The following is a 57,671-nucleotide window of genomic DNA, read 5'->3' on the forward strand; positions in this document are numbered from 1 at the left end:
ATTTAAATTATCTGATATTAACAACCTTCTACTTATAGTGTGTATTGAAAATAAAAGCCTAAGAATATAATAAATTCTTAGGCTTTTTATCTTTTAGTATACTGCTAATTTAGTCGGGGCGACAGGATTCGAACCTGCGACCACCTGGTCCCAAACCAGGCGCGCTACCGGACTGCGCTACACCCCGTAGCCAAATCTTTAAATTTGCGATGCAAAGGTACTACGTTTTTTTTTAAACATGCAAATTTTACAGCATTTATTTAATTATATTTTGCTCAACAAAGATTTTTTTCAGTGCTTGAACACCTTTCTCTACTTGTTCCACAGTATGGGTTGCCATTAATGCAAATCTAACAAGTGTATCTTGTGGTGCGCATGCAGGAGGGATAACAGGGTTTATAAATACGCCTGCATCAAAAGCCAATTTAGTAACGAGGAAGGTCTTATCTACATCTCTAACATAAAGAGGTATAATAGGACTTTCTGTGTCTCCTATTTCAAAACCTTCTTCACGGAAGCGTTTTAATGCATATTTTGTAACTGTCCAAAGGTTTTCAATACGCTCAGGTTCTTTGCGTATGATGTGCAGGGCTTCCATTGCAGCAGCTGTAGCAGCAGGGGTATTGGATGCGCTGAATATATAAGTTCTGCATGTGTGGCGCAAATAGTTTATGGTATCTTTATCACCGGCAATAAAACCTCCTATGCTGGCGAGGCTTTTAGAGAAAGTACCCATGATAAGATCAACGTCATCAATTACGCCAAAATGGTCGCATACGCCTCTTCCTTCTTTTCCAAAAACTCCTAGTCCATGTGCTTCGTCTACCATTAGAGAAGCATTATATTTTTTCTTTAAACGAACAATTTCAGGTAAATTTGCAAGATCACCTTCCATTGAGAAGACGCCATCAACGACAATAAGTTTTATTGACTCGGGTTTGCATTTTTGGAGTTGTTTTTCCAAGTCTTCCATATCGTTGTGCTTATATTTTAAGCAAGTTGCGAATGAAAGACGTCGTCCGTCAACAATACTTGCATGATCGCGGTCATCGCAAATGATATAATCTTCACGTCCACAAACAACGGAGAGTACACCGGCATTTACAGAGAAACCTGTAGAAAAGCATAATGCTTCGTCTTTATGCTCAAATTCAGCAAGTTCCTTTTCGAGTTGTACATGTATGTCAAGTGTTCCATTCAAGAAACGGCTTCCTGCACAACCACTTCCATATTTGTCTAATGCATCTTTTGCAGCGGCCTCAACACGCGGGTCACCAGTTAATCCAGTGTAAGCATTAGAACCGAACATAAGCACTTCATGTCCGGCCATTTGAACCTCAGTGCCTTGTTTGCCTGTTATTTCACGGAAGTAAGGGTAAACACCAGCTTCCATGAACCTTTGTGGTTCACGGTAATTTTTGTATCTTTCTTGTAATAGTCCCATATTATAAATAGGTGTAGATTTTCTACATTGTTTTGATTAGGCTGCAAAGATACAAAAAAATGTGTAAATCATAAGAAAAAAAATAGAAAAGTGTTTTTTTTGCAAAAATATTATAAGTAATAAAAATGGTTTGTACTAAAATATTATTATTTTTGCAAGACGATGGCAGGAAAGAAAAAGATAATATTTGTTGTGAACCCGATATCTGGAACGACAAGAAAATCGGGTATCTGTAAACTTATTGAGAATAATCTCGATAAGGAATATTATGATTTCTCAATAGTTGAAACCCAATACAGCGGGCATGCTTCTGAGATATCCAGAGAAGCCAAAGATAGAGGGGTTGATGTTGTTGTTGCTGTTGGAGGTGATGGGACAATAAATGAAGTGGCGCGTTCAATTGTTAATTCGGATACGGCATTAGGTATTATTCCATGTGGTTCTGGAAATGGATTGGCTAGGCATTTAATGATACCGATGGATATGCATAAGGCTCTTGAGGTAATTAATAAGCATACGGTGCATGACTTGGATTATGGTATTATTAACGGAATACCATTTTTCTGTACATGTGGTATGGGGTTTGATGCTTTTATTAGTATGAAGTTTGCCGAGTCAGGAAAGCGCGGCCCTGTTTCATATCTGGAGAATATTTTGCGGGAAGGATTAAAGTATAAACCGGAAACTTACGAGATAGAGGATGAAAACGGGAAAACCAAATATAGGGCTTTTCTTGTTTCATGTGCCAATGCATCCCAATATGGAAATAATGCATATATAGCACCACAGGCATCCATGAGTGACGGATTGCTTGATGTTATAATAATGGAACCTTTTGATATGATTGATGCACCGCAGATTAGTATAGATATGTTTAATAAAACTTTAGATCGGAATGCAAGGATAAAAACATTCCGTACTAGGCATATCTTGGTTCATCGTCAAAAGGAAGGATATATACACTATGATGGCGATCCTGTTATGGCAGGGGCTGATGTGGATATATCCGTTGTCAATAAGGGTATAAAGGTTATAATTAATCCTTTGGCAGATAAAGCAAAAAGGCAGCCAAACATGGTGCAAAATGCCTTCAGTGATTTTTTTAACGATATAAGTAATATGCGTACAGACATTGGCCGTCAAGGACGCCATATTCATATTTTGAATAAAATATTACTTAAACGCTTAAATAATCTGTGACTTCTTATAAGTTTGGACGCTTGCTATTTTATGTTTAGGCGTATGATCCTTATTCCTGTCATTGTCTTTTGCTTTTGCAGGTAATTGTATAAAGTCATAGGTTCTTCAACAACTTTGTGGTGCAGGCTAGATGCGTTAAGCATGTGCAGCCCGTCTTTATGCCATATGGCAAATCCGATGTGTTGAATATCCAGTCCTTTTAGACTTGTTGTGGTAGCAATGATGTCACCATCTTGAATTGTTCTTCTGACAGTGTTAGTGTTCTTAACCTCCGTCTTGGGAATGTATTTGTATGTTTTCTGATTAATGTTCTGTTCTGTTTTTCTTATTGTGGGGATATACTTAGGATTTTCCTTCAGCATCTTATATTTAGAGGGATTTTCAGACATGTAAAATACATTTATTCTTTGGGTATTGGTGAAAGGCGGTGCAGGGCTTTGTATTTCCTTACAAATTCCTTTCTTTGTATTGTTCTCTATCCAATCCGTGAAATAGTGAAGTCTTTGTGTGTAATGAGGTTGTGACTCGTCCCTGTATCTTATTTTTTTAAGATTGTCACAGAAACTTTTAAATGTGTATTTCTTTTCACTCATGCACATTGAAAGGGCTACGACATTTTCAACATAGGTGGTGCAGTCTAGTTGCCTCAAATTGATAACTAATTTTTCTTTCTTGTTTATCTCTAGTGTGTGTGCTACATAGGGAATACCTTTAAGCTTCCGGGCAAAGTATATTATATAGTTGGTGCTTTCCGGTTGTTTTTTCGCGTCGTTTAATAATTTAATAACGCGAATGCTGTCTGATGGTTTGTAGTCAACCTCATAAGCATAGGTTGTTACGTATGACAAAACAGCAATGAATAATAAAAATAATTTCTTCATATTATTTCCTTCCTATATTTATTCCAAAGTAAAAGTTTAATGAACCGAATACATTATTAGTGGAGAATTGGCTTTTTCTATAATTATATGAGTGAAGAATTGTACTTGCTCCGGCATAAAATTTTGTATTGTTCCATACTATTCCGAATCTTCCAACTCCATCAATATTTACATCTCCAAATTTAAAGTCTCTAAGTGAGAATTCCGATTTATAGTGTAGGTCGCCAGTAGACCTTTTGTATGCTAATGCAACTGACAGTGATGCTGCAAAAAGCCAATTACGTGCAAAAACCCAATTGTATGCGTATCCGCCTGAAATTGAATATGATGTGTAACGTACTTTGTTAAACATTAATCCAGAATCAAGCTTTACATTCTGGTATTTGTCGCTAATGTTGTTTTCCACGACATTTTTAAGTTTCTCATAATCCAAATCAAGCTTGTGGGTGGTATATCCTATGCCAAGCAACGGAGATCCGCAACTGCGTTTCTGACATGTACTTTGGCTGAAAGCCGCCGGATATGAAAATTTTTTGTGGTTGAATATGTAGTATAAGTCAAAACCTTTAATTCCAACGGTAAGTCCGGAAAATGGAATACCTTTTAATGTATGGCTGTTAAGGCCGTTTCCTAGGTATGCTTCGCGTATCTTATAGTCGTTGCCCGTTTGTCTATAATACAGGTCGATTCCAAACATAGAGCTGTAAAGGCTTAGTTCGAACTCTTTCTTATTGTTGTCGTTGCTGATATGGCCTATGTCAAACGTATACCCAAGAAATATCCATCTCCATCCAACATAAGGTCCGATTCTGATTGTTGGTTCAGGAGCAAATGTGATATACTGACCTGATTTGCTTTCAAGTCTATATATCTCATATGTATTGGTGTTTTGCAGCATTATTGTATAATTATAATGTTGCGGTTCTATATAGTTTGTGTCTATCTCATTGAAGTCTTTAAATATCTTTGTGAATACCTTTCCTATTCGTCTGAATATTGTGTTTTTCTTTTCGGTTTTTATCGTGTCGTTGGTTGAATAAGCCAATGACACGGCAGAAACCAAAAATAAACTTAAAATCAGACGTTTCATATTCATAAACTTAGAATTTTCCTAATATGCGGTCCATGACCCAATTGACAGGAGTCGCTGATACACTTGTGCATGAGCACGCTCCGAATCCTTGCAGGTCTTCAACAACTGCTTTAATTATTGGCAGCTGAACGTATGGGGGATTTTCTACTGTTATATATTTTTCGTCATCGTTTGTGACAAGATGGATCGGGTCGTAGTTGTATACAGAAAAGCTAAGCTTTCCCTTACTTCCAACAATATCGATTCTGTCTTCTTTTGCAGATTGGTGGCCAACGAAGCACCATGAGCCACTTCCTGGAACACCGCTTTCAAACCTGAAGCATGCACTTATGCTGTCTTCTGTCTGATAAAGTCCGGCGCGGTTGGCACATATACCTTCAGCTTCTGTTATTACTCCAAACAGATCCTGCATCAAGTCAAGCTGGTGTGGAGCCAAGTCGTAGAAATAGCCACCTCCGGCTATGTCCGGTTGTAATCTCCATGGGAGTTTTTCTTTTGAAGAATAATCTAAATCACGCGGAGGGCAAGAAAAACGTATTTGCACGTTCATTATCTCACCAATAGTTTTGTTTGTTATGATTTCTTTGACGCGTTTGAAATATGGAAGATACCTTCTGTAGTAGGCGACGAAACATGGAATCCCGGTCTGCTCGCTGACCCTGTTGATTCTTACGCAGTCGTCATAATTAGCAGCCAGAGGCTTTTCTACGTATACAGGTTTTCCTGCTCTCATTGCCATTATTGCGTATGTGGCATGGCTTGAGGGGGGGGTGGCAATATAAATGGCGTTAACGTCGGGGTCGTCGATAAGCTCTTGTGCATCTGTATACCATTTGCTTATTTTATGTCGCTCTGCGTATGAGCGCGCCTTCTTCTCATTGCGGCTCATTACGGCAATCACTTTTGAGCCTTCTATTTCGTTAAAGGCCGGGCCTGATTTTTTTTCAGTAACCTCTCCGCAACCAATAAATCCCCATTTTAACAGTTTCATATTCTTGATGTTAACGATTTTTATTGTGGAAGTATTCTTTTCTTAGTAAACGTTTGGAGCCGCATGCTTTTTATTTATCTTAAAAAGATAATACATTAAGGAGCTTGTTTGACAAACTCTATTTGTTATGCAACTTATCTTCTGCAAAGTTAGCAATTTTTATTGATAATACCATTTCATAATATCCGGAATATTATTACCTTTGCATTAATTAATTAAAAAATGAAATGAACAATCTTAAGCAAGAGTTTTTAAATAAGAGCCGTAGTTATACGGCTTGTATCTCTGCATCTCATAGGATGCTGTTTGACAATATACGTGCTATATTCAGACATACATGGTTATACACTTTGCTTTTGGCCATGTCAATAGCTTTGTTATCTATTTTTTATACAAGGGCTTTAACGGATGGTGGCTATACACATCCTTCATACACCCTCTTAATGGTCTCTGTTGTCTTGGTCGCTTGTTTTCATGTGGGATATGTCTCGCGTATATTTATGCTTCTTGGCCATCAGTCTATGAAGTGGAATTTAGTTAGATGTATCAGACTCCTTGGGGTGTACTTGTGTATAATGGCTATAGTTTCTGTGGTGCAATGGGGGCTTGTTTATCTGGTTATAGGAACTGGTCCGTTTGTCCCTCTTGACAAAATGCCTGTAATTGCATGCGTTATCATTGGAGTTTCATTGTTCTTTTCATGTGTCTTGCTTCCGTATGTTTACGTATTTGTTAAATATTTGATGGAGCCTGATAGTAAATTGAGCAAGATCTTATTTAAGGCATACAAGGTGGGATGGCGTTATTGGGGATTTATATTTATCACACTTTTATTGGCTGCTTTATGTGCTGCCGTTTGCATGTTCTTTGTTTCTATCCCAATGCTTATAATTTCTATGGCTAATACATTGTCGGCAATTGGCGTAGGATATATGGGCGATCCTTCTGGCTTGCCTTCTTATTTTAGTGTATTGCAATATGTTGTTGTGGCTCTGTCGTCATTTATATGTCTTTATGTTTATGTTTTTGTGATTTTCGTATGTTATTTTATGTATGGAAGCATAGAAACCCGTGAGAAAGAGCGAAAAGAATTCTTGAAGATAAAATAATGAGCTTACAAATTTAAGTTTTTGCGTCAGTACATTTTGTAACTATTATAGCTTATATAGTGTCTGTTTGTCAGATTCTGCGTTTCGCGGAAATCTGGCAAATAAGCATAACATTCTAGTTGATTTGTTGTACTTATGGTACTTTTTCGTTGTGTGTTGAGTGTCTTATATCGTAAAATATAGATAAAAGCAGTTGTTTGTGTAGCAAAATACATTGATTTGTAATGTAAAACACATTGTTTTTCATTGCAAATCATGATGTTTTATGGCGTAAAATGTGTCTTTTTATTTGGTATTTTATATGTTGAAGATGTTTGATTTTTTAAACATTAATCTGTAACTTGCTGAATTATAACGTATTACGTGTTGTGCGTGATTTCGTAACTTTTTCGATTGTATTTTTATTATTTGTGTTTATCTCTTTATTTTGTGGCATTCTTGAAAAGCAGGATGGTACTTTTTTCTTGGTTTTTGTGATGTTTTGATAACGTAATCCGGAATGCTCCGTATGTGATATAAATAAGGTTTTGTCTTTTATAGTAAATGACATATAGAATGGTAATGTTTAATTTGTATTATTTTATCGACTGACAGATAGATAATGAATGCTTTGTTAATTAAAAGGTGTTGGCTTATATTGTTATTAAGGCTTATTAGAATTAGAACCTATATAAAACAAAAATTGATTGTCTCACGACAACCAATCTTTTATTAACCTTAATAATCTAATACCATGAAAAACACGATGCAAAGGTATTCTAATTATTTCTTTTCTCCAAATATAATCTCTAAAAGAAATGATTTTCTAACATTTTTTAAAATTTTGACCATTCCATTTAAAAGAAATTTTCTTTATTATCGCATTTATTTCGTTATTGTTGTCTTTTTGAATAAATGGAATACTCAAGTTAAATGTTATACAGTTTGATTTTTCGTCCCATTGTGCAGCAAGCATAACAGGTTCTATGCAATTATATAGATTTTTAAATTTGTCTTCCGGCATTGAGTCTGGTTTTTGTGTGAACATACTTAAAATGGTATCTTCATCATTATCGACGGGAAGTCCAAATGTTGAGTTTATTGCTTGCCATTCTGTTGAATAGAATTTTACTGTGCTTTCTTTGAGCGGACTTTTAATTGTCTTGATTACGCATAGTATTTGCGTAGAGTCGTTTCCACGCAGAAGCTTGAGCTGCATTTCTGTAGTCTTATTCATGTTAATTTTTGCATAATCAAAGCTAATGGTGTCAATTGAAGTTGCCCCGTTAAAAGTGTTCTTTACTTTTACAGAATCTTTAGAGCCTGTAAATTTTAATAATTCTTCTTTCTGATCGTTTGTGATATAAGGTAAAATTTCATCAGGAATGTTACCTATAACTTCTTTAATTGATATTTGGCCCATAATGTTGGTTGTGCAACAAAGCAGGGAAATGAGTAATGCAAATATTTTCATTTTATTCTTATTGATTGAAAGGGTGAATATACTATTGTCTTTTGCAAATTGTGGCCGGCATTTTTTACCACTATCTTGTATGTTTTTATTGTTTTATTTAAGCTTGATATCATGCAATAGATGTATAGAGGAAGCCAATGATATCTTTATCGGTTGTCCAAATAGGTGATGTTGTAATTTATTTAATCTGTTTTGTTCTATAGCTTCTTTTTCTATTGTATTCATGTGTCTGTATTAAATGAGATAATTTTGTTTTTAGTCTGCAATATTACACTTTTATTTTGATATTCGCAATAAAAACTCAGAAAAATACTTTTACTGTAATTTTTATAGCGTTTTTCCTTTCAAATACAATGCTTTAGTGGCACTTTGAGTGTTATACTAAAATTATTAGGATATAATGGTTGATAATTCGGAGTTTTTTAATACTTTTGCAAGTCGAAAGGGTGCATCATTAAAACATTGTAATACAAGAGATGATACCTACTGCAATATAATTGCTTCACTGTTGTGCAAAAACAGAATTGGATGCAGGTCCAATAATAAAGCAGAATGTTGTCAGAACAATTTATAAGGACACTTCGTGGAATTTTGTCTTTAAAAGGCGTGATTTGGGAAATGTCTTTGTTAGAGCTGTAAAAGCATATTGAACGGGATGTCCTGACATGTCTTGGAGGCTGTTGTCGATGTTATAAACCATAAGGATGATCGTTTGATACATGAAGATTCTGATATGTTGTGTTATCTGCTTATGTTGTTTGCGTACAAGGGTTTGAGGATAAAGGTGTTGTAGAGAAGCTACAGGATGTAATGGTCCTGAATGGCATAAACATTAAAATATTAAAAATATAGATTATGTATATTGATTATAAAAATGTAAATATATATCAAGATGATGTATGTGTGCTTGGCAATGTGAATTTTCATGTTGATGAAGGTGAGTTTATTTATATCATCGGAAATGTAGGTACAGGAAAAAGCAGCTTGCTTAAAACTTTGTATTGTGAGCTTGATATTGATGAAGGAGATAATGCAACAATCCTTGGACGAGACCTATTTAAAATTAAACGTAAAGAAGTACCGGCTTTGCGAAAGGAACTAGGAATAATATTTCAGGATTTTCAATTGTTGCATGACAGAAATGTTTATAAGAATCTATGCTTTGTATTGAAATCAACGGGCTGGAAAAATAAAAGGAAATAGATGAGCGCATTGATGAAGTGCTGGATGCTGTTGGTATGTCAGAAAAGAAAACAAAAATGCCTTATGAACTTTCTGGAGGAGAGCAACAACGAATAGCTATTGCTCGCGCAATATTAAATAAACCGAAAATAATTATTGCAGATGAACCGACCGGTAATCTTGATCCTGAAACAGCGGATAATATTGTAAATTTGCTGAAGCAGATAAGTCAGACCGGGACGGCTGTAGTAATGTCAACACACAACATCTTGATGCTTGATAAGTATCCTGGTATCGTTTACCAGTGTAAGGAAGGTAAAATTAACGACATAACTAATATATATAACAAAAGTCTTTTTGATGAAGAAGACTAATATAAAATAAAAATATAAAAAGATACGATTATGATAGTAATGAAGTTTGGTGGCACATCAGTTGGCTCGCCTGAGCGCATGAAGCATGTTGCCTCATTGATTACAAATAGTGGAAAACCAGTTTTTGTCGTTTTGTCTGCAATGTCAGGTACGACAAATTCTTTGATTGAAATATCTGATTATTTATATAAGAAGAATCCGGAGGGCGCAAATGATGTTATAAATCGTTTGGAAAAAGCATATATGAAACATGTAGAAGAACTTTATTCTACAGAGAAATGGAAGAATGAAACAAAAATATTCCTCCAAAATGAATTTAATTATTTACGTTCTTTTACAAAAGATCTTTTCACTAGTTTTGAAGAAAAAAGCATTGTTGCTCAAGGTGAGATAATGAGTACCAATATGGTAACCAATTACTTAAAAGAGTGTGGCTACAATGCTGTTTTGCTTTCTGCACTGGATTTCATGCGTACTGATAAAAATTCAGAACCAGATTCTTCATACATTAAAGATAAATTACAGAATTTGTTGGAGCAGAATCCTGGCCAACAGGTTTATATTACACAGGGATTTATCTGTCGCAATGCTTACGGAGAAATAGATAATCTGCTTCGTGGAGGCAGTGATTATACTGCGTCATTGGCAGGAGCTGCTATAAATGCAGATGAGATACAAATATGGACAGATATAGACGGTATGCATAATAACGACCCGCGTGTGGTTGATAAAACTGAAGCTGTTCGCCAGTTACATTTTGAGGAAGCTGCGGAACTTGCATATTTCGGTGCAAAAATATTACATCCGACATGTGTGCAGCCGGCAAAGTATGCAGGTATTCCTGTGCGTTTGTTGAATACAATGGACCCTGCTGCACCGGGAACTATTATAAATAATGAAACTGTAACAGGTAAAATTAAGGCTATTGCTGCTAAAGATAATATTGTGGCAATTAAGATAAAGAGTAGCCGTATGCTACTTGCTACAGGATTCCTTCGTAAGGTCTTTGAGATTTTTGAGAGTTATCAGACGGCAATAGATATGATAACAACAAGTGAGGTCGGTGTTTCTATGAGCATTGATAACGATGCGCATCTTAATGATATTGTTGCAGAATTAAAGAAATATGGAACTGTAACAGTTGACCGCGATATGTGTATAATATGTGTTGTCGGTGATTTGGATTGGAGTAATGTCGGCTTTGAGACATTAGCTACAGATGCGATGAAGAATATTCCTGTAAGAATGATTTCTTATGGAGGAAGTAATTATAATATATCTTTCTTGGTAAAAGAATCTGATAAGAAACGAGCTTTACAAAGTTTGAGTGATACATTGTTTAATAAAAGTGAAAATTGAAAATGAAGGGTGTTTTTCCAATTGAAAAATTTAAAAAGACGGATACGCCATTTTATTACTATGATACAGATTTGTTGCGTGAAACTTTAAATACGATAAATAAAGAGGCCGGCAAATATGAAAATTTTTGTGTGCATTATGCAATAAAAGCAAATGCTAACCCAAAGATTTTAAATATAATATGTCAGGCCGGATTGGGAGCTGACTGTGTTAGTGGAGGTGAAATATTAGCGTCACTTAATGCAGGCTTTCCTTCAAATAAAATTGTATTTGCAGGAGTAGGGAAGAATGACAAAGAAATAAAACTCGGTTTAGAAAAAAATATTTTTTGCTTTAATGTAGAGAGTATACCTGAACTGGAAGTGATTAATTGTCTTGCAGAAAACAGCGGTAAGGTCGCTTCTGTAGCATTGCGTATCAACCCTGATGTTGGAGCACATACACATGCTAACATAACGACAGGACTTGCTGAAAATAAGTTTGGCATTGCGATGTCGGATATGGAGAATGTTATTGCAAGAATCTCACATATGAAGAATGTGAGATTCATGGGATTGCATTTCCATATAGGTTCACAAATCCTTGATATGGGCGATTTTGTGGCATTATGTAATCGTATTAACGAGATTCAAGTTAAATTGGAGGCTCATCATATTAATGTTGAGATGATAAATGTTGGTGGCGGACTTGGTATTGATTACCAACATCCAAACCGTGTTTCAATACCGGATTTTAAATCATATTTTGAAACGTATGCAAAACATCTTAAACTCCGTAAGGGGCAGAGTCTTCATTTTGAACTTGGGCGTTCTGTTGTTGGTCAATGTGGATCTTTAATAACGAAGGTGTTATATGTAAAAGAGGGTACAGCTAAGAAGTTTGTAATTGTTGATGCCGGGATGACAGACCTTATACGACCAGCTTTATATCATGCATATCATAAGATTGAAAACATTAGTAATGATGGATGTATAAATACTTATGATGTTGTAGGCCCAATATGTGAGTCTAGTGATGTTTTTGCTAAATCAATAGATTTGGACGAATGCCATCGTAATGATATAATTGCTATACGTTCCGCTGGTGCTTATGGTGAAATTATGGCATCTCAATATAATTGTCGTTCTTTGCCAATTGGCTATATTAAGGAAGATATATTGTAATTAAAAAATAGAATTGAATAATGCTAATTTTAGACAATATAACAATCGTTATTTGTATAATTTTGGTGATTTCTGCACTCTGTTCTTCTTTATTTGATACGTTTTTTAAAAAAATGGTCGATAAAGAAGAAACAGATTCTGCAGAGAATTTAAAGCCTGTATCAGTTGTCATTATTTCGGATAATAATTCTGTAGAGTTGGATAATAATCTGAAATATTTTCTTTCTCAGGATTATTCTGCCGGATATGAAATAATTGTTGTTGTAAGTCGTGATGAAGATGGAACGGCAGATGTTTTGAAAACGTACAATAAGTATAAAAACTTATATACTACATTTGTACCAGAAACATCTCGGTATATGAGTCGACGAAAACTTGCAATAACATTAGGTGTGAAGGCAGCTAAAAATGATTTGATTTTATTAACTGATGCCGTGTGTAAACCTGTTTCTAATCATTGGATTGAAGGCATGAGTACCAAATGTAGGGATGGAATAAATCTTGTTATTGGATATAGTAATTATTCTGATGACACAGGTCAATTTAAAACGTTCTATCGCCTTCATAAGGAATATACCTATATGTATGAAGCGTTTAAAGGTTTTGCTTACAGTACTTATGGTAATAATCTGTTGTTTAAGAAGGCCGATTTTATGTCAGGTCGCGGATTTCAAGGTAACTTGAAATATGTTAGAGGTGAATATGATTTTTTAGTTAATAAATATTCTAAATTCGGGAGCGCAGCTATTGCAATATCTAAAGATGTAATGTTAGTAGAAGATAAGCCCTCAAAAAAAGCTTGGAATAATAAAAACACGTTTTATTTCGAAACGCGTAAACACCTTCAACGTAGTTTTAGACATAGACAAATATTTAATATGGATGTGCTGGGGCTTTATCTTTGTTTCATATTAGTGATTTTTTCTGTAATATATTCAGTTCTTTCTGCCAGGTTTGTAATATTGCCTTTTTCTTTTATGGCATTGGTGGTTCCTTTTATTTCTAGAATAATATGTGCGAAACGTGTGCTTAATAGATTTAATGCAAATGTAAGTTTATGGAAAGTTATTCCATTTGAATTGGCTCTGCCTTTCAGTAATTTCAGATTTGCAATAAAATACATATTATCAGATAAATATGAATATATAAGTCATAAATCATAATGAATTATGAAAGTCTTGCATTTTATACCAAATTTTGCTGATATAAATGAGTCTGTAGGACTTCAGTATAAAATAGCTCTAATTAAGGCTATGGCAGAAAGTGCAGAAGTACATTTATTGTGTGCTGACTATCCTGGTATCGATATGGGAAGTGTGCATGTCCATAAATTCTCTCTCTTGAAGAATTTGTTTGGTAGATGGCATTCTTCCTTCAAGAAGTTTTTGGCAGATATACGTCCGGATGTGGTACATATTCATGCATGTTGGAATATATATGCATACTATCTTCAGAGATGTTGTGAAAAGTATAGAATTCCTACAATCATAACATTTGACAGACAATTGGAGGCCTGGCATTCGTCGGGCCATTATTGTTTATGTAATTTTTTTAAATCTGTTATTTATCAACGATATATAGTGTCGCATGCAAAAGTCTTGCATGCTGTTTGCGATAATGAGATATGTAGCATATCTGATTATGTTGGATATCCAACGCTTTTATGTAAAATCTTAGGGATAAGATCAGAACATGCAAATACGCTCCATATTGATGAATCAAATGGGGATATTGGTAATGTGGAATATGATGTATATGTTTCAAAACAAAATAAGAATATTAGGAATATTGTATTAATTGATATATTCAATGAAATTTATGAAAAATCAATTAGTCCATTGTCTGATAGGCTAATTGGGATGTATCAAATAGTTGTTGACAGTAATCCATTTTGGCTTATGAGTTCTGAAGATTGTTGTGCAGAAGATATTTTGTTGTATGCAGGTGCAACGGAAAATATTGCTGGCTTACAATTGTCAGATAATCAACGTAGGATTCTTTCAACGCTTGATGATAAAGCATGGCGTAGAATTCTTTTACATTCATATAACCAAGGAATATTAGAATTTGTTTTTTCTGGAATTGAAAAATATAATTTATCCCAACCTTTTTCACAAGAACAAATTGGTGGGATATTTTGTCTCTTGGAAAATAAGTCTCAGCGTATTACTAATATAAGAAATACTTCAAAAATTAAGACTGATTCAAGTCTTTCAGATCTTGAACGTGATATCATGATTAAGATAATGACAATCTTATATGGTATAAAGCATCGTATAGAGATTAAAAGAAAAGATATGTTAGATTTATATCTTAGCTTAAAATATAATAATTTTGATGAAATTCAGTTATATAATAAAGTTCATGAGACCGGTATTTTAAAAGATACAGCGCGCTTGTTTCAAATAATGAAAGAGCGTTATGGGTTAAGTGAAGGCTTTATGTTTATAGAACCGATTAATGATAGTAAAACGGAGAAATTGAGAAAAATGTTTTTTAAATCTAATATACAATGAAGACAAGGAATTATGACATTGAAAAGGACTTAAAGTATTTGCAATTGTTGTCTCATACTTTTCCGACAATTGCTGATGCCAGTACAGAGATTATAAATTTGCAGGCGATATTGAATTTGCCTAAGGGTACTGAACATTTTCTTGCAGATTTACATGGTGAGTATAAATCTTTTCAGCATGTATTAAAGAATGCTTCTGGTAATATTAAACGTAAGGTTAATGAAATCTTTGGCAATGATTTGCGTGAATCGGAAATCAGGGAATTGTGTACTTTGATATACTACCCCAAAGAGAAGCTTGAACTTGTAAAAGCCAGTGAGCCGGATTTGGAGGATTGGTATCATATAACAATACATCAGCTTGTAAAGGTTTGTAGGGATGTTTCTAGTAAATATACACGCTCTAAGGTTAGAAAGTCTTTACCGAAGGATTTCTCTTATATTATTCAGGAACTTCTTCATGAACGTACAGATGATATAGATAAAGCTGCTTATGTTAATGTCATAATCGAAACAATAATATCAACGGGACGCGCGGATGATTTTATTATTGCTATTTCTCATGTGATACAGCGTTTGGCAATTGATCTATTGCATGTGTTAGGTGATGTCTATGACCGTGGACCAGGTGCGCATATTATAATGGATGTACTAACGAATTATCACAATTGGGATATTCAATGGGGAAACCATGACATACTTTGGATGGGGGCTTGTGCCGGTAACGATGCATGTATATGTAATGTAATACGTTTGTCTTTGCGTTATGCAAATCTTGTTACGCTGGAAGAAGGGTATGGTATAAATCTTATTCCATTGGCAACATTTGCGATGGAGCATTATGGCGATGATCCTTGTGAGGAGTTTATGCCTAAAATTAATGGAGGCAGTACAGATATTGACGATAAGACAAAACGGTTGACTGCATTGATGCATAAAGCTATCACTATCATTCAATTTAAGGTGGAAGCTTCCATGATAAAACGTCATCCTGAATGGGATATGCAAGATAGACTTTTATTGGAATGTATTGATTATGATAATGCGACATGCAATATCTCAGGAAAGCCTTATGAAATGAAAAGCTGCTGTTTCCCGACAGTGAATCCTAATGCACCATATGAATTGACACCAGATGAGATTATACTTATGAGTAAACTTCATCACTCGTTTACCGTTAACGAGAAACTTCATAAGCATATAAGGCTATTGTTGAGTCATGGTTCATTATATACTATAATTAATGATAATCTTTTATTTCATGCTTCCGTTCCTTTAAACGATGATGGTAGTCTTAAAGAAGTGGAACTTTGTAAAGGTCATAAGTACAAAGGACGTGAACTGATGAATAGGACGGAACATATTATTAGAAATGCATTCCAAAATGATTCAGATCCGCGTGAGAAGGAATTTTCTGTAGATTATTTCCTTTACTTGTGGTGTGGGCGAAATTCAGTTTTGTTTGATAAGTCTAAGATGGCAACTTTTGAACGTTACTTTCTTAAGGACAAATCTACATATAAAGAGGAAAAAGGAAATTATTTTAAATTAAGAAACAATGAGGAAGAGTGTGATGCCATTCTTGATGCTTTTGGAGTGAGCGGTCAGAATAGGCATATTATTAATGGACATGTCCCTGTTCATGTCGTAAATGGAGAGAATCCGATAAAGGCTAATGGTAAGCTAATGGTTATTGACGGCGGATTTTCGCAGGCATATCATGAAGAAACGGGTATTGCCGGATATACATTGGTTTATCATAGTAGAGGCTTCCAGCTAGTTCAGCATGAACCATTTACGAGTACAGAAGATGCAATACTTAGAGGGTCCGATATTAAAAGTACGACACAGATTGTTGAAATGTCATCACATAGAATGCTTGTGGCAGATACAGATATAGGACGTGATTTGAAAAAGCAAATTGCAGAGTTGGAAAAACTGCTTTATGCTTATAGGCATGGTTTTATTAAAGAATTACGCTAACAATTGAGAATCATTGAGGTAGTCCAAGATTTTGTGGTGAAAGCAAAATCTTGGACTATTTCAATATTAAACAATGTGTGTGTAACAATCTTCAAATATGCAATCAAGATTTTCTATCTCTTTTTCAAATATACCGAATAAAGCACTTCCACTTCCCGTCATTGAAGCGTAAATAGCGCCTAAATCATATAGCCTGTTTTTAATTCTACCTATTTCTGGATGTATAGTGCAGATGCTATTTTCAAAATCGTTTATCAGTTCTTCTTTCCATGTTTCTATCGGCTGTGTTACGATTTCTTTGCAGCATTTTATTGGCTGTTTAACTATGATGTTTGAAAAAGCCTCTTTCGTACTTATCATTACGGGAGGTTTTACAATCGCAATTTTATATTTGCTCAAATTGATGTCTATAGGTGTCAATATTTCTCCGATGCCCGTTGCGTATGATGGCTGTGGATTTATGAAAAAAGGGCAGTCTGCACCTAATTTAGCTGCAAAAGATTGCATGTCTTTTATAGACATTTTCAGGTTAAACATCTCGTTTAACATTTTTATTGTATACGCACAATCAGACGAACCTCCACCCATGCCGGCTTGCGTTGGAATATTTTTGGTAAGGGTTACATTGACATTTGGAATTTGTGGATAGTATTTTTTAAGAATATTATAAGCTTTAACAATTAAGTTTTGTTGTAAATCGCCTTCTATATTAATCCCTTTTATACTTAAAGAACATTGGTATTTTGTGATTTCTTTATCAAGTACAGGTTCAATACATATCTCGTCATTTAGATTTATTGGATAAAACACTGTTTCTAGATTATGATATCCGTCAGGCCTTTTGCTGACAATATTAAGGCCTAAATTTATTTTTGCACATGGTCGTTGAATCATAGTCATTTTTATTTTTGTTTGTAAAGGTAACTATTTAAATTGAATTTAATAGTCTTAAACCGAAGATTTATTTGTAATTTTGCGCAAATTATTATGTAAATATTATGCCTGAAAATAAGAAAACCCGTAAAGTAAATAATAATAGCATCCATATGCAGCCCCAGGCTGTTGATATAGAAAAGATGGTCCTTGGAGCCTTGATGGTTGATAAGGATGCCTTTTCTATTGTTAGTGAGATTTTGCATCCCGAAACTTTTTACGAACCGCGTAGTCAGAAAATATACAAGGCTATTCAAACTCTAAGTTTGAATGAAGATCCTGTGGATATTATGACTGTTGTTGAAGAATTGAAGCGCGAGGGAACTCTAGATGACATTGGTGGAGCTGGCTATATATTGGAGTTAAGTGAACGTGTGGCATCATCTGCACATATTGAATATCATGCTAAGATTTTAGCACAAAAATATTTGGCTCGGCAATTAATTTCCTTTGCGAGTGTAATCGAGACAAAGGCCTTTGATGAAACTGTAGATGTAGATGAACTTATGCAGGAGGCTGAGGGTTCACTATTTGAACTGTCACAAAAAAACATGAGGCAGGATTATACCCAAATAGATCCTGTTGTAAAACAGGCTGTCGAAATCTTGCAAAAAGCTGCAGCAAACAAAGGTGGATTAACGGGTATTCCTACTGGGTATGCCAAATTAGATGATTATACATCCGGATGGCAAAGAAGCGATTTGGTTATTATTGCTGGTCGTCCGGCTATGGGTAAAACCTCATTTGCATTATCTTTGGCAAAAAATATTGCTGTTGATTACGATACGCCTATAGCATTCTTTTCATTGGAAATGAACAATGTTCAGCTGGTTAACCGTCTGATATCTAATGTATGTGAGATTGAAGGTAAGAAAATACTTAACGGACAGCTGGATGATGAAGAATGGAAACGACTTGATAAGAATGTAAGAAAACTTCAGGCTGCGCCAATTTATATTGACGACACGCCGGGTATGTCTATTTTTGAATTAAGAACAAAGGCAAGACGTCTGGTAAGAGAAAAAGGAGTGCAAGTAATAATGATAGACTATTTGCAGCTTATGAATGCCAGCGGAGCACGTTTTGGAAGCAGACAGGAAGAGGTGTCAACCATCAGCCGCTCATTGAAGGGACTTGCAAAGGAGTTGGACATTCCTGTATTGGCTTTGTCTCAGTTGAACCGTACTGTAGAAGGACGTGAAGGTCCAGACGGAAAGCGTCCTCAACTCAGTGACTTGCGTGAGTCTGGTGCGATTGAGCAGGATGCCGATATGGTGCTGTTTGTTCACCGACCGGAATATTACAGAATTTTTACTGATGAAAAAGGAAACGATCTTCACGGAAAGGCTCAGATTATTATTGCTAAACACCGTAAAGGTGGTACAGGTGATGTGTTGTTGAATTTCCGTGGAGAGTTTACGCGTTTTGAGAATCCAACAGATTCTGATAAGTCGCCAATCGGTGGAGGAGAGATTATTGGTTCGAAGATTAATGGAGATGATCTGGGCCCGTCGCCGTATATTGGTGATATTCCAGATAACGGTCCATTACCATTTTAGATGTTATAATGTATGAAATTATAATTAGAATATAATAATGGCGCATCTGTAAGCAGAATGTTTAAAGTGGAAAAATGGGAATATTATAATTTATATGATCGAATAGGTGTTTTTGTGAAGTGATAAAGAATAAACCATTAAATAAATAATCATGAATCTTAAAATAGCAGTTCTTCCTGGTGATGGTATCGGACCGGAAATTATTAAGCAGGGTGTTGATGTCATAGATGCCATTGCTGAAAAATTCGGACATAAAATAGAGTATCAAGAGGCTATATGTGGAGCACATGCAATAGATTTGGTCGGTGACCCATTTCCTGATGATACGTTTAATATATGCAAGTGGGCTGATGCGGTGTTGTTTGCTGCTGTAGGTGACCCTCGTTTTGATAATGATCCTAGGGCTAAAGTTCGTCCTGAGCAGGGCCTGTTAGCTATGCGTAAAAAGTTGGGACTTTTTGCAAATGTTAGGCCCGTACAAACATTTGAGTGTCTGTTGCATAAATCTCCATTGAAAGATGAGATAATAAAAAATGCAGATTTTATATGTATAAGAGAGCTTACCGGTGGCATGTATTTTGGTGAAAAATATCAGGATGATGAAAAGGCGTATGATACAAATTCTTATACACGTCCGGAAGTAGAACGTATTTTAAGGGTAGCATATCAATATGCGATTAAGCGCAAACACCATGTTACTGTTGTTGACAAAGCAAACGTGCTGGCTTCAAGCAGGCTTTGGCGTCAAGTTGCTAAAGAAATTGAAAAAGAATACCCGGATGTTATAACTGATTATATGTTTGTGGACAATGCTTCTATGCGTATGATTGTCGAACCCACTTTCTTTGATGTAATCGTTACGGAAAATACTTTTGGAGATATCCTCACAGATGAAGGTAGCTGTATTTCTGGAAGTATGGGCTTGCTGCCATCAGCTTCTACAGGAGAAGGCACTCCGGTCTTCGAACCTGTACATGGATCATGGCCGCAGGCTGCAGGCAAAAACATCGCTAATCCTCTGGCTCAGATTTTATCAGTGGCTATGCTTTTTGAGTATTTTGGTCTGAAAGATGAGGGATTGCTTATACGTAAGGCCGTTGATGCTTCACTTGACGCCAATGTGCGTACTCCTGAAATCCAGGTAGAAGGAGGTGAATTTTATGGCACGAGAGAAGTAGGAGAGTGGATCGTTGACTATATAAATAAAGCGTAATAATGTTTGTGAAGTAAATAATGTCATGACGAATGATCGTCCGCATTATTTTGCCAATAAATATTCAAAAGTATATATTGGTGCTTTAAATACATATAGTCATGATTGATGTACTTTGAATATGATTCTGAATATCAGTGTGTTATACACTTGCGCCATGCAAGGTTGTTAAGGCTATTGCAAAATACGGCATATCAGGTAGTAAAAGGGCACATATTGCAAAGTAAAAGCGTATGTTTTGCATTGCAATATGTGCCCTTTCGTAATTGGTCTGTTTTTGTTTCAAGGTTCACTTTATGGTAAAGTGATTTACAGCCTTGTTGCGCTTATGGCAATTGAAACCAATATCATTAAAATAAAAACCAGAAATACTCTCGAGCATTTCTGGTTTTAGTTATATTACTTGTTTCTTAATTTTGCAAGTGATTCTTTCAGCATTGCTATCTTTTCTTCAGAGTCATGCTGTTTCTTTCTTTCTAATGCTACAACAGCTTCAGGGGCATGAGCAACAAATTTTTCGTTTGAAAGCTTTTTCATCACACCTGCAAGGAAACCTTCCAGATGCTTTAGTTGTGCTTCCTGCTTTTCAATCTCTGCTTCAACATCAATAAGATCACCTACAGGTACTGCATATTCATCAGTGCCGACCATAAACTGTATTGTGTCGGCAGACTTGCCCTCCGCAATATTTATGGACTTTAAGTTTGCCATCTTTATTGTAATATCGTCATATGCGGCATATTTATTTTCACCGATAGCCTGCAGTTCAAGTTCCTCTTTGGGTGATATGTTCTTTTGATTTCTTATTGTTCTGATGTTGCTGATTATCTGTTTAACATTTTCAATGTCTGCTACCAAATTCTCATCTTCTTTTGTTGAGGCCGGAATTGACAGACAATCACGCATAATGCTTTCACCTTCTTTGCGTTCATATATATGTTGCCATAATTCTTCTGTTATGAACGGCATGAACGGATGTAGCATCTTCAAAAGCTCATTAAAGAACTTCAGTGTCATGTCGTATGTACTGCGGTCGATAGGTGTGCCGTAGTTAGGCTTTATCATCTCGAGATACCAACTTGAGAACTCATCCCAGAAGAGACGGTAAACGGCCATTAATGCCTCAGATATGCGATATTTCTTAAACAGGTCATTTACTTCGTCGTTAGTGATTTTAAGTTTGGCCTCAAACCATTTTACGGCAGTCTTGTTTGATGTGGGCTGTTCAGCGTCTGAAACTTCCCATCCCTTAATTAGACGGAATGCGTTCCATATCTTATTATTGAAGTTTCTTCCCTGTTCACATAGACTCTCATCAAAGAGAATGTCGTTGCCGGCAGGTGCTGACAACATCATTCCCATACGAACGCCATCGGCTCCGAACTTGTCGATAAGTTCTATAGGATCAGGGCTGTTGCCTAAACTCTTGCTCATTTTACGGCCAAGCTTGTCACGTACAATACCTGTGAAGTACACATGCTTAAACGGGAATGTTCCTTTATATTCATATCCGGCCATTATCATGCGAGCAACCCAGAAGAAAATGATATCAGGTGCGGTAACAAGATCTGAAGTAGGATAATAATATTTTATTTCTTCGTTGTCAGGATCGTTGATGCCGTTGAAAACAGATATGGGCCACAGCCATGATGAGAACCATGTGTCAAGGCAGTCCTCATCCTGTTTCAGGTCATCTATGGTCAGATCGTTGTTGCCGCTTTTTTCCTTGGCCATAGTAAGTGCTTCCTCCGGAGTTTCTGCAACAACAAATCCGCCATTGTTAGGTAGGTAATATGCTGGAATGCGATGTCCCCACCATAGCTGGCGGCTTATGCACCAGTCTTTAATGTTTTCAATCCAATGGCGATAAATGTTCTTATATTTTGCTGGATAGAATTTAATTTCATCATTCATAACCGGTGGAAGTGCCATATCTGCAAAGTGTTGCATTTTCAGGAACCACTGTGTTGAGAGTTTTGGCTCTATTGGTACATTAGTTCTTTCAGAGAAGCCAACTTTGTTGTTATAGTCTTCAACCTTTTCAAGCAGACCGGCTTCTTTAAGATCTTTTTCAATTTGAACTCTGACATCCATTCTGTCCATGCCGACATACAGACCGGCTGCTTCAGATATTGTTCCGTTATCGTTAAAGATATCGATCGATTCCAAATTGTGTTTCAGACCTAATGCATGGTCATTTATGTCGTGTGCCGGTGTAACTTTCAGACAACCTGTTCCAAATTCTATATCAACATAGCTGTCTTCGATGACTGGTATCTGACGATTTACTAAAGGAACGATTACGTGTTTTCCTTTTAACCATGTGTTCTTCGGGTCGTCAGGGTTTATGCACATAGCTGTATCGCCCATGATTGTTTCAGGACGTGTAGTTGCAACAATGGCATATTTTTCAGGTTCTTCAACAACCTTGTATCTAAGGTAATATAGTTTGCTGTGTTCGTCCTTATAAATAACTTCCTCGTCGCTAAGGGCGGTCTGGGCTTTAGGATCCCAGTTCACCATTCGTACTCCACGATAGATAAGTCCTTTGTTATACAAATCGCAGAATACCTTTATCACTCCTTTGGAGCGTTTTTCGTCCATGGTGAATGCTGTTCTGTCCCAATCGCAGCTTGCACCAAGTTTTCTTAACTGCTTTAAGATTATTCCGCCGTGCTCATTTGTCCAGTCCCATGCATGCTTAAGAAAATCGTCGCGTGTCAAGTCGGTCTTCTTTATGCCTTCCTGTGCCAACTTGTTTACAACTTTTGCTTCTGTAGCAATAGATGCATGGTCTGTTCCCGGCACCCAGCAGGCATTTTTGCCTTCCATTCTGGCACGTCTTACCAAGATGTCCTGAATAGTATTGTTGAGCATGTGTCCCATATGGAGCACTCCCGTTACATTAGGTGGAGGAATAACTATGGTGTAAGGCTCTCTTCCGTCAGGTTTACTGCTGAAAAGCTTATTGTCAAGCCAATATTGATACCATTTTGACTCTACATCTTTTGGGTCGTACTTACTTGCAAGTTCCATTTCTTATCTTATTTTTATTTATTTTGCCTAATTCAATAAAAAACGTTGCAAATGTACAAAATATTCGTGGAAAATATCTACATTTGCATAACTAAAATACATATTATGCATACAAAGGAAGAAAAACTTGAAGCATTTGGACGTTTATTGGATGTACTTGATACGTTACGTGAAAAATGTCCGTGGGATAAAAAGCAAACAAATGAGAGCCTTAGGCCAAATACGATAGAAGAGGTGTTTGAATTGTGTGACGCCTTGATGAAAGACGACAAGAAAAATATATGCAAAGAACTTGGAGATGTCTTTATGCATGTTTGTTTTTATGCACTTATAGGCAGCGAGACAAGAGATTTTGACATTGCTGATGTATGTAACATGCAGGCTGATAAGCTTATTTTCAGACATCCGCATGTCTATGGTAATGTGAAAGCTGATACAGTAGATAAGGTTTTGGAGAACTGGGAACAGATAAAGTTAAAGGAAAAGGATGGTAATAAGAGTGTTCTTTCCGGTGTGCCGGCTGCACTGCCTTCACTTATCAAAGCTTATCGCATACAGGATAAAGCTCGTAATGTCGGTTTTGACTGGCAAGATAAGGGCGATGTCTGGGCTAAAGTTAGAGAAGAACTTTCTGAGCTTGAAGCAGAATTGCGTAAGGATGATAATGAAGCTTCTGAAAAAGAGTTGGGTGATTTCTTGTTTAGTGTCATAAATGCAGCACGTCTTTATCATTTAAATCCTGATACGGCTCTTGAACATACAAATCAGAAGTTTATCTGGCGTTTTAACTATATAGAAAATCATTCTATAAAAGTTGGTAAACCATTGACTGAGATGACTTTGGCTGAAATGGATGAACTATGGAATGAAGCTAAAAAAGAAGAAAAAACGAATAAATAATACAATTATGAGTAAACTTAGTTTGGCATTCTTGTTGTGCTGCATTGTAGCGATAGGATGTGACAATAAAAAAATGCAAAGGCTGTAGTTGAGAATGTTTCTGATAACGAAATAGCAGACACTACCGTGTATGGCAAATGTGGTGAAGGTACTGCAATGCACACACTTGAACTGATTACAGATAAGGGAGACACCTTGACATATACATTGGAGGGACTTGATACGTGCTCAAACGTTCAAGGAGGATTGTTTGTTGGTGACCGGCTGGCAGTGATATCGGGGCCGAAAAGTGAGGAAGGACTTTTTGCAGAAAAGGTAATTAACCTTACGTCTCTATTGGGTAAATGGGTCAGCCTTGACAAGAGTTTTGAAATTTGTGAGGGCGGAGTCGTTGAAGGTAGTATGAAGGAGCCGAAGCCGTATACAGAATGGAAGATATTAAATGGTAAGCTGATTTTATCGTCAGATACATTTGACATCTATTCTTTGGGTGCAGATTCACTTTATCTGGAGAATACAGAAGGAATCTATGGCTATAAACGTCTGTCGAAAGAGGCTAAATAGTTTGTGTATCTTGTGTAATATATAAAATACATGCAGCCATTTAAAGTCTATATATTAGGATGCGGCAGTGCTTTGCCTACGTTGAAGCATAATGCTTCTTCGCAGGTTGTTCTTGTCCGTGATAAGATGTTTATGGTTGATTGTGGTGAAGGAACACAAGTGCAATTAAGGCGTTCACGTATTAATTTCAATAAACTTTCTGCCATCTTTATAAGTCATCTGCACGGAGATCATTGTTTCGGTCTTATCGGCCTGATTTCTACGCTGGGTATGCTTGGCCGTATAAGTCCTTTGCATGTATTTGCGCCTAAAGACTTTTTCCCTATATTGCAGCAGCAACTGGACCTGTTCTGTAATGGATTGGAATATGAAGTTGTATTTCATGTGGTAGATACGAAGCGTAATGATGTGATATATGAGGATAAAAGTCTTACGGTTAGCTCTATACCTCTAGAACATCGTGTAGCGTGTTGCGGATATTTATTCCGTGAGAAACCGACCTTACCGCATATAAGACGCGATATGATAGACTTTTATGGCATACCTGAATGCCAGCGTAATAACATAAAAAATGGGGCAGACTGGATAACTGCTGACGGCGACGTAATTCCAAATTCTTATCTTACCTTCCCTGCGGATCCGCCAAGATCATATGCGTATTGTTCAGACACCAGATACATGCCGGAACTATACAGGATGGTGGAAAATGTGGATTTGCTGTATCATGAGGCAACTTATTGTAGTGAAAACGAGAATAGGGCAAAGTTATATTATCATAGTACGGCAAGACAAGCGGCCATGGTGGCATTGAAGGCAAAGGTTAAAAGACTTGTTGTCGGACATTTTTCTGCGCGCTATGAAAATGAAGATGTTATTCTAAAGGAAGCTCAAGAACTCTTCCCGAATACAGATTTAGCGAATGAAATGGCTGTTTTTGATGTGTAAGTAAAAAAAACCGTATAATATTTTGTTATATCGTAAAAATATTTTATCTTTGCGGTAATAAAAAAGAAGCTTTTATGTTAAGAAACTTACTTTTTATTCTGTCTGCAGTGTTGCTGTTGTCTGTCGCAACTCCTTCTGTTGCCAATTCCAATTCGGCAATAGAGATAATTGATGTTGAAAGTCAGAGCGTTTCAATCTCTGTTAATTCATCGTCAATTCGCGTTGTTGGAGCCAATGGACAGATGTTGTATATATACAATGTTGCCGGAGTAAAAATAATGTCCATAAAAGTTGATGGTTCAGATAGATATTACGATTTGAATTTGCCTAAAGGCTGTTATATTGTTAAAGTTGGTAAAGTCGTAAGGAAGATTTCGGTTAAGTAGTATTTTGTCTGTTTTGTTAAAGTTATTTTACCTTATACTTTTGTGTCTGCTCGTGTCATCTTGTCATGACGCGACAAATAATCATGACAAAAATATTAATTTAGATACATTTTCAGACTTACGGGATGAAAAGTATTCTTTGGACATAGTTGATATACGTGAACATATATCCAAAATTGCAAGTGAAGACGGAGTCGCATTGCCCATGGATGGGTTTGTAAATAAATATTATAAAGAGCAACAACCGTTTTTGTGGATAAACCGTTATGGTATATATGACCGTGCAGATACTCTTTTGAATCTTCTTAAGGGCATTGATTATTATGGATTGAGCAAAGACGCTTTTCGTGTCTCTAAAATAGAAAAGGATCTTTACTTGGCACGTAGTTTAGACATAGAGTCTTCAAATGATAATCTAAACCGAATTTTGGCTCGTTTAGAGTACAACCTGACAAAAGCCTTTTTAAGATATTCTGCAGGACAGTATTTTGGCTTTGTTAATCCTGATTATTTATATAATAGTTTGGAAGAGTATCAGGTGGATTCTTTGACAACACGATTCAGACAATTGTGTGATTTAAAAGTCTTACGCCCGGACAAAAAATTCTATTTTAGAGCCATCAGCCATATTTTGAATGACAGCGTAGCTGAGTTCTGGCATACAACCCTTCCTAAAGGACGTTTGGTCGGTAAGTTGTTGAAAGAGTTGGATAATCCGAATTTAACCAAATCTGAACGGTTAAGAATATTGTGTAATATCGAACGGTGTCGATGGCGTTTGCGTGGAATGCCTAATACAGATTTGCACAATAAATATATAGTCGTGAATATTCCTTCATTTGAATTATACGCTTTTGACGGTGAAAAATCGCAAACAATGAAGGTATGTTGTGGCGAGATTAATTTCAAGACTCCGATACTTACCAGCTGGATTAAGCGCATGGATGTAAATCCGCAATGGATTGTTCCTAAAAGCATTTCCAAAGGATTTTTGCATAATTATTCTTATATGCATAAAATGGGGATGTTTGTTTTGGACAGAGAAAAGGGTAAGTTGGCTCCTGAGCAGGTCTCATATGATAGAATAATGTCAAATGATCAATATATTGTTCAGGCTGGAGGTAAAAAGAACTCTTTAGGGCGTATTATTTTCAGATTTGATAATAATTTTTCTGTCTTTCTTCATGACACCTCTGCACCATGGGCGTTCAAGCGCACCCAAAGAGCTGTGAGCCATGGTTGTGTTAGAGTAGAGCGTCCTCTGGAACTGGCTTTATTCTTATTAGGCGAACGTGCAGAGGAGATGGAAGACAGATTACAGTATTCAATGTCTGTTGATTTTATTAATGATGTAGATTCGTTGAAGAAGAGAAATATAGACAGAAAACGTCTCGTAAATACTTTGAATGTAAATCCGCCAATACCATTATATATTACCTATTATACAGTTTATGATGGCATTTGTGGACAATTATGCTATTATGATGATGTTTATGGCTATGACGATGTCCTGATAGAGAAATTGTCTCCGTTTATTGAATAATATGGCATTAAGTGAAGATTTAATATGCAGGATGCTGGCCTCTGAAACTACAAGGCGTAAAGCTTTTGATGCAATCGTAAAGTTATATGGTGAACGATTGTATTGGAAGATACGTTATATTGTTCTATGTCATGACGACGCTAATGATGTGTTGCAAAATACGTTTCTTAAAGCATGGAATAATATTGATTCTTTTCATAAAAAATCAAAGTTATTTACGTGGCTGTGCAGTATTGCCATAAATGAGGCTTTAGATTATTTGCGTAAAAATAAAAATAATTCAACTATAGATATTTCAGAGTCACCGTCGGTTTCAAAGACTCTTATGGCTGATGAGTATTTTGATGGTGATGAGGCACATGCATTATTGTTAGAGGCTGTTGCGACATTGCCTGATGTACAGAGGACGGTTTTCAATTTGAAATATTTCGATAATATGAAATATAGTGAAATCAGTGAAATTCTCAACACCTCAGAAGGCGCGTTGAAGGCCTCGTATCATATTGCAGTAAAAAAGATTTCGGATTATTTTCATCTACATGAATGACTTTTTTTGACAGGCAATTAAACTTTTAATGGGAAGTTCCGTCATAGAATAAAAGAATAATAATTATTTATTATGAAAGAAGAACAATTGCTTAAACAAAAATTTGGCAGCCAGCGGCCATTTAAAGTTCCTGAAGGCTATTTTGATTCTTTGGAGAAGAGTCTGATGCAGAACGTGGTTGAGCCAGCCGTACCTAATAAGCGCCCTGCAATAAAAGCGTTTATGCGTCCTTTGAAGTGGGCCGCATGTTTTGCTGCGGTTCTTCTAGTTTCCGGAACAATATATTTTAATAGTTTAGAAAAAGAATCTTATCAGAATCACGCAGACAATATATCAGAAAATATGTCATCTTCAGTTTATGCTGATTATATTTTAGACGAAATTTCAGATTATGCCATGCTTGATAATGATGACATTTATTCTTATGTGGAAAATGAATGATAATAATAAAATGAGAAGATTTATAATTTGTTTATTCTTTATATTAGCATTTAATATATCAGATGCACAGAATAAGAATAGACATTTTACACCAGAACGTTTTCAAGCAGAATTAGAGCAGTATATCACACGAAAGGCGGGCTTGTCTCCAAAAGAGGCTTCAGAATTCTTTCCGCTTTATTCGGAAATGTTACGTAAGCAGCGGTCAATTCATGATGAACTTAAAAAATTAAAACGAATAAAGCCGACAACGGATGCTGAATGTAAAAAGAATCTTATGAAGCGTGATAAGTGTGAAATTGAAATAAAACAACTTCAGAAAACTTATCATGAAAAATTTATGCAGATATTACCTGCGGGCAAAGTCTATGACATTGTGAAAGCAGAAGAGCGTTTCCATCGGCAGATCTTTAAACGGGCTGCAGATAAAATGAGGCATAAGAAAAAGTGATAATAACGAAACTTTGTTTTGTAGTTTTATATATTATCCAATAATAATATTGTTGTTTGTCTGATTATAAATATAACTTGATGATTTTATATTTCTTGTGGTAATGTTATAATAAATATAATTAATTTAATGTCGAATTATAGACTTATAAACCCATTGGTTTCATTAATGAAAATCAATGGGTTTTTAGTTATAACTCAATGAGTTTTTGCATAAAACTCATTGAGTTATTTTAAATGAATATTTGATGTTAAAATTTTTACTGACCACGCTTTTGTGGAACAAACAAAAGCGTATAGGAATAAACAACATCCATTCGAAGTGTTATCTTTTAATCATAAAGTATCCTAATCTATGTGCTATGTCTTTTTTATTTAATGATAATAGAATGTAACACCCATTCTCAAGATTGCTTATATCTGCATATTTGCCTTTGTATGGATGTATTGAAATTATATTACCTGCCAGACTTTTTACTATAACGTATTCGCTATCTAAGGTTTTCCCTTTGTCTGGTAATAAAAGTTTCTTGCCGTCATTTTTAATAAATTTGTCTGTGATTGCAGATTTGTCAGACTGTTTTTGCTGTGTGGGAAGGCTTTCATTGCCATAACGGTCTATACTAGTAACCGCATAAAAGAGGTCGCATTTTGAGTCTGTTTCAATTGCAATATAGTTATCTTTTATCCTTGTCGCCAAGATGTTCCTGCTGTCATTTATATCAACAGGATATTTCTTACTGACGTAAACATTATACATAATGCCGCCATAATTGTTATCTGATTTATCCCATGTTATAATTTCATTTTTATCTGTAACTTTTACAGATAAATTTTGTGGTGATTGTGGCACCGGAGCTTTTGCCCATTCCATTGGAGGAGTTAAAGCAGGATATAGATTGAATTCATCTTTTGTGAATGAATACAGCCCTTTGGTATTATCATAAAAGAATTTGTTCCTAAAGAAGGCATAGCCCATGCCATGACTTCTCGTAACATACATTTGACGCTTAATCTCATCTATATTCCAATTACCTTCGGAGGTGTCTAGAAAATAAATGCCCAATCCTGGTATTATTGTCCTGTTATTGCAATTTTCTTTCCAGTCTATGGCAAAAGGATAGAATTGATTTCCGCGAAAGTACATCATGGGATAAAGCTGATCCATTAGGCCTTGTTTGATCCAGCTTTGGGCATCCTGGCATCCTTTTTTATATGCACTCCATCCACGGCTGGAATATCTGGTGAGATCATCGTATTTGCCAATTGGGGCACAGCTTAGTTTCACCCATGGTTTTGTACTTTTTACTTTGTTGTAAATCTCTTTTACAATGTTTGTAATATTTTTTCTTGCTTTAGAAAGTGGTATCTCCAATTTCCATTTTTCGGGATATCTTATATAATCAAGATGTATTCCGTCTATATCGTAATTGTCGGAGATTTCTTTACAAATATCTGATATATATTGAGCAGCCAAAATATTTGAAGGGTCTATAAATCCTTCTCCACCGTTTTTGATTACTAAGTTGGGATATTTATTGCGTAATGTTCTACAGCCTATTCCGTTCCATTTTCCTACAGGAATTGTAACTATCCATGCATGCAGTTCCATACCTCTTTTATGGCATTCTGCTATTGCAAATTCCAACGGGTCATATCCGGGGGATTTGCCAGGAAAGCCGGAACAGCATCCGTCCCAAGGCTCTATGGATGAAGGATAAATAACCGTGCCTCTTATTCTTGTCTGGAATAATATAGTATTAATATTTGCCTTTTTCAGCTTGTCAAGTATGTCAATTAATTCTTTCTTTTGCTTTATTATTGATGTTTCCGTTTGCGCATAGCTGTGTGGCCAGTCAAGTCCGCCTATTGTTGTAAGCCACACGGCCCTGACCTCGTATTTGGGATGTTGCCTGAAAACAAAGCTTTGGGAATTGCATGTTTCTGAAAAGCATATAAATAACAATATGATTACTATATTGAGGAATGATTGCTTGATTGAAATTTTCATTTGATATTTGTAAATCGATTATGATGCAAAGTTATATTATTTTTTTGTTTTTCAAATTAAATATGTACTTTTGCATATGATAGGGAATAATGAAAATGATAAAAACATACATTTGTATGAAAGTAAAATTTTATATAGTGTTTTATATCAGTTCATTAATTCTATATTCGTTGATACTAAAAAATAAACAATGTATATATGAAAAAAATTGTAATGTTGATAGCCTTTATGGCGTTTGCTCTTTCTGGATATTCTCAGTTTGAGCAAGGTAAGTATTATGTTGGTGCATCTCTTACAGGACTGGATCTTAGTTATAGCGGAGCAGAAAATTTTAATATCGGTCTTGATTTAAAAGGTGGATATCTTTTGGCTGACGACTGGATGATAACAGCTCAGGCTGGTATACAGCATAGTGGAAATGATGATGTCGCAAATTCTTATTCTATAGGCATTGGAGGACGCTATTATATAGTTCAAAATGGATTGTATCTTGGTGTTAATGCAAAATTGATACATGCAAATCATAATTACAACGATTTGATGCCGGGTATAGAAGTCGGATATGCGTTCTTCTTAAATAGAACAGTAACGATTGAACCTGCCGTATATTACGACCAGTCGTTTAAGAATCACTCTGATTTTTCTAAAATCGGTTTACGTATAGGCGTAGGTGTTTATTTATAGAACTTTGAATAAAATTTTTTAATATGTATTCAGTTGATGAATTAGAAGACAGACTTATTGATCTGTCTTTTGCCGAGGATATCGGTGATGGTGACCACACTACATTGTGTTGTATTCCGGAAAGTGCCATGGGTAAGTCACATTTGCTTATTAAGGAGGATGGTATTCTGGCAGGTGTGGAAGTGGCAAAAAGGGTATTTGCAAGATTTGATCCTTCTCTTGAGGTGCAAGTGCTTATCGAAGATGGCTCTCATGTAAAGAAGGGCGATATTGCAATGATTGTGTCTGGAAAGGTACGATCTTTGTTGCAAACAGAACGTCTCATGCTGAACATAATGCAAAGAATGAGCGGTATAGCAACAACCACAAATAAGTATGTTGAGTTGCTTAAAGGAACAAAAACACATGTCTTGGATACAAGAAAAACAACTCCTGGTATGCGTATGCTCGAAAAGCAGGCTGTGAAGATAGGTGGAGGAGTGAATCACCGTATAGGATTGTTTGACATGATTCTTCTGAAGGATAATCACGTAGATTTTGCCGGTGGAATAAATAACGCAATAGACAGATGTCATGATTATTTGAAAGCAAATTCGCTTGATTTAAAAATTGAGATAGAAGTACGTAATTTTGACGAATTGCAGCAAGTGCTTGATCATGGCGGTATAGACAGAATCATGTTGGATAATTTTTCTGTAGATGATACGCGTAAAGCTGTTAAAATGATAAATGGAAAATATGAGACGGAATCAAGTGGAGGTATTACTTTTGATACGATAAGGAGTTATGCTGAATGCGGTGTCGATTTCGTTTCTGTCGGGGCATTGACCCATTCTGTTAAGTGTCTTGATATGAGCTTTAAAGCTTGTTAATAGATTAATTATATTTACATACTGATAAACGTTCTCTTTTGACCCTAATAGTGCATTCTATAGAACGTCTTTCAGTATGTAAATATGTTTATAATTTGTTTTTAAACTTTGTTTTTAGAAAATGTTTAGTTTGTTTTCATCTTTGATTCTTGCTGCAATTACGAGTTTTAGTTCTCCCGTGAATTATCCAATTTCATTGGCCGGCAACTTTGGTGAGCCGCGTCCAAATCATTTTCATGGTGGAATAGACATCAGGACAGAGCAGGTTGAAGGCAAACCGATATTTTCTGTAGCTGATGGTTATGTTAGTAGAATAACTGTTGGGCTTGATGGCTTTGGGTATGCAGTTTATGTGAACCATCCTGGTGGTAAGACAAGTGTATATTGTCATTTAAAAAAGTTTATACCGCAGCTTGGTGCTATTGTGCAGAAATGGCAATATCTAAACCAAAGCTATTTTGTTGATGTGAGATTAAAGCCTACAGACTTTCCTGTTGCCAGAGGACAACTTATTGCTGTTAGCGGAAATTCCGGAGCAAGTCGTGCTCCGCATTTGCATCTTGAATTTCATGATACAAAAACATGGAGTTATCTTGATCCATTGCAGTACTTGAAAGAGTATGTCGTAGATAAGACAAGGCCTATTGCACATGCGTTTATGGCTTATCCTATTGAAGGTAAAGGTGTCTTTTGCGGATCGGTCCAAAAGCAGTCTTATGGTTTTGCATCTTCTTCGTTGTCGCGTGTATTTACAGCTTGGGGAGAGGTCGGATTTGGTATATGGGCGAATGATTACATGGAAGGGAGTTATGGAATACTTGGAATCAGGAATACCCGGTTAACCGTTGATGGAAAATTGGTTTTTGAGAGTGACATAGACAGCATACCGGTTCGTTGTAATAGGATGGTTAACTCTTGGGGGGATTATGATCACTATTGCCGGACGCATGTATGGTATATGAAGTCGTTTAAGGAACCGGGAAATAGCTTGCCGATACTTCATGCTTTGAATAATAGTGGAATAATAAATATTGATCAGGAGCGTGATTATAAATTTGTTTATACAATATCTGATGTTTTTGGTAATTCTTATGATTATTCTTTTGTTGTAAAAGGTGTAAAACAGCAGATTCCCAAAAAGAGAAAACCGGATTTGATAAATTTGATGAGTTATGAAAGATTTAATCATCTGCAACGTCCGGGGGTAAGCTTGTTACTTCCAAAAGGGACCTTGCCTGATAATGTTGAATTGCACCCTAATGTAAAGTTTCAACCAGAATCATTATCAGACTCATGGCGATTCTATAATAAATCATATCCTATCTTTGGATGGGCAACAATAAAGATTAAATTGAATAAACCTGTTAAAGATACGGATAAGTTATACGTCGTAAGTCATTTTGGCATAGATAAATACATGGGTGGAACTTATAAGGATGGCTGGGTCATAACTAAGATAAGAGAATTAGGTGCTGAGTATGAAATCTGTTACGATGATGTTCCGCCTCATGTGTCGGTATCTGGAACTTCAGGTAATATACGTGTTCAAGCATCAGACTCTGGTAGTGGATTAAAATATATTAAGGGATTTGTAGATGGTAAGTTTGTTCTTTTAGAGTACAAAGAAAAAATAATATATATGTATGTAATTTGAAGAATGCTCCTGTCTTACGTACAGGAGGCATGCATATGCTTAAAATTATTGCTGCAGATAAACTTGATAACCAAAGAATCATAATGGAAAATTTTAAGTATTAATAATTATATCGCTTATGAAAAGGATAGTTTTAGTAGTTTTTTTGTTAGTTAGTTATTTTAGCTCTTGGGCTTGTACCAATTTTATTGTAGGCAAGAAAGCTAGTGCTGATGGATCGGTGATATGTTCATATAACGCTGATGACTATGGATTGTTCATCGGCTTGTGTCATTATCCTGCCGGGAAACACGAGAAGGGTTCTGTACGTAAAATTTATGATTGGGATACAAATGTTTATCACGGACAGATACCCGAAGCAGAGGTAACCTATAATGTTATTGGAAACATTAATGAATATCAAGTTTCGATAGGTGAAACGACTTTTGGTGGAAGAGAGGAACTTGTTGATACAACAGGTATTTTAGATTATGGCTCTCTGATATATATAGCTTTACAGCGTTCAAAAACCGCACGAGAAGCAATAAAAGTTATGACTACATTAACCGATAAATATGGATATTGTTCTGGCGGAGAAACTTTTACAATATGTGATCCAAACGAAGCCTGGATAATGGAGATGATAGGAAAGGGACCTGGACGCAAGGGGACTGTATGGGTTGCTGTTAGAATTCCTGATGATGCTATATGTGCTCATGCAAATCAGAGCCGTATTCGTACATTTAATCAAAAGGATAAAAAGAATGTGATGTTTTCAAAAGATTGCATAACATTTGCAAGAGAAAAAGGATGGTTTAGTGGTAAAGATGCAGATTTTAGTTTTTGTGAAGCTTATGCTTATCCTGATTTTTCTGGAAGACGGTTCTGCGAGGCTCGTGTGTGGAGCTTTTTTAACCACTTCTCGACAGATATGGAACGTTATTTGCCTTATGCAGAAGGAAAAGTTAAAGATGCCGAACCGATGCCTTTGTGGATAAAGCCTAATCGCAAGGTTAGTGTTCAAGATATACAGGAATGCATGAGAGATCATTATGAAGGAACTCCGTTCTCTTTAGATAAAGACCCGGGTCAAGGTGTATGGAATATGCCTTATAGACCAACGCCTCTAACCTATAAAGTTGATGGTAAGGAATATTTTAATGAACGTCCGACGTCAACACAACAAACAGCATTTTCTTATGTTGCTCAATTAAGATCATGGCTTCCAAGACAAATCGGTGGTGTGCTTTGGTTTGGCAATGATGATGGTAATATGGTTGCTTATACACCAATATATTGTGGAAATACTTCACAGCCAGAGTGTTATAATACTAAAGGTGCGGATGCTGTTACATTCAGCATGAAGAATGCTTTTTGGGTTTGTAACTGGGTTAGTAATATGGTATATCCACGTTATTCATTAATGTTTGGTTCTCTAAAGTCTGTGAGAGATTCTTTAGAAACCAGTTATTTTTCGGCTCAAGCAGAAATAGAGCGCAAGGCAATGGTTTTGTATGATGAGAATCCTTCTTTAGCTATTGATTTTTTGACAGATTATAGTATCGATAAAGCTCAACAGATGATTGACAGATGGAGACAGCTAGGGACTTATCTTATTGTGAAATATAATGATATGGCAATAAAGCCAGATGAAGATGGCAGATTCATTAGAACTGAAACAGGACTTGGTGCTACAGTTGAACGTCCGGGATTTCCTGAAAATGTTGCTAGGGAGATTGTGAAAAGTTCAGGTGACAGATATGCCGTACCAGAAGAATAGTGCGTAAAAGTTGAATAAATTTTTATCAAGTGGGTCCCAATACCTGAATAGTTTTACTATTTTGTGGTATTGGGATTTTTATTGTTGCATGACATTACAATATGCCTTTTTGTATAGGTTAAAAACTAGTTAAACACGAATATTTTTTATCGTCATATTTTTGGCTTTTAATATTATTTCGTAAATTTGTAGCTGATTAATATTGTTTTTATGGCATTTGTTTTAGTCTCAATATTATTGATAGGCTATATGCTTATCGCTACAGGATATGTCACTAATGTTAACCGAGCTGCTATTGCAATGTTTATCGGTACATTAGGGTGGGTGTTGTATATATGCTATGGAACTGATTTCGTTATGAGTCAGCATCAACAAGCTTATTATGATTTCCTTGGGGGCGCAACGTCTTCCAGTACAGCTGTAAAACAATATATAGCTCAAAACATATTTCTAAAATATGTGGGGAAAGGTGCAGAGATAGTACTTTTCTTATTTGCGACAATGTCAATTGTTGAGATTTTGAATAATAATGGATGTTTCGATTTCTTATCAGAGTTATTAAAAACGCGTAATAGCCATAAACTTTTATGGATGATGGCTATAATCACATTTGTTATTTCTGCAAATCTTGACAATTTAACAACAACAACAATGATGCTTGTTATCATGCATAAATTGTTGCCTAATCGTAGGCAGCGCATGATTTATGGCAGCGCAATTGTGCTGGCTGCCAATTGTGGTGGCGCATTAACTGTTATTGGGGATCCGAATGGTTTGATTCTGTGGAATAATGGTATTGTTACTGCAACAAATTTCTCTGCATCGTTGGCTTTACCTTGCTTGGCTGCTTGTGTCATACCGATTTATTGGCTCGGTAGAAGTTTGCCTGAGCATATAGACTTACAATATGTTGCAATGCCTTATAGAGGAGATGATACAAATCTTAATCGTTGGCAGCGTATATTGATGCTTATTGTAGGAATAGGCGGATTGTGGTTTATACCTACTTTCCATAACATTACTAAATTAAGTCCTTTTCTAGGTGCTTTGTGTGTGTTATCTGTGTTATGGATTGTAAATGAAATATTTAACCACAAGCTAATGAACGCCGATCAGATGATACAACGTCCTGTGCCAAGGGTCCTTCAGTATGGTGTTATTCAGCTTATGCTTTTTGTAATGGGAATAATGCTTGCTGTAGGAGCTATATACGAAACTGGAATAACGTCCAATTTGACACAATTTATTGATACCAATATTCATAATGTATGGGTAATGGGCGTAATCACTGGGGTAATCAGTTGTTTCTTGGATACATTTGCTACATGTATGAGTATAATATCTCTTTACTCTGTGGGTGATATTGCTAATTTGGCATTTTCGTCAGATCCGAATTATATGTCTTCATTCGTTCAGAACGGAATATTTTGGAAAATAATTGCTTATTCCTCAGCAATGGGTGGAAATATATTGCTTATAGGTTCTGTAAGCGGATTGGCATTGATGAAAATGGAACATATACATATTGGATGGTATTTTAAAAAAGTCGGTGTAGTTGCTATGGCTGCTTGGCTGCTTGGTCTGTTTATTATGTGGATTTTGAGTTAATTCTTAAATGATATAGATATGGCTAAAATTAAAACAATAGGTGTATTGACTTCCGGCGGAGACGCTCCAGGAATGAATGCGGCAATTCGTGCTGTAACGCGTGCCGGTATATGCAAGGGATTTAAGGTAAAAGGAATTTATCGTGGATATGATGGTCTTATTAATAATGAGATTGTTGATTTTACAACAGAGAATGTCAGTGGTATAATAATGTCTGGAGGAACCATTTTGAAAACTGCACGATGTGACGAATTCAAAACTCCAGAAGGACGTAAAAAGGCATATGACAATTTGTTGAAAAACGAAATAGATGCGCTTGTCGTTATAGGCGGAAATGGCTCGTTGTCCGGAGCAATGGTCTTTGCACAGGAATATGATGTATGTTGCATAGGATTACCGGGAACTATTGACAATGATTTGTATGGTACTGATTCAACAATTGGCTATGATACGACTCTAAATACAATTGTTGAATGTGTAGACAGAATAAGGGATACTGCCCAAAGTCATGAACGAATTTTTTTCATTGAAGTAATGGGACGTGATGCAGGATTCTTGGCTCAGAATAGTGCTATTGCTTCAGGTGCTGAGGCCGCAATAATACCAGAGGACTCAACGGATGTTGACCAATTGGCGAGGTTTATGGAACGAGGTATAAGAAAAGTAAAAAAGCTGTATTGTAATCGTTTCAGAGAGCCCCAAATGTGGAGCCTTGTATTATGCTGACAGAGTTCGGAATGAATTCCCTAATTACGATGTTAGAGTTTCAATACTTGGACATTTGCAGCGTGGGGGACGTCCGTCCGCTCATGACCGCATTCTTGCCAGTAGAACTGGGGTGGGGGCAATAGATGCTATCATTCAAGGTCAGCGTAATGTTATGATAGGCGTAAGAAATAATGAGGTCGTTTATGTCCCATTGAGTGAGGCTATAAGGTCAGATAAACCTTTTGATAAAAAATTAATTACAGTCTTAGATGAGTTGAGCATATAATAGTCTGACGTATAAGTTGTAAAAATGTCTTTATATTATGTCAATTGAACTTATTATAAAAAGTTTTTGTTCTTTTCTTTGTAAGTTATAAAACAATTGATTAATTTTGCGTTTAGAAAAATACATGAAAAATAAAAAATAAAGTAAATCTATATGGAACAAATAAAAGGGCATATTTCTCAGATTGTGGGTCCTGTTATTGATGTCTATTTCGATACAAGTGGCTTAGATCCGGAAAAAGTGTTGCCCAAAATTCATGATGCGTTGACAATTTCACGCGAAGATGGACGTGAACTTGTTATTGAAGTTCAGCAGCATATCGGTGAAGATACTGTTAGATGTGTTGCAATGGATAATACTGACGGTCTTAAAAGAGGATTGGAAGTAGTTTCAACAGGTCATCCAATATTGATGCCTGCAGGAGAACAGATAAAAGGACGAATGATGAATGTTATAGGCCAGCCTATAGATGGTATGAAAACTTTGGATATGAAAGGCGCATACCCTATTCATCGTGAAGCTCCTACTTTTGAGGAGTTGTCAACGCATAAAGAAATGCTTGCAACTGGTATAAAAGTTATTGATTTGCTTGAGCCTTATATGAAAGGTGGAAAAATTGGACTTTTTGGTGGAGCCGGTGTCGGTAAAACTGTCTTAATTATGGAGCTTATCAATAACATTGCAAAAGGTCATAATGGATATTCGGTGTTTGCTGGCGTTGGTGAGCGTACGCGTGAGGGTAATGACCTTATTCGTGATATGCTTGAGTCTGGCGTAATTCGATATGGTGAGAAGTTTAAAAAAGCAATGGAAGAAGGCAAGTGGGACCTGTCGTTAGTAGATCCTGAAGAATTGAAGAAGTCTCAAGCAACATTGGTTTATGGACAGATGAATGAACCACCTGGAGCACGTGCTTCTGTTGCCTTGTCTGGCTTAACTGTTGCAGAGGAATTCCGCGATCATGGCGGAAAGAATGGTGAAGCGGCAGACATTATGTTCTTTATTGATAATATCTTCAGGTTTACTCAGGCTGGTTCAGAGGTGTCTGCTCTTCTTGGCCGTATGCCTTCTGCCGTAGGTTATCAGCCGACATTGGCAAGTGAAATGGGTACAATGCAGGAAAGAATTACTTCAACCAAAAATGGTAGTATTACTTCTGTACAGGCTGTTTATGTTCCTGCCGATGACTTGACTGACCCTGCACCAGCAACAACTTTTACTCATCTTGATGCTACTACAGAACTTAGTAGAAAGATTGCTGAGCTTGGAATTTATCCTGCAGTTGATCCTTTAGGTAGTACTTCGAGAATATTGGATCCGCTAATTGTTGGTAAGGAACATTACGAATGCGCACAGAGAGTGAAGGAAATCTTACAGCATTATAAAGAACTGCAAGATATTATTGCAATCCTTGGTATGGATGAACTTTCAGATGAGGATAAATTGACTGTTAATAGAGCTCGTCGTGTGCAGCGCTTCTTGTCGCAGCCTTTCACCGTTGCTGAGCAATTTACAGGTCTGCCAGGTGTGATGGTGCCAATTGAGGAGACAATTAAGGGCTTTAATGCTATATTGGATGGTGAAGTTGATGATTTACCAGAACAGGCATTCCTTAATGTTGGAACTATTGATGACGCTATTGCAAAAGGAAAGAAACTTCTTGATATTGCTAAAGGTAATTAACAAATCTGATAGGCATGAGTTTAAGATTGAAAATAGTATCACCTGAAAAAGTTGAATTTGAGGGATTGGTTGATAGCGTATTGGTACCTGGAACAAAAGGTGCTTTTGAAATATTGAATAATCATGCTCCAATTATTTCTTCACTTCAAACAGGAAAGGTTGAGTATGCTGTAAATGGTGTGCGAAATCAGATTCAAATTACTGGCGGTTTTGTAGAAGTTCAAAAGAATGTTGTCAGCCTTTGTGTTGAGATAGCTTAAGTTATGGATATGAATAAAAAAGTAGACATAACAAGTAAAAGATATTTTAAATATAGTCTATGGCTTATTGCGGCACTTACATTATTGTGTAGTGCTGCGATAAGTATGAATGTGTTAAAATATTCTATTGTTAATGCATTGGCTATAAGCGCATTATATACGGTATTCATAAATTCCATATATGTGGTATTTTGGAGAAAGATGGCTAAAACATCTCCTAATGTTATGACAAAATTTTATCTGGCAGCTTCTGCTTTGCGTCTTGTATCAGCCGCATTTGTAGTAACGGCTTATTGCTTAATATGTCATGATAAAAACTCTATACGTGATTTTGCGCTGCTTTTTATGGGCTTTTATATTGTAATGCTTGTTTTTGACAGTGTATTCTTTGCTCATGTAGAAAAAAGTTATACTCTTAAAGATTGACAGATGAGACAGATCAGACAAATACTATGCTTGTTCATGCTAGTATTCATAATAGCACCTATAAGTGCGTCAGAGCATACAGATGATAAAAAAGGGCTTGATTTGCAAGGCGTTTTGTTTGGGCATATTAAGGATGCGTATGAATGGCATATCACTGATATTAATGGTCATCCTATTGTAATAAATCTTCCTGTTATAGTGAAGAGTTCTACTGGATGGCATGTGTTTAGCAGTGCCGAATTTTCTGAAGAGAAGGATGCTGCTGGAAATCGTCCTGGACCGTATGGTCTATATATTTCCGGTAGTCAAGATAATGAGAATAAAATATGTGAAGTGATATCTGGTAAAGAAGTTCGTCCATTTGATATTTCTATAACCAAAACGGTTGTGGTTTTATTTATCAATTCCATACTTCTCCTAATTTGTATCTTAATTCCTGCAAGATGGTGTAAAAAACATCGTCCTGAAGATCCTGCGCCTAAAGGTTTTACAGGTTTGATGACAATGTTTATTATGTATATCTATGATGATATTATTAAGGCAACTTTGGGTAAAAATACAGATAGATTTGCACCATATTTATTAACGTGCTTTTTCTTTATCTTTTTGTCAAATATTATGGGGGTTGTGCCATTCCCGCCCGGAGGTGGAAATCTAACAGGTAATATCACTATAACATTTTTCTTGGCTTTGTGTACGTTCCTTATAACAAACTTTACAGGAACGAAAGCTTATTGGAAAGAGATTTTTTGGCCGGATGTGCCTACGTGGTTAAAGGTGCCTGTTCCACTTATGCCTTTCATAGAGTTCTTTAGTATTTTTACTAAACCTTTGGCTCTTATGATTCGACTATTTGCTAATATGATGGCAGGGCATGCAATAGCATTGTCATTGACGTGCCTGATTTTTATAATGTTTGGAATTAATGCAGTGGCAGGTGCATCAATGACTGTTGTGAGTGTTCTTATGAGTGTTTTCATGATGTTGCTGGAATTACTCGTATGTTTCATTCAGGCGTTAGTTTTCACTATGTTAAGCGCTGTGTTTATATCATTGTCTCAGGTTAAAGAGCATGCAGCAGAATAAATATGTTTTTTGATTAAAATAAAATAAATAACTTTAAAAAATTACGATTATGATTTCATTATTATTAGCAGCAGATGCTGTAGCAAAGTTAGGTGCCGCAATTGGTGGTAGTATAGCTGCAATTGGTGCAGGTATTGGTATTGGAAAAATTGGTGGTCAAGCAATGGATGCAATGGCAAGACAGCCGGAAAAAATAGGCGATTTGCGTTCTTCTATGATTATTGCGGCCGCTCTTGTTGAGGGTGTTGCTTTCTTTGCTGTTATTATTGCATTGTTGGCACTTTTCGTGTAAATTTTAGATTAAAGAAATAGAAATCTTAACAGCTTATGTCATTAATAACACCTGATTTTGGCTTGTTATTTTGGATGACGATTGTGTTTCTGATTGTACTTGGCATTGTAAGCAAGTTTGGCTTTAAAGTTATTGTCAAGATGGTCAATGATCGTAAAGATTATATAGACAGCAGTCTTCAGAAGGCACATGAGGCAAACAAAAAATTAGCTAATATCAAAGTTGAAAGCGATGCTCTTTTACAGGAAGCACGCGAGCGTCAGGCTGCAATATTAAAAGAGGCTGCCGCAACGCGCGATGCTATCGTTGAAAAGGCACAGGACAAAGCTCATGAGGAAAGTAACCGATTGCTTACAGAAGCGAAGGTTGAAATTGAGAATCAAAGACAGGCTGCCGTTAGCGATATCCGTAAACAAGTTGCAACGCTGAGTGTTGAAATTGCTGAGAAAGTATTGAGAGAAAAGCTTGGTGATGAAAAAACACAGATGGATTTGATTGAACGTATGCTGGATGAAATTTCTTTGTCTAATAAAAATAGTTAATATGGATTTCGGATTAATATCGGTTAGATATGCCCGTGCCTTGTTAAAGGCAAGCTTAGAGGCAAAATTGGAGGATAAGGTATATGCAGAAATGCAGACTTTATCTGCCAGTTATATAAAAGTTCCTGATTTTAGGTTTACGATAGATAATCCCATGTTTTCAAAGAAGCGTAAAAAAGATTTATTTATTATTGCTTTAGGCGGAGATCCTTGTAAACTTACACAAGTCTTTATTGATTTGGTTTTGAAGGAAGAGCGCGAAAACATGATGCAGTTCATTGCAAATTCATATATTACATTATATAGGAAAAACAAGAATTTAATCCGTGCTAAACTTTTGACTGCTACAGCCGTATCTCCTTCTACGGAGCAACGGCTTAGGCAGTTGGTTGAAAGTAAGACAAATGGGAATGTTGAATTTGAGACGGAGATTAAACCTGAAATTCTTGGTGGTTTCATAATAGAATATGATACTTATAGAATGGATGTTAGTGTAAAGTCTCAATTAAATTCTATTTTGTCACAGCTTAAGTAATAAAATTAATTGTAATATGTCTGATAAAATTAAACCAAGCGAAGTATCTCAAGTTCTTTTGGAACAACTGAAAGGGATTAATGATAGCGCAAAGTTTGATGAAGTAGGTTCTGTCCTTCAGGTAAGCGATGGCGTAGCACGTATCTATGGTCTTCGAAATGCTGAGGCTAATGAACTTCTTGAATTTGAAAATGGGACTATGGCTATTGTCATGAACCTTGAAGAGGACAACGTTGGTTGTGTGCTACTTGGCTCAACTTCCGAGATAAAGGAAGGAATGTTGGTAAAGCGTACAAAACGTATTGCCAGCATCAGGGTGAATGATAATATGCTGGGAAGAGTCATAAATCCATTGGGGCAGGCTATAGATGGTAAAGGTGACATTGATTTGACGAATTCGTTTGAAATGCCATTGGATAGAAAAGCTCCTGGTGTTATCTATCGTCAGCCTGTAAAAGAACCTTTACAAACTGGTTTGAAAGCCGTGGATTCTATGATTCCAATTGGTAGAGGTCAGCGTGAGCTTATTATTGGAGACCGACAAACAGGTAAAACAGCAATTGCTGTAGATACTATTATAAATCAAAAAAGTTTTTACGATGCTGGTAAACCTGTTTATTGTATATATGTAGCTATTGGTCAGAAAGCCTCAACTGTTGCGGCATTAGTATCTACATTGAAGGAGCATGGAGCAATGCCATACACGATTGTTGTTGCAGCTACAGCAGCGGATCCTGCTGCTATGCAATATTATGCACCTTTTGCAGGAGCTGCAATAGGTGAATATTTTAGAGATCGCGGTTATTCGGCCTTGGTCGTATATGATGATTTGTCTAAGCAAGCTGTTGCATATCGTGAGGTTTCACTTATTTTGCGTCGTCCTTCTGGTCGTGAAGCTTATCCTGGAGATGTGTTCTATTTGCATAGTCGTTTGTTGGAGCGTGCAGCACGAATAAATGACCAGCAAGAGGTTGCAGAGAATATGAATGATTTGCCTGAGTGTATGAAAGGGCATGTTAAAGGTGGTGGTTCGCTTACTGCTTTGCCTATAATTGAAACTCAGGCAGGAGACGTATCGGCGTATATTCCAACTAACGTTATCTCTATTACTGATGGACAGATTTATCTTGAGACTGACTTGTTCAATCAGGGATTTAGGCCTGCAATTAATGTTGGTATTTCTGTAAGTCGTGTAGGAGGTTCTGCGCAGATAAAAAGTATGAAGAAGGTTGCGGGAACATTGAAAATAGATCAAGCACAGTATAGAGAGTTGGAATCTTTTTCAAAGTTTTCAAGTGATATGGATGCTGTAACGGCTATGACACTTGATAGAGGTCGTAAGAATAATCAACTTTTGATACAGCCACAATATAGTCCAATGCCTGTTGGTGAGCAAGTTGCAATACTCTATTGTGGTACACATGGTCTAATGCATGATGTTCCTGTTGAGAAGGTGCGTGAATGCCAAGATGCCTTTTTGGATAAGATGCGTTCTTCACATGAAGATGTTGTTGATGCGTTATCTAAAGGAAAAATTGATGATCAAATAACCCAAACTATTGAGGCTGTAATGGCTGATATTGCAGGGCAATATAAAAAATAGTTGATTTATGCCGTCACTAAAAGAAATAAAGAATCGTATATCATCTGTAAATAGCACTCGTAAAATAACGAGTGCTATGAAGATGGTTGCGTCGTCAAAACTGCATCATGCACAGATCATGATAGGGAACATGCTTCCTTATGAATCTATGCTAGAGCATATACTAAAAGCATTTTTGGCTTCAGAAGTTGATGCTACAACTGTATATAATACTGTGAGACCTGTAAAAAAAGTTGCTTTTGTTGTATATTCATCTAATAGCAGTTTATGCGGTGGTTTTAATGCAAATGTTATTAAGGCCATGCAGCAGGCGATTGATAAATACCAGCGTCTGGTAGGTATGGATAATATTGTTGTTTATCCTATTGGACGAAAGGTTGCTGAAAAAGTGACGAAACTCGGCTTGAACTGTGGTGGAGATTTCTCTGAAATTGCTGATAAGCCTGATTTGCATCGATGTATAGAACTTGCGGATTTACTTTCGCAGAAATTCATCGATGGTGAGTTTGATCGCATAGAGATGATTTATCATCATTTCAAAAGTGCTGGTTCACAAATCTTGACTCAAAAAACTTTCTTACCAATTAATATCAAAGAGGAATTGGATTTTGATGATGAGCGAGATTTGACATCTAATATTGCAACCTTGGAAGCTCAAGAGTATATACGTAAGAAAGGTAAGGTTTCTTCAAATGCCAAAGAGGCAGTAAAGCCTCTTAATGACAATTTTATTGTTGAACCTGATATGGAATCAGTGTTGTGCTCACTTATTCCTAAACTATCACATTTAATGATATATACAGCATTGCTTGATAGTAATGCCAGTGAGCATGCAGCTCGTATGGTTGCTATGCAGACAGCAACAGATAATGCTGATGAACTTCTGAGAGATTTGAATCTCCAATATAATAAGAGTCGTCAGCAGGCTATTACAAATGAGTTGCTTGACATTGTGGGTGGTACTGTTAATTCCTAGTGTATTACTCTTACTCATATAAAGAGACTGCACAATTTGTGCATGTCTCTTTTTTATATTTAGGCATTGTCTAAATTTTTGCGTAATCTAAATAAATCTGGTTTCTATAAGATTGCTTATTTTTGTTTTCGTTTAGTTAAAAGATTTATCCTTTTGGAAGGTTCTTGTGCATCTGGATATAATTCTAATGCCTTATTATAATTAGCTATTGCAGCTTCATACATTTTTTCATTTTCACATTCTTTACCTAGTATCGTATACTCTGCTGCAAGTCTTTTTAAGAAAGCCTCTTGCTTATTTAATTTTTCTTCGAGGCATTTTATTTCATCTTTTAGTGTATTTATCTTATTTAATTTTTTACGGATAAGTCTCTTGGCACTAGGCTTTTCTATATCGTATCTGCTGTGTATAGCTTTAAAAAAGCATTTTAAGAAGTTTTCATAGTCTCCGTTGTCAAATGCTTTTGCTGCTTCGTAATATTCTTTATCTGCGGCAGATTCGCTTAATGCTTTTTTTATAAGTGTTGAATTGTTGTAATTTTGAGCAAATTGCAATATTTCTTTTCGTACGAAAATATTTTCGTGCCTTATTGGCGATTTGAGTGTAATACCGTTTAATGATGTACATCTTGATAAGGCGACGTATGTTTGGCCTCCGGCAAATACACCCCCTGTCAGGTCAATAATAACCTTGTTAAATGTTAGGCCTTGGCTTTTGTGTATAGTTATTGCCCATGCCAATCTTATTGGAAACTGTATAAAATATCCAATTTCTTCTTCTTCAATTTTTTGTTCCTTGTTATTGAAACGGTACTTCATATTACTCCATCTCTCCCTCGAAACTTCGTATTCGTTACCGTCTTCTGTGATTATATATATTAATCCTTTTTCAACGTCAATAGTTTCAACAATACCTAGAGTACCATTTACCCATCTTTTGTTTATGTCGTTCTTTATAAATATTACTTGTGCACCAGGCTTGATTTCCAATTTTGTGAGCGTTGGTAGACTATTTTCTGGAAATTCTCCACCAATTTTCCCATTAAATATTGTTGATGATCCTTTAAGTTCTTTTAGCTTATTTTCATTTATATAATCTACAGTATCTCTACGTGTTGATAACGTTATTACGAGCTTTTCACTTTTGAACTCGTGGTTTTCTTCTTTATAACGGCTGTTTAATATTTTTAAATCATAGTCATTTACGTCACCAAGTCTTATCTTATCGAGTATGTTGATGAACTGGCTGTCTTTTTGTCTGTAAATTTTATTTAATTCAATACATATTAGTTTTATCTCTTTAAATATCTTTGCGTCAAAGAAGAAACTAGTAGGGTAGAATGGCTGAAGGAGTTTCCGTTCATCCTCCTTGACAACTGGTTCTAACTGAAAAATATCTCCTACAAGTAATAATTGTTTTCCGCCGAAAGGCTCGCGCATATTCCTCGAATATACCCGTAATACCTTATCTATAAAATCGATGATGTCAGCTCTTACCATGCTAATTTCATCAATTATGATGAGCTCAACCTCTCGTAGCAGCTTACATTTTTCACCATTGTATTTTAGTGTATTGCGTAAATGCCTTACTGAATATTGAGTATCATTGGGTAATATTGGGTGAAATGGGAGTTTGAAAAAGCTATGTAGTGTTGCGCCTCCTACATTGATTGCAGATATGCCAGTTGGGGCGAGAACAACAATTTTCTTTTTTATGTTGGACTTGACATATCTTAAAAAAGTTGATTTACCCGTCCCTGCTTTACCTGTAAGGAAAAGCGAGCGACGGGTAAATTTTAATATCTGAAGAGCTTCTTGAAACTCTTTGTTTGATTGATCAATTTGTGAATTCGGTTCCAATGTTGAACTTCTTATAAATCTTCAAATCTAATCTGTTCTTCACGAGGTTTATTTTTCTTTTTTTCTTTTTTATCTTCAGATTGTTGTACGTTACCTTTATCTGTATTGATGGCGGGATTATTTTCTTTTGAGATTTCGTTATCTTCGTTTCCTCTTGGAAGTATATTGCCTTCTTCGTCAATAAGAAGTTCTTCGTCCTCTACCATGGTACTGTCAATCTGTGTCGTATCTTTTTTAGCAGGTACATAACTGCTGCAGTTATACATATCTGCAGTTATGTCTTCATCATCTGGCTTATGGAATCGGCCATGATACTTTTTAAATTCAGGATCTTTCATAAGTGCCTGAATGAAATATCCGCAAATAGGTAATGCCGTCCTACTTCCTTGTCCAAGAGCACCTGTGCGGAAATGAATACTTCTGTATTCTCCACCAACCCATGCGCCTGTTACAAGATTCGGGCTTACGCACATAAACCATGCATCTGAATGATTATTTGATGTTCCTGTCTTGCCTCCAAAGTCTGTATCACGTGCAGTGTCAGTATATGCCCATAAACTTTGAGATGTTCCACCTGGTTCACGCATACCGCCCATAAGTAGCTGTTGCATGAAGAATGCGCTTTTATATGGTATAACTTGTTTTTCCTCTGTAGAACTTACATATACCTCTCTTCCGTCTTTGTCTACTATACGTGTCACAAGGACTGGTTCTATATGTTTACCATCATTTGCTATTGTACAATATGCATTGACCATTTCTAACAGATTAACGTCAGAAGCACCTAACGCTAATGAAGGCTCTTCGTCCAAAGGACTTTTTATACCCATGTCATGTGCTGTTTTGGCAATGTTCTTTATTCCCATTTCCTGCCCAAGTCTGACAGCAATCGAGTTGATACTTTTCGCAAATGCGCTTTTTAAGGGAATGGAGTCTCCTGAGAATCTGCCATTGGCATTTGTTGGAGTCCATGAAGTCATTTCATGCTTATTTTTGTCATATACTTGCATTCTTATGTATTCGTCCCTTCTCTTATCACAGGGTGTAAGTCCCTGGTTCATTGCTTCTGTATATACAAATAATTTAAATGTTGAACCTGGTTGGCGCATAGCTGTAACTTTGTCATATTTCCATGAGTTAAAGTCAATGTCTCCGACCCATGCTCTGACTGCTCCGGTTTGTGGCTCCATTGCAACGAATGAGCAATGCATGAATTTAACCATATACCTGATGGAATCCATTGTGCTCATTTCTTTTTCAATGGTGCCTTTCTCATAATCAAATAATTTGACTTTGTGTGGCTTATTCAAATAGTATTGAATAGAGTCGGGGTTATTGGGAAACTTTTGTAATAATGTTTTGTATACCGGTAATTTCTGAGCTATATTCTCTATAAAGTTTGGTATAATCTGATGGTTCTCATCTCTCCATGGGTCTTGACCGCTCCAATGACTATTGAAGTTTCTTTGTACCTGTTTCATTTGTTTGATTGCGGCTTCTTCAGCATATTTTTGCATGCGGGTATCTATCGTAGTGTAGATTTTCAAGCCGCTACTATACAGGTCATATCCATTTTCCTTACACCAATCCTTAAGATAGTCAGCTATTGCCTCACGAAAATATTTTGCCTGACCATCATAATTGCTTTCAACACTATAGTTTACTTTTATGGGTATTGCACTTAAAGAATCATAATCATCTTTTGTGATATCCTTATGTGTCATTAAATTGTGCAAGACTGTATTTCTGCGTTGCAGACTATTCTCAGGATTCGTAATAGGGTTATAATATGTTGTAGCTTTTAGCATACCAACCAAAACAGCTGCTTGTTCAGCAGTCATTTCAGATGGAGTTGTGTTAAAATATGTCTTACATGCGGTTTTTATGCCATATGCATTTGAACCAAAATCTACAGTATTAGCATACATCGTAAGAATTTCTTTCTTATCGTATAGAATTTCCAACTTTGTTGCAATAATCCATTCTTTGCTTTTCATAATAAGCATTCGTACACCCGGAATATATCCCAACAATCCTGTTGAATACTGTGTCCTGACGCGGAACATGTTTTTTGCGAGCTGTTGAGTAATTGTGGATGCACCACGTGCTTCATGATGTACAATAATATCTTTTGCTACAGCAAATAATCCGGTGAAATCAACACCAAAGTGCTTGTAGAAGCGTTCATCTTCTGTATCAATTAAAGCTTTCCAGAAGAGAGGGTTTACTTCTTCATATTTAACAGGCGTTCTGTTCTCGCTAAAATATTTGCCTATCATAACGCCGTCTGCACTATATATTTCAGATGCCTCGCTTGTTGTAGGATGCATTATCTGTGAAAAGCCGGGAGACTTTCCAAATAACCATAAGAAGTTAATATCAACCATTATAAGATACACAAAAAATGTGATTATGGCAGACAGAATTGCTACACAAGTTTTTGTATACCATTTGCGACCAATATAAAGTCCTTTATACCAAGGCCAAAAACCTTTAATTTTGTTCAGACACGTTTTGATAAATCTACCGATACGTGAATCATTGTTGTTGTTGAACATATAATTTTAGTATTATTTATTCTGCAAATGTACAAAAAAAGTACAGTTTATATGAATGTGTTTATGTAATTTATGATTTCTTCAATATTGTCGGGTGAAAACCAATGTATATTGGGATCACGCCTGAACCATGTAAGCTGTTTGCGGCAATACTTATGTGTATTGCTTTTTATCCTAAATATTGCATTGTCAAGTGTACATAATCCGTCTAGATATTCAAATGTTTCTTTGTAACCAACAGTGTTTAATGCATTTAGATTTTTATATTCATAGACGTTTAGAGCTTCTTGAATTAAGCCATCATGAATCATTTGCTCTACACGTAAGTCTATTCTCTCGTATAATCTCTGCCGGTCCATATTAAGACCGATTTTTATAATTCTAAAAGGTCTTTCTTTGGTTGTGTTTTTTCTGAAGGAAGAATATGGCTTGCCTGTAGATAAGCATATTTCTAATGCATGTATTATGCGCTTATGATTATTCTTATCAACAATTGCGTAATAATCAGGATCTAATAATGCCAATTCTTTGCTAATGCCAGAAAGACCTTCTTTATCGAATCTTTCTTGAAGTGTTTTTCTAATGTTGTCATCAACCGATGGTATGTCGTCAATACCTTTGCATACTGCATCAACGTACATCATGCTACCACCAGACATGATTACATTATCTTTATACTTGAACAAGATGTTTAATAATTTTAAAACATCTTGTTCATATTTTGAGGCGTTGTAATATTCATTAATATGAAGATTGCCAACAAAAAAATGTCTAATTGATTTACGCTCATCTTTTGTTGGGGCAGCTGTGCCTACAGGTATTTCTTTAAAAACCTGACGAGAGTCAGCATTAATAATAACCGTATTTAAGTGTTCGGCAACCTTCAGACATAATGATGTTTTTCCTACCCCTGTAGGTCCAACTATTACAAAAAGTGTCTTCATCACAGAAGGTATTTATCTTATTATACCTCTCTTAGAGTTTTCAACAAAATTAATTATATATTCAATTTCTTTTGTTACAGGCAGCTTTTTCCTTATTTCTTCAATACCCTCTTTTAGAATTCCTTTAGAGTACAGAAGTCTGTAAGCTTCATGTATATTGTTGATTAATTCGTTGCTGAATCCTCTTCTTCTTAATCCCACAATATTTATTCCGCAATATTTCGTCGGTTCTTTTCCGGCAATGATAAAAGGTGGTATGTCTTGGCTGAAACGGCATCCTCCCTGAATCATTACATAACTACCAATATGGCAGAATTGGTGGCATAAAACAACTGCACTAATAATGGCATAGTCGTCAACAACAACTTCTCCTGCAAACTTTGTTGAGTTTCCAATAATACATCCATTACCGATAACACAATCGTGAGCAACATGCATGTTTTCCATCAGCAAATTGTTTGAACCAACTTTTGTTGTCCCTTTAGATGCTGTGCCTCGTGATATAGTTACATTTTCACGTATACTATTGTTATCACCAACTTCGCATGTCGTATCTTCACCTTTGAATTTAAGATCTTGTGGCTTTGTACTAATACTTGCACCGGGAAAGATTTCGTTATTATTTCCGATGCGTGCTCCGTAGTTAATCGTTACATTATTTTGTAATATGTTATTGTCGCCAATTACTGTATTTTTATCAATATAACAGAATGGGCCGATAATATTATTGTCACCAATTTTGGCTTCAGGATGTATGTATGCTAACGGACTTATATTATTCATGGCTAATATTTTAAAATAAGGCAGAAGTAAATCTGCCTTATGGGTTATTTATTTTTTACTATTTGAGCTGTGAAAGTAGCTTCTGATACGACTTTATCTCCTACAAATACATATCCCTTCATAGAAGATACACCATGGCGTACAGGAGCAAGAAGGTCAACTTTAAATAAAAGAGTATCTCCCGGTACAACTTTTTGTCTAAACTTCACATCGTCAATCTTCATGAAATATGTTGACCATCTTTCGGGCTCTTCCAAAGTGTTAAGAACAAGCAAGCCACCGCACTGTGCCATAGCCTCAATTTGTAAAACGCCAGGCATAACGGGCTCTTGGGGAAAATGTCCCTGGAAGAAAGGTTCATTACTGGTGACATTTTTTACGCCAACGATACTGCTCGGTCCAAGAGCTATCACTTTATCAACGAGCTGCATGGGATAACGATGCGGAAGCAATTCGCGAATGCGGTTTACGTCCATAAGCGGTGCTTCATTGCAATTGTATATTGGAGCCTGTATTTCATGCTTACGGATTTCTTTTCGCATGAGGCGTGCAAACTTATTGTTGATTGTATGCCCTGGACGAGTGGCTATTATACGGCCTTTAATAGGTTTGCCGATAAGTGCCATATCGCCTATTATGTCTAACAGCTTATGCCTTGTACATTCATTTTCCCATACCAGCGGTTTATGCTGAATGTATCCCAGTTTTGTTGCGTCAAGATGTGGTACATGTAAGAAATCTGCCAATTGATCAAGACGTTCCTGGGTTGTCTGTCTTTCATAAATCACAATAGCATTATCCATGTCACCGCCTTTAATAAGATTTGCTTTTAAGAGCGGTTCGATGTCTCTTACAAAGACGAATGTACGGGCTGGAGCTATTTCTGTGGCAAAATCTTCAATTTTGTCAAGTGTTGCAAATTGACTATTTATGAATTTAGAGTCAAAAGAGCACATTGCGGTCAAGCTGAATTCTTCATCTGGCAGAATCGTAATGCATGAACCTGATTCTTTATCCTTTACCTCTATCTTGTGGCGTATAATATAGAAGTCTTTTGGAGCATTCTGTTCAACGATTCCAATTTCACGGATCTTCTCAATGTATTGTGCAGCTGAGCCATCTAAAATTGGAAATTCAGGACCATTTACCTGTATAAGGCAGTTGTCAATGCCTAAAGCATACAGAGCGGCAAGTCCATGTTCTACGGTTGATACTCTTACATCACCTTTCCCTAATACAGTTCCACGTTGGGTGTCAACGACATTTTCAGCAATGGCATCAATGATGGGTTGACCCTCAAGATCGATTCTTTGTATCTTATATCCGGTATTTTCATTTGCCGGATTAAAGGTGATTGTCAGATTTAATCCAGTATGAAGACCTTTTCCACACAGTGCAAAACTGCCTTTAAGTGTGTTCTGTTTTGACATTTCCATGATTTATTTATATGTCTCTTTTAATTTTTCAACTTCATGTTTTAACTCGTTGAGCTCTTTGTAAATTTCTGGTAGCCTGCGTGTTAACGCAATAGACTTAAAGTAAGCCTTTGGATCTGTCGGCGGCGTTCCGATGAGAGTCTCATTACCTTTAAGGTTGCCTGGCACTCCAGACTGGGCACCAAGGAAAGTCTTATCGCCAATTGTTGCATGTCCTGCAATGCCGACCTGACCTCCAAACATGCAGCCTTTGCCAATTTTTGTACTACCTGCAACGCCTGTCTGAGCAGACATTACAGTGTTTTCGCCCACTTCAACATTGTGAGCAATCTGTACAAGATTGTCAAGCTTTACACCTTTACGTATGATTGTTGTTCCCATCGTAGAACGGTCTACGCATGAGTTGGCTCCAATTTCAACGTTATCTTCAATAGTTACAATGCCAATTTGTGGTATTTTGTCATATCCATCAGTATTTGGAGCAAATCCAAAACCGTCTGCGCCAATGACGGTGCCAGCATGAATTGTAACATTATTGCCTAGCTTACACTCTTTGTAGATGGTGACATTAGGATATAAGATACATCCATTTCCAATTTTAACACCATCTTCAATAACCGTATGTGGATATATTTGTGTATTTTCACCGATAACAACGTTCTCGCCTATATATGCAAAAGCACCTACATAGCAATTGTCGCCAATTGTCGCTTTAGGTGATATGAAAGCCATTGAGCTTATGCCACTTTTTTTAGGAAGTGCAGCCTGATACATTTGCAGAAGTTTTGCAACGCATTCATAGGCATTCTTTACTCTAATCAAGGTGGCTTTGACTGGTTTTGTCAACTCAACGTCTTCGTTGACAAGCACAATACTTGATTGTGTTTCGTAAATATAGTGTGTGTATTTGGGATTTGAAAGGAATGATATAGCTCCTGGTTTTCCCTCTTCAATTTTGGCAAATGTATTTACTGTGGCATTTTCATCGCCTTCAACTTTGCCTTGGATAAAACTTGCTATTTGGTTTGCTGTAAATTCCATTGCAATTTAATTACATATTATCTGCAAAGATAAATAAATTTATTCAAAAACGTTGATAACATAAATAATATTTTCTGATTTTTTTTGAAAGTAATGCAATATTCAACAATTCTGAAGATTCAGAAATGTCTTTTGTTGTATTGTCTTTGAACAGTATGGTGATTTGGTCTTCATTAACATCGTACATATCTTTTTGTATTGTGTCAATGCTCATGAGATAGCCTGCTTCTTCTAAACTTATTTTGAACATGTCTGCAATTGTACGTTTCTTGCTTTCAGCATAGGCGTCGTCCACAGGATTTTCGAAAATTTCAACTTTGAAGATATTGCGGTTTATGATATCTGTGGAAAGAATCGACAGCACTTTATCGTTGCTGTCTGTCCATACTTTAAGGGAACTTAGAATGTCGCTGTCGTCGAGTTTTGTATAATACAGCTGGGCTTGTCTGTCATTTCTGAATGTCTCTGCATCGATGTCATTGTATAAAAAATATCTTAGACAGGGTGTTGCGAAAATTTCCTTGCCTTCATGTGCAAGTCTTTTTGCACGTAAGAGAGCGTTTACTAGCACTTTTTCGCTAGAGACAGTTGTTTTATGCAGATACACTTGCCAATACATCAGACGTCTTGCCATTAGATAATTTTCGATAGAATACAGCCCTTTTGAATTTACAACAAGATTATCATTGTGTACATCAAGCATCTTTATTATTCTGGCACTGCCAATATTTCCTTCAGACACTCCCGTGTAAAAGCTGTCACGTCTGAGATAGTCTAGCCTGTCCATGTCAAGCTGGCTGCTTATAAGCTGATGCAGAAACTTTTTCGGATATTCATTCTTGAATATTTTGAGTGCTAAATTCAATTCTCCTTTCATTTCCTTGTTAATTTGTTCCATCATAAGCAAGGATATTTCTTCGTGGCTTATTCCGCTTATCAATGTATGCTCTAAGACATGAGAGAATGGTCCATGCCCAATGTCGTGCATTAGTATAGCAGCCTCAACAGCTTCAGCTTCACTGTCGAATATGTATATTCCTTTTTGGGTTAATGACGTAATGGCTTCGCTCATTAAATGGAATGCACCGATAGAATGCTGAAAGCGAGTGTGTTGTGCGGAAGGGTACACCATAGATGTAAGTCCAAGTTGCTTTATTCGTGTAAGCCTCTGCATTAGCGGATGCTCAACAATATCTAACAGAAGACCATGAGGTATCTTTATGAATCCGAAGATAGGGTCATTTATTATTTTACTGTCATTCATTTCGCTTGTTTTATATGTTGTACAACTTCAAAAAGGTAAATAAGTAGTACTGGTGTTTTACATTATAGCTGAAATCTGATTCATGATATATGTTATAACAGCATGTGGCAAATGCAAATATACAATTTATTTGTTTGATATACAATAAAATAGCTTGATGATGAAAGTTAACTGATGTTAAGGTCCGTATGAGATGGAATAAACTTTCTGTGAATAATATCTACCTCTTAAATGCTGCTTTTATGATTGACAAAAGGAAAACAAAATAATGTATGGACTGTCAAAGTGTAAATTTTTAATGTGTCGGCTAATGTTATGTTTTAGCGGATAAAATGCGATGCTTGATTACTTTTATGCTAATACTTTATCCTCAAAACACATATATTTGCTTGTTCTTGGTTGGAAATCATTGGGTTTTATCGTCTATTTAACTGTATTTGTGTGGCTGATTGAATGTGTTTTGACATGTAAAATGCTGCATTCTATACTGTAATAGGTGGCATTTTAGATGTTTTTTAGAATGATATTGTGCTAAGAATTTATTGTTAACTGCTTCAACTGCCTGAAAATAAGAGGTTTATCTGTTAAATGAGCAATAGTCGGATTTTATGGCTTTTTCAGAGTAGAATCAGTGTTCAATGGAAAAATAGCCTATTATTTGAAATCAGAAAGTCAAAATAAGTGCAAATTGTGTGACATTCTGACAGCGCTTATGTCTATACTATATTATATAAAAGAAATCCTCCGACATTTGCTTTAATGCCGGAGGATTATTATACCTACTTTATTTTGTTTAATTCTATGGCCATTTCTTTTTGCAAGGCTTCAGCTTTAATTGCTGCAGCTTCAGCAAAATCGCTTCCGCTTGAGGCATAAATGATACCTCTGCTGCTGTTTACTAATAGTCCGCAGTCTTTGATTATTCCGTATTTGCATACTTCTTGTAGGCTTCCGCCTTGTGCTCCAACTCCAGGTACAAGTAAGAAGTGATTAGGAGCAACTTTACGTATGTCTTGGAACATTGAGCCCTGAGTGGCACCAACTACATACATCATGTTTTGCTCATCACCCCATGCCTGTGACTTACGTATGACTTTTTCAAAAAGTCTTTCGCCGTCTTGGTCGGCTGTCAGCTGAAAATCATGTGAACCTTTATTGCTTGTGAGCGCCAATAGAATAACCCATTTGCCTTCATAGTTGAGGAATGGTGTAACACTGTCTTCGCCCATGTAAGGCGCAACGGTCAATGAGTCGATATCATATTCTTCAAAGAATGTACGGGCATACATAGAGGATGTGTTTCCTATGTCGCCACGTTTTGCATCTGCTATTATGAAATGGTCAGGATAGTTTTCTTTGAGGTATTTTATCGTACGTTCAAATGATATCATTCCTTTTACACCCATGCATTCGTAGAAAGCCAAATTTGGCTTGTATGCAACACAATATTGTGCCGTTGCATCTATTATGGCTTTGTTGAAGTCGAATATAGGATCTTCGTTGTTCAGTAAACATTCCGGCACTTTTTTGATATCAG

The 57,671-nt window shown here is 36.3% G+C and carries 47 protein-coding genes, 1 tRNA gene and 2 pseudogenes (1 of these 50 running past the window's edge); 33 read left to right on the plus strand and 17 right to left on the minus strand.

Features of this window, described 5'->3' with window-relative positions; translation table 11 throughout:
* Positions 1–113 precede the first annotated feature (113 nt).
* Together ACU52_RS07325 and spt are read right to left on the minus strand one after the other, a co-directional pair.
* A tRNA-Pro gene (locus tag ACU52_RS07325) sits at positions 114–187 on the minus strand.
* A 69-nt stretch (positions 188–256) separates the two neighbouring features.
* A complete protein-coding gene (spt, locus tag ACU52_RS07330) occupies positions 257–1,444 on the minus strand; it encodes a serine palmitoyltransferase (RefSeq protein ID WP_053398316.1) in 1,188 nt (395 codons plus the stop codon).
* A gap of 162 nt (positions 1,445–1,606) precedes the next feature.
* Between spt and ACU52_RS07335 the strand changes: the two genes are divergently transcribed.
* Entirely contained in the window at positions 1,607–2,644 is a 1,038-nt protein-coding gene (locus ACU52_RS07335; RefSeq protein WP_053398317.1) for a diacylglycerol/lipid kinase family protein, read from the plus strand.
* A gap of 23 nt (positions 2,645–2,667) precedes the next feature.
* Here the strand turns inward: ACU52_RS07335 and ACU52_RS07340 are convergent, their stop codons facing one another.
* Genes ACU52_RS07340 through ACU52_RS07350 form a run of 3 tightly spaced genes read right to left on the minus strand, consistent with a single transcriptional unit; the run spans position 2,668 to position 5,609 of the window.
* Positions 2,668–3,525, minus strand: a complete 858-nt coding sequence (locus ACU52_RS07340; protein ID WP_053398318.1) for an N-acetylmuramoyl-L-alanine amidase-like domain-containing protein — start codon at positions 3,523–3,525, stop codon at positions 2,668–2,670.
* A gap of 1 nt (position 3,526) precedes the next feature.
* A complete protein-coding gene (locus ACU52_RS07345; protein WP_053398319.1) occupies positions 3,527–4,615 on the minus strand; it encodes a DUF4421 domain-containing protein in 1,089 nt (362 codons plus the stop codon).
* A 10-nt stretch (positions 4,616–4,625) separates the two neighbouring features.
* On the minus strand, positions 4,626–5,609 hold the full coding sequence (locus ACU52_RS07350) for a Gfo/Idh/MocA family protein (protein WP_053398320.1): 984 nt from the start codon (positions 5,607–5,609) through the stop codon (positions 4,626–4,628).
* Between the two features lie 227 nt (positions 5,610–5,836).
* Here ACU52_RS07350 and ACU52_RS07355 point away from each other — a divergent pair, with 227 nt between their 5' ends.
* Positions 5,837–6,718 (plus strand): hypothetical protein, encoded by an 882-nt coding sequence (locus ACU52_RS07355; protein ID WP_053398321.1) that lies wholly within the window; start codon positions 5,837–5,839, stop codon positions 6,716–6,718.
* 805 nt (positions 6,719–7,523) lie between these two features.
* On the opposite strand, the gene ACU52_RS07360 is transcribed toward ACU52_RS07355, so the two are convergent.
* Positions 7,524–8,171, minus strand: a complete 648-nt coding sequence (locus ACU52_RS07360) for a DUF3256 family protein (protein ID WP_082335204.1) — start codon at positions 8,169–8,171, stop codon at positions 7,524–7,526.
* An 855-nt stretch (positions 8,172–9,026) separates the two neighbouring features.
* Between ACU52_RS07360 and ACU52_RS07365 the strand changes: the two are divergent.
* From ACU52_RS07365 to ACU52_RS07390, 6 genes and pseudogenes are all read left to right on the plus strand, one after another.
* Positions 9,027–9,727 (plus strand): annotated as a pseudogene (locus tag ACU52_RS07365) (cell division ATP-binding protein FtsE).
* Between the two features lie 30 nt (positions 9,728–9,757).
* Entirely contained in the window at positions 9,758–11,086 is a 1,329-nt protein-coding gene (locus ACU52_RS07370) for an aspartate kinase (protein WP_021854264.1), read from the plus strand.
* Between the two features lie 2 nt (positions 11,087–11,088).
* Positions 11,089–12,249, plus strand: a complete 1,161-nt coding sequence (gene lysA / locus ACU52_RS07375; protein ID WP_053398323.1) for a diaminopimelate decarboxylase — start codon at positions 11,089–11,091, stop codon at positions 12,247–12,249.
* Positions 12,250–12,362: 113 nt separating this feature from the next.
* Positions 12,363–13,412, plus strand: coding sequence for a glycosyltransferase (locus tag ACU52_RS07380; protein WP_162207756.1), 1,050 nt, complete (start codon positions 12,363–12,365; stop codon positions 13,410–13,412).
* A 6-nt stretch (positions 13,413–13,418) separates the two neighbouring features.
* Complete coding sequence (locus ACU52_RS07385) at positions 13,419–14,765, plus strand: glycosyltransferase family 4 protein (RefSeq protein WP_053398325.1); 1,347 nt, start codon at positions 13,419–13,421, stop codon at positions 14,763–14,765.
* Positions 14,762–16,747, plus strand: a complete 1,986-nt coding sequence (locus ACU52_RS07390) for a fructose-bisphosphatase class III (RefSeq protein WP_053398326.1) — start codon at positions 14,762–14,764, stop codon at positions 16,745–16,747. The genes ACU52_RS07385 and ACU52_RS07390 overlap by 4 nt, the downstream gene beginning before the upstream one ends.
* Before the next feature lie 66 nt (positions 16,748–16,813).
* On the opposite strand, the gene ispE is transcribed toward ACU52_RS07390, so the two are convergent.
* On the minus strand, positions 16,814–17,641 hold the full coding sequence (ispE, locus tag ACU52_RS07395; RefSeq protein WP_053398327.1) for a 4-(cytidine 5'-diphospho)-2-C-methyl-D-erythritol kinase: 828 nt from the start codon (positions 17,639–17,641) through the stop codon (positions 16,814–16,816).
* 104 nt (positions 17,642–17,745) lie between these two features.
* Here ispE and dnaB point away from each other — a divergent pair, with 104 nt between their 5' ends.
* Together dnaB and leuB are read left to right on the plus strand one after the other, a co-directional pair.
* Complete coding sequence (dnaB, locus tag ACU52_RS07400) at positions 17,746–19,239, plus strand: replicative DNA helicase (RefSeq protein ID WP_053398328.1); 1,494 nt, start codon at positions 17,746–17,748, stop codon at positions 19,237–19,239.
* Positions 19,240–19,390: 151 nt separating this feature from the next.
* Complete coding sequence (gene leuB / locus ACU52_RS07405; RefSeq protein WP_053398329.1) at positions 19,391–20,452, plus strand: 3-isopropylmalate dehydrogenase; 1,062 nt, start codon at positions 19,391–19,393, stop codon at positions 20,450–20,452.
* Between the two features lie 399 nt (positions 20,453–20,851).
* Here leuB and ACU52_RS07410 read toward each other — a convergent pair whose 3' ends face one another.
* Complete coding sequence (locus ACU52_RS07410) at positions 20,852–23,488, minus strand: valine--tRNA ligase (RefSeq protein ID WP_053398330.1); 2,637 nt, start codon at positions 23,486–23,488, stop codon at positions 20,852–20,854.
* A gap of 105 nt (positions 23,489–23,593) precedes the next feature.
* Between ACU52_RS07410 and mazG the strand changes: the two genes are divergently transcribed.
* From mazG to ACU52_RS07450, 8 genes are all read left to right on the plus strand, one after another.
* Entirely contained in the window at positions 23,594–24,388 is a 795-nt protein-coding gene (gene mazG, locus ACU52_RS07415) for a nucleoside triphosphate pyrophosphohydrolase (protein WP_053398375.1), read from the plus strand.
* A gap of 156 nt (positions 24,389–24,544) precedes the next feature.
* Positions 24,545–24,952, plus strand: coding sequence for a lipocalin family protein (locus ACU52_RS07420; RefSeq protein WP_239684895.1), 408 nt, complete (start codon positions 24,545–24,547; stop codon positions 24,950–24,952).
* A gap of 30 nt (positions 24,953–24,982) precedes the next feature.
* Positions 24,983–25,897 carry a ribonuclease Z gene (locus ACU52_RS07425; protein ID WP_021854276.1) on the plus strand — a complete coding sequence of 305 codons (915 nt, stop codon included), beginning with the start codon at positions 24,983–24,985 and terminating at the stop codon, positions 25,895–25,897.
* A 74-nt stretch (positions 25,898–25,971) separates the two neighbouring features.
* Positions 25,972–26,283 carry a T9SS type A sorting domain-containing protein gene (locus ACU52_RS07430; protein ID WP_021854277.1) on the plus strand — a complete coding sequence of 104 codons (312 nt, stop codon included), beginning with the start codon at positions 25,972–25,974 and terminating at the stop codon, positions 26,281–26,283.
* Positions 26,284–26,422: 139 nt separating this feature from the next.
* On the plus strand, positions 26,423–27,826 hold the full coding sequence (locus tag ACU52_RS07435) for a L,D-transpeptidase family protein (protein WP_082335205.1): 1,404 nt from the start codon (positions 26,423–26,425) through the stop codon (positions 27,824–27,826).
* Between the two features lies 1 nt (position 27,827).
* Positions 27,828–28,373, plus strand: coding sequence for an RNA polymerase sigma factor (locus ACU52_RS07440; protein WP_053398332.1), 546 nt, complete (start codon positions 27,828–27,830; stop codon positions 28,371–28,373).
* Positions 28,374–28,445: 72 nt separating this feature from the next.
* Positions 28,446–28,814, plus strand: a complete 369-nt coding sequence (locus ACU52_RS07445; protein ID WP_021854280.1) for a hypothetical protein — start codon at positions 28,446–28,448, stop codon at positions 28,812–28,814.
* 10 nt (positions 28,815–28,824) lie between these two features.
* The gene (locus ACU52_RS07450; RefSeq protein WP_239684896.1) at positions 28,825–29,265 is read left to right on the plus strand and encodes a hypothetical protein; all 441 of its coding nucleotides are present in this window, start codon (positions 28,825–28,827) and stop codon (positions 29,263–29,265) included.
* A gap of 324 nt (positions 29,266–29,589) precedes the next feature.
* Here the strand turns inward: ACU52_RS07450 and ACU52_RS07455 are convergent, their stop codons facing one another.
* Complete coding sequence (locus ACU52_RS07455; protein WP_053398333.1) at positions 29,590–31,275, minus strand: glycoside hydrolase family 10-like protein; 1,686 nt, start codon at positions 31,273–31,275, stop codon at positions 29,590–29,592.
* A gap of 198 nt (positions 31,276–31,473) precedes the next feature.
* Between ACU52_RS07455 and ACU52_RS07460 the strand changes: the two genes are divergently transcribed.
* From ACU52_RS07460 to ACU52_RS07530, 15 genes and pseudogenes are all read left to right on the plus strand, one after another.
* Positions 31,474–31,959, plus strand: coding sequence for an outer membrane beta-barrel protein (locus tag ACU52_RS07460; protein ID WP_053398334.1), 486 nt, complete (start codon positions 31,474–31,476; stop codon positions 31,957–31,959).
* A gap of 23 nt (positions 31,960–31,982) precedes the next feature.
* Positions 31,983–32,831 carry a carboxylating nicotinate-nucleotide diphosphorylase gene (nadC, locus tag ACU52_RS07465; RefSeq protein ID WP_021854284.1) on the plus strand — a complete coding sequence of 283 codons (849 nt, stop codon included), beginning with the start codon at positions 31,983–31,985 and terminating at the stop codon, positions 32,829–32,831.
* A gap of 121 nt (positions 32,832–32,952) precedes the next feature.
* A complete protein-coding gene (locus tag ACU52_RS07470) occupies positions 32,953–34,485 on the plus strand; it encodes a M23 family metallopeptidase (RefSeq protein ID WP_147630810.1) in 1,533 nt (510 codons plus the stop codon).
* Positions 34,486–34,603: 118 nt separating this feature from the next.
* Positions 34,604–36,244, plus strand: a complete 1,641-nt coding sequence (locus ACU52_RS07475) for a dipeptidase (RefSeq protein ID WP_053398336.1) — start codon at positions 34,604–34,606, stop codon at positions 36,242–36,244.
* A 210-nt stretch (positions 36,245–36,454) separates the two neighbouring features.
* Positions 36,455–37,852 carry an SLC13 family permease gene (locus tag ACU52_RS07480; RefSeq protein WP_021854287.1) on the plus strand — a complete coding sequence of 466 codons (1,398 nt, stop codon included), beginning with the start codon at positions 36,455–36,457 and terminating at the stop codon, positions 37,850–37,852.
* Between the two features lie 18 nt (positions 37,853–37,870).
* Positions 37,871–38,846 (plus strand): annotated as a pseudogene (pfkA, locus tag ACU52_RS07485) (6-phosphofructokinase).
* A 153-nt stretch (positions 38,847–38,999) separates the two neighbouring features.
* Entirely contained in the window at positions 39,000–40,529 is a 1,530-nt protein-coding gene (gene atpD, locus ACU52_RS07490) for a F0F1 ATP synthase subunit beta (protein WP_053398337.1), read from the plus strand.
* Positions 40,530–40,543: 14 nt separating this feature from the next.
* Positions 40,544–40,789: an ATP synthase F1 subunit epsilon gene (gene atpC, locus ACU52_RS07495; protein ID WP_021854290.1), complete on the plus strand. Its 246-nt coding sequence runs from the start codon at positions 40,544–40,546 to the stop codon at positions 40,787–40,789.
* Between the two features lie 9 nt (positions 40,790–40,798).
* The gene (locus ACU52_RS07500) at positions 40,799–41,215 is read left to right on the plus strand and encodes a hypothetical protein (RefSeq protein ID WP_147630811.1); all 417 of its coding nucleotides are present in this window, start codon (positions 40,799–40,801) and stop codon (positions 41,213–41,215) included.
* 3 nt (positions 41,216–41,218) lie between these two features.
* Entirely contained in the window at positions 41,219–42,301 is a 1,083-nt protein-coding gene (gene atpB, locus ACU52_RS07505) for a F0F1 ATP synthase subunit A (protein WP_053398339.1), read from the plus strand.
* 49 nt (positions 42,302–42,350) lie between these two features.
* Complete coding sequence (atpE, locus tag ACU52_RS07510; RefSeq protein ID WP_053398340.1) at positions 42,351–42,593, plus strand: ATP synthase F0 subunit C; 243 nt, start codon at positions 42,351–42,353, stop codon at positions 42,591–42,593.
* A 35-nt stretch (positions 42,594–42,628) separates the two neighbouring features.
* Entirely contained in the window at positions 42,629–43,135 is a 507-nt protein-coding gene (gene atpF, locus ACU52_RS07515) for a F0F1 ATP synthase subunit B (protein ID WP_053398341.1), read from the plus strand.
* A 1-nt stretch (position 43,136) separates the two neighbouring features.
* Entirely contained in the window at positions 43,137–43,670 is a 534-nt protein-coding gene (locus tag ACU52_RS07520) for a F0F1 ATP synthase subunit delta (protein WP_021854295.1), read from the plus strand.
* A gap of 16 nt (positions 43,671–43,686) precedes the next feature.
* Positions 43,687–45,273, plus strand: coding sequence for a F0F1 ATP synthase subunit alpha (atpA, locus tag ACU52_RS07525; protein ID WP_053398342.1), 1,587 nt, complete (start codon positions 43,687–43,689; stop codon positions 45,271–45,273).
* 7 nt (positions 45,274–45,280) lie between these two features.
* Positions 45,281–46,249 (plus strand): F0F1 ATP synthase subunit gamma, encoded by a 969-nt coding sequence (locus ACU52_RS07530; protein ID WP_021854297.1) that lies wholly within the window; start codon positions 45,281–45,283, stop codon positions 46,247–46,249.
* 116 nt (positions 46,250–46,365) lie between these two features.
* On the opposite strand, the gene ACU52_RS07535 is transcribed toward ACU52_RS07530, so the two are convergent.
* The 8 genes from ACU52_RS07535 to pyrF all read right to left on the minus strand — a co-directional run.
* Positions 46,366–48,123, minus strand: a complete 1,758-nt coding sequence (locus ACU52_RS07535; RefSeq protein ID WP_053398343.1) for an AAA family ATPase — start codon at positions 48,121–48,123, stop codon at positions 46,366–46,368.
* On the minus strand, positions 48,120–50,666 hold the full coding sequence (locus ACU52_RS07540) for a transglycosylase domain-containing protein (RefSeq protein ID WP_021854299.1): 2,547 nt from the start codon (positions 50,664–50,666) through the stop codon (positions 48,120–48,122). The genes ACU52_RS07535 and ACU52_RS07540 overlap by 4 nt, the downstream gene beginning before the upstream one ends.
* 47 nt (positions 50,667–50,713) lie before the next feature.
* Positions 50,714–51,610, minus strand: a complete 897-nt coding sequence (gene miaA / locus ACU52_RS07545) for a tRNA (adenosine(37)-N6)-dimethylallyltransferase MiaA (protein ID WP_053398344.1) — start codon at positions 51,608–51,610, stop codon at positions 50,714–50,716.
* Positions 51,611–51,622: 12 nt separating this feature from the next.
* Positions 51,623–52,393 carry an acyl-ACP--UDP-N-acetylglucosamine O-acyltransferase gene (gene lpxA / locus ACU52_RS07550; protein WP_053398345.1) on the minus strand — a complete coding sequence of 257 codons (771 nt, stop codon included), beginning with the start codon at positions 52,391–52,393 and terminating at the stop codon, positions 51,623–51,625.
* 44 nt (positions 52,394–52,437) lie between these two features.
* A complete protein-coding gene (locus tag ACU52_RS07555) occupies positions 52,438–53,829 on the minus strand; it encodes a bifunctional UDP-3-O-[3-hydroxymyristoyl] N-acetylglucosamine deacetylase/3-hydroxyacyl-ACP dehydratase (RefSeq protein WP_053398346.1) in 1,392 nt (463 codons plus the stop codon).
* A 3-nt stretch (positions 53,830–53,832) separates the two neighbouring features.
* Positions 53,833–54,870, minus strand: a complete 1,038-nt coding sequence (gene lpxD / locus ACU52_RS07560) for a UDP-3-O-(3-hydroxymyristoyl)glucosamine N-acyltransferase (RefSeq protein WP_053398347.1) — start codon at positions 54,868–54,870, stop codon at positions 53,833–53,835.
* Positions 54,871–54,913: 43 nt separating this feature from the next.
* Positions 54,914–56,134: an HD domain-containing protein gene (locus ACU52_RS07565; protein WP_053398348.1), complete on the minus strand. Its 1,221-nt coding sequence runs from the start codon at positions 56,132–56,134 to the stop codon at positions 54,914–54,916.
* Between the two features lie 779 nt (positions 56,135–56,913).
* Positions 56,914–57,671 carry the 3' portion of an orotidine-5'-phosphate decarboxylase gene (pyrF, locus tag ACU52_RS07570; protein WP_053398349.1) on the minus strand. 67 nt of this gene lie beyond the right edge of the window, so 758 of the gene's 825 nt are visible here — the last part of the coding sequence; its start codon lies beyond the right edge, outside the window; it ends in the stop codon at positions 56,914–56,916.

Source organism: Xylanibacter rarus (assembly GCF_001275135.1).
Classification (GTDB): domain Bacteria; phylum Bacteroidota; class Bacteroidia; order Bacteroidales; family Bacteroidaceae; genus Prevotella; species Prevotella rara.

Bases quoted from the DNA above. Each gene is read 5' to 3' on its own strand.
- atpE (WP_053398340.1), top strand. From the start codon at position 42,351: ATGATTTCATTATTATTAGCAGCAGATGCTGTAGCAAAGTTAGGTGCC.
- ACU52_RS07440 (WP_053398332.1), top strand. From the start codon at position 27,828: ATGGCATTAAGTGAAGATTTAATATGCAGGATGCTGGCCTCTGAAACT.
- ACU52_RS07540 (WP_021854299.1), bottom strand. From the start codon at position 50,666: ATGTTCAACAACAACAATGATTCACGTATCGGTAGATTTATCAAAACG.
- ACU52_RS07425 (WP_021854276.1), top strand. From the start codon at position 24,983: ATGCAGCCATTTAAAGTCTATATATTAGGATGCGGCAGTGCTTTGCCT.
- ACU52_RS07420 (WP_239684895.1), top strand. From the start codon at position 24,545: ATGCACACACTTGAACTGATTACAGATAAGGGAGACACCTTGACATAT.
- spt (WP_053398316.1), bottom strand. From the start codon at position 1,444: ATGGGACTATTACAAGAAAGATACAAAAATTACCGTGAACCACAAAGG.
- ACU52_RS07565 (WP_053398348.1), bottom strand. From the start codon at position 56,134: ATGAATGACAGTAAAATAATAAATGACCCTATCTTCGGATTCATAAAG.
- ACU52_RS07340 (WP_053398318.1), bottom strand. From the start codon at position 3,525: ATGAAGAAATTATTTTTATTATTCATTGCTGTTTTGTCATACGTAACA.
- atpD (WP_053398337.1), top strand. From the start codon at position 39,000: ATGGAACAAATAAAAGGGCATATTTCTCAGATTGTGGGTCCTGTTATT.
- ACU52_RS07470 (WP_147630810.1), top strand. From the start codon at position 32,953: ATGTTTAGTTTGTTTTCATCTTTGATTCTTGCTGCAATTACGAGTTTT.
- ACU52_RS07360 (WP_082335204.1), bottom strand. From the start codon at position 8,171: ATGAAAATATTTGCATTACTCATTTCCCTGCTTTGTTGCACAACCAAC.
- ACU52_RS07385 (WP_053398325.1), top strand. From the start codon at position 13,419: ATGAAAGTCTTGCATTTTATACCAAATTTTGCTGATATAAATGAGTCT.
- ACU52_RS07390 (WP_053398326.1), top strand. From the start codon at position 14,762: ATGAAGACAAGGAATTATGACATTGAAAAGGACTTAAAGTATTTGCAA.
- ACU52_RS07530 (WP_021854297.1), top strand. From the start codon at position 45,281: ATGCCGTCACTAAAAGAAATAAAGAATCGTATATCATCTGTAAATAGC.
- ispE (WP_053398327.1), bottom strand. From the start codon at position 17,641: ATGATTCAACGACCATGTGCAAAAATAAATTTAGGCCTTAATATTGTC.
- ACU52_RS07335 (WP_053398317.1), top strand. From the start codon at position 1,607: ATGGCAGGAAAGAAAAAGATAATATTTGTTGTGAACCCGATATCTGGA.
- ACU52_RS07350 (WP_053398320.1), bottom strand. From the start codon at position 5,609: ATGAAACTGTTAAAATGGGGATTTATTGGTTGCGGAGAGGTTACTGAA.
- ACU52_RS07475 (WP_053398336.1), top strand. From the start codon at position 34,604: ATGAAAAGGATAGTTTTAGTAGTTTTTTTGTTAGTTAGTTATTTTAGC.
- ACU52_RS07450 (WP_239684896.1), top strand. From the start codon at position 28,825: ATGAGAAGATTTATAATTTGTTTATTCTTTATATTAGCATTTAATATA.
- atpF (WP_053398341.1), top strand. From the start codon at position 42,629: ATGTCATTAATAACACCTGATTTTGGCTTGTTATTTTGGATGACGATT.
- ACU52_RS07460 (WP_053398334.1), top strand. From the start codon at position 31,474: ATGAAAAAAATTGTAATGTTGATAGCCTTTATGGCGTTTGCTCTTTCT.
- ACU52_RS07445 (WP_021854280.1), top strand. From the start codon at position 28,446: ATGAAAGAAGAACAATTGCTTAAACAAAAATTTGGCAGCCAGCGGCCA.
- lpxD (WP_053398347.1), bottom strand. From the start codon at position 54,870: ATGGAATTTACAGCAAACCAAATAGCAAGTTTTATCCAAGGCAAAGTT.
- ACU52_RS07355 (WP_053398321.1), top strand. From the start codon at position 5,837: ATGAACAATCTTAAGCAAGAGTTTTTAAATAAGAGCCGTAGTTATACG.
- lpxA (WP_053398345.1), bottom strand. From the start codon at position 52,393: ATGAATAATATAAGTCCGTTAGCATACATACATCCTGAAGCCAAAATT.
- ACU52_RS07410 (WP_053398330.1), bottom strand. From the start codon at position 23,488: ATGGAACTTGCAAGTAAGTACGACCCAAAAGATGTAGAGTCAAAATGG.
- ACU52_RS07370 (WP_021854264.1), top strand. From the start codon at position 9,758: ATGATAGTAATGAAGTTTGGTGGCACATCAGTTGGCTCGCCTGAGCGC.
- atpB (WP_053398339.1), top strand. From the start codon at position 41,219: ATGAGACAGATCAGACAAATACTATGCTTGTTCATGCTAGTATTCATA.
- lysA (WP_053398323.1), top strand. From the start codon at position 11,089: ATGAAGGGTGTTTTTCCAATTGAAAAATTTAAAAAGACGGATACGCCA.
- ACU52_RS07380 (WP_162207756.1), top strand. From the start codon at position 12,363: ATGGTCGATAAAGAAGAAACAGATTCTGCAGAGAATTTAAAGCCTGTA.
- ACU52_RS07555 (WP_053398346.1), bottom strand. From the start codon at position 53,829: ATGGAAATGTCAAAACAGAACACACTTAAAGGCAGTTTTGCACTGTGT.
- ACU52_RS07500 (WP_147630811.1), top strand. From the start codon at position 40,799: ATGAATAAAAAAGTAGACATAACAAGTAAAAGATATTTTAAATATAGT.
- ACU52_RS07430 (WP_021854277.1), top strand. From the start codon at position 25,972: ATGTTAAGAAACTTACTTTTTATTCTGTCTGCAGTGTTGCTGTTGTCT.
- ACU52_RS07455 (WP_053398333.1), bottom strand. From the start codon at position 31,275: ATGAAAATTTCAATCAAGCAATCATTCCTCAATATAGTAATCATATTG.
- dnaB (WP_053398328.1), top strand. From the start codon at position 17,746: ATGCCTGAAAATAAGAAAACCCGTAAAGTAAATAATAATAGCATCCAT.
- ACU52_RS07480 (WP_021854287.1), top strand. From the start codon at position 36,455: ATGGCATTTGTTTTAGTCTCAATATTATTGATAGGCTATATGCTTATC.
- leuB (WP_053398329.1), top strand. From the start codon at position 19,391: ATGAATCTTAAAATAGCAGTTCTTCCTGGTGATGGTATCGGACCGGAA.
- mazG (WP_053398375.1), top strand. From the start codon at position 23,594: ATGCATACAAAGGAAGAAAAACTTGAAGCATTTGGACGTTTATTGGAT.
- ACU52_RS07520 (WP_021854295.1), top strand. From the start codon at position 43,137: ATGGATTTCGGATTAATATCGGTTAGATATGCCCGTGCCTTGTTAAAG.
- miaA (WP_053398344.1), bottom strand. From the start codon at position 51,610: ATGAAGACACTTTTTGTAATAGTTGGACCTACAGGGGTAGGAAAAACA.
- atpC (WP_021854290.1), top strand. From the start codon at position 40,544: ATGAGTTTAAGATTGAAAATAGTATCACCTGAAAAAGTTGAATTTGAG.
- atpA (WP_053398342.1), top strand. From the start codon at position 43,687: ATGTCTGATAAAATTAAACCAAGCGAAGTATCTCAAGTTCTTTTGGAA.
- nadC (WP_021854284.1), top strand. From the start codon at position 31,983: ATGTATTCAGTTGATGAATTAGAAGACAGACTTATTGATCTGTCTTTT.
- ACU52_RS07345 (WP_053398319.1), bottom strand. From the start codon at position 4,615: ATGAAACGTCTGATTTTAAGTTTATTTTTGGTTTCTGCCGTGTCATTG.